Annotated in this window: 51 protein-coding genes (1 of these 51 only partly in view); 29 read left to right on the top strand and 22 right to left on the bottom strand. The window is 48.9% G+C overall.

What is annotated here, in order from left to right:
* From pdxA to KJY73_RS02385, 5 genes are all read left to right on the top strand, one after another.
* Positions 1 to 849: the 3' portion of a 4-hydroxythreonine-4-phosphate dehydrogenase PdxA gene (pdxA, locus tag KJY73_RS02405; protein WP_214339974.1), read on the top strand. Its footprint begins 141 nt before the window's first position; 849 of the gene's 990 nt are visible here — the last part of the coding sequence; the start codon falls outside the window, past its left edge; its stop codon occupies positions 847 to 849.
* The gene (gene rsmA / locus KJY73_RS02400) at positions 846 to 1,652 is read left to right on the top strand and encodes a 16S rRNA (adenine(1518)-N(6)/adenine(1519)-N(6))-dimethyltransferase RsmA (RefSeq protein WP_214339965.1); all 807 of its coding nucleotides are present in this window, start codon (positions 846 to 848) and stop codon (positions 1,650 to 1,652) included. The genes pdxA and rsmA overlap by 4 nt, the downstream gene beginning before the upstream one ends.
* The gene (apaG, locus tag KJY73_RS02395; RefSeq protein WP_214339963.1) at positions 1,649 to 2,020 is read left to right on the top strand and encodes a Co2+/Mg2+ efflux protein ApaG; all 372 of its coding nucleotides are present in this window, start codon (positions 1,649 to 1,651) and stop codon (positions 2,018 to 2,020) included. Before rsmA ends, apaG begins: the two co-directional genes overlap by 4 nt.
* A gap of 2 nt (positions 2,021 to 2,022) precedes the next feature.
* The gene (locus KJY73_RS02390; protein ID WP_214339961.1) at positions 2,023 to 2,832 is read left to right on the top strand and encodes a symmetrical bis(5'-nucleosyl)-tetraphosphatase; all 810 of its coding nucleotides are present in this window, start codon (positions 2,023 to 2,025) and stop codon (positions 2,830 to 2,832) included.
* A gap of 171 nt (positions 2,833 to 3,003) precedes the next feature.
* On the top strand, positions 3,004 to 5,028 hold the full coding sequence (locus tag KJY73_RS02385; RefSeq protein WP_214339959.1) for a HAMP domain-containing methyl-accepting chemotaxis protein: 2,025 nt from the start codon (positions 3,004 to 3,006) through the stop codon (positions 5,026 to 5,028).
* Positions 5,029 to 5,206: 178 nt separating this feature from the next.
* Here the strand turns inward: KJY73_RS02385 and folA are convergent, their stop codons facing one another.
* The 4 genes from folA to rplU form a co-directional block, all read right to left on the bottom strand.
* Complete coding sequence (folA, locus tag KJY73_RS02380) at positions 5,207 to 5,701, bottom strand: type 3 dihydrofolate reductase (protein ID WP_214339957.1); 495 nt, start codon at positions 5,699 to 5,701, stop codon at positions 5,207 to 5,209.
* A gap of 7 nt (positions 5,702 to 5,708) precedes the next feature.
* Entirely contained in the window at positions 5,709 to 6,875 is a 1,167-nt protein-coding gene (gene cgtA, locus KJY73_RS02375; RefSeq protein WP_214339955.1) for an Obg family GTPase CgtA, read from the bottom strand.
* A 176-nt stretch (positions 6,876 to 7,051) separates the two neighbouring features.
* The gene (rpmA, locus tag KJY73_RS02370; RefSeq protein WP_188689319.1) at positions 7,052 to 7,309 is read right to left on the bottom strand and encodes a 50S ribosomal protein L27; all 258 of its coding nucleotides are present in this window, start codon (positions 7,307 to 7,309) and stop codon (positions 7,052 to 7,054) included.
* Between the two features lie 15 nt (positions 7,310 to 7,324).
* The gene (rplU, locus tag KJY73_RS02365; RefSeq protein WP_206593313.1) at positions 7,325 to 7,636 is read right to left on the bottom strand and encodes a 50S ribosomal protein L21; all 312 of its coding nucleotides are present in this window, start codon (positions 7,634 to 7,636) and stop codon (positions 7,325 to 7,327) included.
* A gap of 220 nt (positions 7,637 to 7,856) precedes the next feature.
* Here rplU and ispB point away from each other — a divergent pair, with 220 nt between their 5' ends.
* Both ispB and KJY73_RS02355 read left to right on the top strand, forming a co-directional pair.
* On the top strand, positions 7,857 to 8,828 hold the full coding sequence (ispB, locus tag KJY73_RS02360) for an octaprenyl diphosphate synthase (RefSeq protein ID WP_214339954.1): 972 nt from the start codon (positions 7,857 to 7,859) through the stop codon (positions 8,826 to 8,828).
* 122 nt (positions 8,829 to 8,950) lie between these two features.
* Positions 8,951 to 10,405 carry an amidohydrolase family protein gene (locus KJY73_RS02355; protein WP_214339942.1) on the top strand — a complete coding sequence of 485 codons (1,455 nt, stop codon included), beginning with the start codon at positions 8,951 to 8,953 and terminating at the stop codon, positions 10,403 to 10,405.
* A 273-nt stretch (positions 10,406 to 10,678) separates the two neighbouring features.
* Here the strand turns inward: KJY73_RS02355 and mdh are convergent, their stop codons facing one another.
* Positions 10,679 to 11,617: a malate dehydrogenase gene (mdh, locus tag KJY73_RS02350; protein ID WP_214339939.1), complete on the bottom strand. Its 939-nt coding sequence runs from the start codon at positions 11,615 to 11,617 to the stop codon at positions 10,679 to 10,681.
* Positions 11,618 to 12,127: 510 nt separating this feature from the next.
* Here mdh and argR point away from each other — a divergent pair.
* A complete protein-coding gene (gene argR, locus KJY73_RS02345; protein ID WP_206593309.1) occupies positions 12,128 to 12,589 on the top strand; it encodes a transcriptional regulator ArgR in 462 nt (153 codons plus the stop codon).
* A 78-nt stretch (positions 12,590 to 12,667) separates the two neighbouring features.
* Here the strand turns inward: argR and KJY73_RS02340 are convergent, their stop codons facing one another.
* Positions 12,668 to 13,834: an endonuclease/exonuclease/phosphatase family protein gene (locus KJY73_RS02340; protein WP_214339938.1), complete on the bottom strand. Its 1,167-nt coding sequence runs from the start codon at positions 13,832 to 13,834 to the stop codon at positions 12,668 to 12,670.
* A gap of 111 nt (positions 13,835 to 13,945) precedes the next feature.
* Entirely contained in the window at positions 13,946 to 17,140 is a 3,195-nt protein-coding gene (locus KJY73_RS02335; protein ID WP_214339937.1) for a TonB-dependent receptor, read from the bottom strand.
* A 317-nt stretch (positions 17,141 to 17,457) separates the two neighbouring features.
* On the opposite strand from KJY73_RS02335, the gene KJY73_RS02330 reads away from it, so the two are divergent.
* The 6 genes from KJY73_RS02330 (at position 17,458) to KJY73_RS02305 (ending at position 23,832) form a co-directional block, all read left to right on the top strand.
* Positions 17,458 to 18,327: a substrate-binding domain-containing protein gene (locus KJY73_RS02330; RefSeq protein ID WP_214339935.1), complete on the top strand. Its 870-nt coding sequence runs from the start codon at positions 17,458 to 17,460 to the stop codon at positions 18,325 to 18,327.
* Positions 18,324 to 19,280 (top strand): hypothetical protein, encoded by a 957-nt coding sequence (locus tag KJY73_RS02325; protein ID WP_214339927.1) that lies wholly within the window; start codon positions 18,324 to 18,326, stop codon positions 19,278 to 19,280. Before KJY73_RS02330 ends, KJY73_RS02325 begins: the two co-directional genes overlap by 4 nt.
* A gap of 136 nt (positions 19,281 to 19,416) precedes the next feature.
* Complete coding sequence (gene udk, locus KJY73_RS02320; protein WP_206593304.1) at positions 19,417 to 20,040, top strand: uridine kinase; 624 nt, start codon at positions 19,417 to 19,419, stop codon at positions 20,038 to 20,040.
* Positions 20,041 to 20,064: 24 nt separating this feature from the next.
* Positions 20,065 to 21,273, top strand: coding sequence for a NupC/NupG family nucleoside CNT transporter (locus KJY73_RS02315; protein WP_206593303.1), 1,209 nt, complete (start codon positions 20,065 to 20,067; stop codon positions 21,271 to 21,273).
* Positions 21,274 to 21,316: 43 nt separating this feature from the next.
* Positions 21,317 to 22,156: an isopenicillin N synthase family dioxygenase gene (locus KJY73_RS02310; protein ID WP_214339925.1), complete on the top strand. Its 840-nt coding sequence runs from the start codon at positions 21,317 to 21,319 to the stop codon at positions 22,154 to 22,156.
* Between the two features lie 47 nt (positions 22,157 to 22,203).
* The gene (locus tag KJY73_RS02305) at positions 22,204 to 23,832 is read left to right on the top strand and encodes an alkaline phosphatase family protein (protein WP_214339924.1); all 1,629 of its coding nucleotides are present in this window, start codon (positions 22,204 to 22,206) and stop codon (positions 23,830 to 23,832) included.
* A 60-nt stretch (positions 23,833 to 23,892) separates the two neighbouring features.
* On the opposite strand, the gene KJY73_RS02300 is transcribed toward KJY73_RS02305, so the two are convergent.
* The 3 genes from KJY73_RS02300 to glnK form a co-directional block, all read right to left on the bottom strand.
* Positions 23,893 to 24,816, bottom strand: coding sequence for a Dyp-type peroxidase (locus tag KJY73_RS02300; protein WP_214339923.1), 924 nt, complete (start codon positions 24,814 to 24,816; stop codon positions 23,893 to 23,895).
* A gap of 318 nt (positions 24,817 to 25,134) precedes the next feature.
* Positions 25,135 to 26,403, bottom strand: a complete 1,269-nt coding sequence (locus tag KJY73_RS02295) for an ammonium transporter (RefSeq protein WP_214339922.1) — start codon at positions 26,401 to 26,403, stop codon at positions 25,135 to 25,137.
* Between the two features lie 20 nt (positions 26,404 to 26,423).
* Positions 26,424 to 26,762 carry a P-II family nitrogen regulator gene (gene glnK / locus KJY73_RS02290; RefSeq protein WP_206593298.1) on the bottom strand — a complete coding sequence of 113 codons (339 nt, stop codon included), beginning with the start codon at positions 26,760 to 26,762 and terminating at the stop codon, positions 26,424 to 26,426.
* Positions 26,763 to 27,009: 247 nt separating this feature from the next.
* On the opposite strand from glnK, the gene KJY73_RS02285 reads away from it, so the two are divergent.
* Positions 27,010 to 27,918, top strand: coding sequence for a phospholipase A (locus KJY73_RS02285; RefSeq protein ID WP_332874152.1), 909 nt, complete (start codon positions 27,010 to 27,012; stop codon positions 27,916 to 27,918).
* On the opposite strand, the gene KJY73_RS02280 is transcribed toward KJY73_RS02285, so the two are convergent.
* Both KJY73_RS02280 and KJY73_RS02275 read right to left on the bottom strand, forming a co-directional pair.
* Positions 27,887 to 28,813 (bottom strand): M28 family peptidase, encoded by a 927-nt coding sequence (locus KJY73_RS02280; protein ID WP_214339921.1) that lies wholly within the window; start codon positions 28,811 to 28,813, stop codon positions 27,887 to 27,889. The genes KJY73_RS02285 and KJY73_RS02280 overlap by 32 nt on opposite strands.
* Positions 28,813 to 29,973 (bottom strand): tetratricopeptide repeat protein, encoded by a 1,161-nt coding sequence (locus KJY73_RS02275; protein ID WP_214339920.1) that lies wholly within the window; start codon positions 29,971 to 29,973, stop codon positions 28,813 to 28,815. The genes KJY73_RS02280 and KJY73_RS02275 overlap by 1 nt, the downstream gene beginning before the upstream one ends.
* 288 nt (positions 29,974 to 30,261) lie before the next feature.
* On the opposite strand from KJY73_RS02275, the gene KJY73_RS02270 reads away from it, so the two are divergent.
* The 6 genes from KJY73_RS02270 to KJY73_RS02245 all read left to right on the top strand — a co-directional run bounded on the left by KJY73_RS02270 (position 30,262) and on the right by KJY73_RS02245 (position 37,010).
* Positions 30,262 to 30,879, top strand: coding sequence for a hemerythrin domain-containing protein (locus tag KJY73_RS02270; RefSeq protein ID WP_214339919.1), 618 nt, complete (start codon positions 30,262 to 30,264; stop codon positions 30,877 to 30,879).
* 21 nt (positions 30,880 to 30,900) lie between these two features.
* On the top strand, positions 30,901 to 31,482 hold the full coding sequence (locus KJY73_RS02265) for a DUF4412 domain-containing protein (protein ID WP_214339918.1): 582 nt from the start codon (positions 30,901 to 30,903) through the stop codon (positions 31,480 to 31,482).
* A gap of 21 nt (positions 31,483 to 31,503) precedes the next feature.
* Positions 31,504 to 32,757, top strand: coding sequence for a hypothetical protein (locus KJY73_RS02260; protein ID WP_214339914.1), 1,254 nt, complete (start codon positions 31,504 to 31,506; stop codon positions 32,755 to 32,757).
* A complete protein-coding gene (locus tag KJY73_RS02255) occupies positions 32,757 to 35,054 on the top strand; it encodes a hypothetical protein (RefSeq protein ID WP_214339912.1) in 2,298 nt (765 codons plus the stop codon). Before KJY73_RS02260 ends, KJY73_RS02255 begins: the two co-directional genes overlap by 1 nt.
* Positions 35,055 to 35,148: 94 nt before the next feature.
* Positions 35,149 to 35,658, top strand: coding sequence for a pyridoxamine 5'-phosphate oxidase family protein (locus tag KJY73_RS02250; protein ID WP_206593290.1), 510 nt, complete (start codon positions 35,149 to 35,151; stop codon positions 35,656 to 35,658).
* On the top strand, positions 35,655 to 37,010 hold the full coding sequence (locus tag KJY73_RS02245) for a GAF domain-containing protein (protein ID WP_214339910.1): 1,356 nt from the start codon (positions 35,655 to 35,657) through the stop codon (positions 37,008 to 37,010). Before KJY73_RS02250 ends, KJY73_RS02245 begins: the two co-directional genes overlap by 4 nt.
* On the opposite strand, the gene KJY73_RS02240 is transcribed toward KJY73_RS02245, so the two are convergent.
* Positions 37,007 to 37,477 carry a hypothetical protein gene (locus KJY73_RS02240; RefSeq protein ID WP_214339909.1) on the bottom strand — a complete coding sequence of 157 codons (471 nt, stop codon included), beginning with the start codon at positions 37,475 to 37,477 and terminating at the stop codon, positions 37,007 to 37,009. The genes KJY73_RS02245 and KJY73_RS02240 overlap by 4 nt on opposite strands.
* A gap of 222 nt (positions 37,478 to 37,699) precedes the next feature.
* Positions 37,700 to 38,110, bottom strand: a complete 411-nt coding sequence (locus KJY73_RS02235) for a hypothetical protein (RefSeq protein ID WP_214339907.1) — start codon at positions 38,108 to 38,110, stop codon at positions 37,700 to 37,702.
* A 288-nt stretch (positions 38,111 to 38,398) separates the two neighbouring features.
* Between KJY73_RS02235 and KJY73_RS02230 the strand changes: the two genes are divergently transcribed.
* On the top strand, positions 38,399 to 39,514 hold the full coding sequence (locus tag KJY73_RS02230) for a hypothetical protein (protein WP_214339905.1): 1,116 nt from the start codon (positions 38,399 to 38,401) through the stop codon (positions 39,512 to 39,514).
* 12 nt (positions 39,515 to 39,526) lie between these two features.
* On the opposite strand, the gene KJY73_RS02225 is transcribed toward KJY73_RS02230, so the two are convergent.
* Positions 39,527 to 41,356, bottom strand: coding sequence for an ABC transporter ATP-binding protein (locus tag KJY73_RS02225; protein WP_214339903.1), 1,830 nt, complete (start codon positions 41,354 to 41,356; stop codon positions 39,527 to 39,529).
* Between the two features lie 142 nt (positions 41,357 to 41,498).
* Positions 41,499 to 42,875: an ATP-dependent RNA helicase DbpA gene (gene dbpA / locus KJY73_RS02220; RefSeq protein ID WP_214339901.1), complete on the bottom strand. Its 1,377-nt coding sequence runs from the start codon at positions 42,873 to 42,875 to the stop codon at positions 41,499 to 41,501.
* 140 nt (positions 42,876 to 43,015) lie between these two features.
* Between dbpA and KJY73_RS02215 the strand changes: the two genes are divergently transcribed.
* Complete coding sequence (locus KJY73_RS02215) at positions 43,016 to 43,870, top strand: ion transporter (protein WP_214339899.1); 855 nt, start codon at positions 43,016 to 43,018, stop codon at positions 43,868 to 43,870.
* A 28-nt stretch (positions 43,871 to 43,898) separates the two neighbouring features.
* Here KJY73_RS02215 and KJY73_RS02210 read toward each other — a convergent pair whose 3' ends face one another.
* The 3 genes from KJY73_RS02210 to pyrC form a co-directional block, all read right to left on the bottom strand.
* A complete protein-coding gene (locus tag KJY73_RS02210) occupies positions 43,899 to 44,639 on the bottom strand; it encodes a PEP-CTERM sorting domain-containing protein (RefSeq protein WP_214343192.1) in 741 nt (246 codons plus the stop codon).
* A 192-nt stretch (positions 44,640 to 44,831) separates the two neighbouring features.
* Entirely contained in the window at positions 44,832 to 45,653 is an 822-nt protein-coding gene (locus tag KJY73_RS02205) for a substrate-binding periplasmic protein (protein WP_214339898.1), read from the bottom strand.
* Positions 45,654 to 45,684: 31 nt separating this feature from the next.
* Complete coding sequence (gene pyrC, locus KJY73_RS02200; protein WP_214339897.1) at positions 45,685 to 46,716, bottom strand: dihydroorotase; 1,032 nt, start codon at positions 46,714 to 46,716, stop codon at positions 45,685 to 45,687.
* A gap of 291 nt (positions 46,717 to 47,007) precedes the next feature.
* On the opposite strand from pyrC, the gene KJY73_RS02195 reads away from it, so the two are divergent.
* Entirely contained in the window at positions 47,008 to 49,932 is a 2,925-nt protein-coding gene (locus KJY73_RS02195) for a ligand-binding sensor domain-containing protein (RefSeq protein WP_214339889.1), read from the top strand.
* Here the strand turns inward: KJY73_RS02195 and KJY73_RS02190 are convergent.
* On the bottom strand, positions 49,929 to 51,272 hold the full coding sequence (locus KJY73_RS02190; RefSeq protein ID WP_214339887.1) for a serine hydrolase domain-containing protein: 1,344 nt from the start codon (positions 51,270 to 51,272) through the stop codon (positions 49,929 to 49,931). The genes KJY73_RS02195 and KJY73_RS02190 overlap by 4 nt on opposite strands.
* 145 nt (positions 51,273 to 51,417) lie before the next feature.
* On the opposite strand from KJY73_RS02190, the gene KJY73_RS02185 reads away from it, so the two are divergent.
* Positions 51,418 to 51,786 carry a hypothetical protein gene (locus KJY73_RS02185; RefSeq protein ID WP_214339886.1) on the top strand — a complete coding sequence of 123 codons (369 nt, stop codon included), beginning with the start codon at positions 51,418 to 51,420 and terminating at the stop codon, positions 51,784 to 51,786.
* 112 nt (positions 51,787 to 51,898) lie between these two features.
* The gene (locus KJY73_RS02180) at positions 51,899 to 54,232 is read left to right on the top strand and encodes a fatty acid cis/trans isomerase (RefSeq protein ID WP_214339881.1); all 2,334 of its coding nucleotides are present in this window, start codon (positions 51,899 to 51,901) and stop codon (positions 54,230 to 54,232) included.
* A 41-nt stretch (positions 54,233 to 54,273) separates the two neighbouring features.
* Here KJY73_RS02180 and KJY73_RS02175 read toward each other — a convergent pair whose 3' ends face one another.
* Positions 54,274 to 54,486 carry a hypothetical protein gene (locus KJY73_RS02175; protein WP_206593277.1) on the bottom strand — a complete coding sequence of 71 codons (213 nt, stop codon included), beginning with the start codon at positions 54,484 to 54,486 and terminating at the stop codon, positions 54,274 to 54,276.
* Between the two features lie 56 nt (positions 54,487 to 54,542).
* Positions 54,543 to 55,982 carry a MocR-like pyridoxine biosynthesis transcription factor PdxR gene (pdxR, locus tag KJY73_RS02170; protein WP_214339879.1) on the bottom strand — a complete coding sequence of 480 codons (1,440 nt, stop codon included), beginning with the start codon at positions 55,980 to 55,982 and terminating at the stop codon, positions 54,543 to 54,545.
* A gap of 89 nt (positions 55,983 to 56,071) precedes the next feature.
* Here pdxR and KJY73_RS02165 point away from each other — a divergent pair, with 89 nt between their 5' ends.
* The 3 genes from KJY73_RS02165 to KJY73_RS02155 are packed head-to-tail and all read left to right on the top strand — an operon-like array spanning position 56,072 to position 57,634.
* Positions 56,072 to 56,719, top strand: coding sequence for a pyridoxamine 5'-phosphate oxidase family protein (locus KJY73_RS02165; RefSeq protein ID WP_214339875.1), 648 nt, complete (start codon positions 56,072 to 56,074; stop codon positions 56,717 to 56,719).
* Entirely contained in the window at positions 56,719 to 57,312 is a 594-nt protein-coding gene (locus tag KJY73_RS02160; protein WP_214339874.1) for an FMN-binding negative transcriptional regulator, read from the top strand. The genes KJY73_RS02165 and KJY73_RS02160 overlap by 1 nt, the downstream gene beginning before the upstream one ends.
* Positions 57,313 to 57,337: 25 nt before the next feature.
* Entirely contained in the window at positions 57,338 to 57,634 is a 297-nt protein-coding gene (locus tag KJY73_RS02155) for an antibiotic biosynthesis monooxygenase family protein (RefSeq protein WP_206593273.1), read from the top strand.
* Positions 57,635 to 57,671: the final 37 nt, after the last annotated feature.

The following is a 57,671-nucleotide window of genomic DNA, read 5'->3' as shown; positions in this document are numbered from 1 at the left end:
GCAGCATTGTTAGGGCTTCCCCTGGAGTTACAGCCCTATTCCACCGACAATCACAGAGTCTTAGGACCAGGTCAAGCTTACCTGGTCGATATTCCCGCTGAAGCCCAGGTGGTGCCCGGAGAGCTAAATAGCGTTAATGGCCACTACGTAGTTGAAACACTACGTCAGGCCAGTGAGAAGAATATCAGCGGTGAATTTGATGCTGTGGTGACTGGCCCAGTACACAAAGGCATCATTAATCAAGCTGGGATTTCCTTCAGTGGCCATACGGAATACTTTGCGCAGCAGGCAAATACCCCGGATGTGGTTATGATGCTGGCCACCGAGGGATTGAGAGTGGTGTTAGCGACAACTCACATTCCCCTGGCTTATGTGTCAAAAGCCATTACCCGCGAACGACTGCATAAAGTCATTCATATAGTAAATACGGACCTGAAACTGAAGTTTGGCATCGCCAAGCCGAAAATATTTGTTTGCGGCCTGAATCCGCACGCCGGGGAAGGCGGCCACATTGGCCGCGAAGAGCTGGACGTCATCATACCGGCCCTTGATGAGTTAAGAGCCGAAGGGCTTGATTTACAGGGGCCCTTGCCGGCCGATACGATTTTCCAGCCCAAATACCTACAGCAAGCTGATGCAGTACTTGCCATGTATCACGATCAAGGTTTACCCGTACTCAAGTATAAGGGCTTTGGAGCGTCCGTTAATATTACCTTAGGCCTGCCTTTTATCCGAACCTCGGTAGACCATGGCACAGCCTTGGATCTGGCTGGCACCTCACAAGCCGATGTTGGCAGCTTCTCTGTGGCATTACACAGAGCCATAGAATTAGCAGGTATTCGCAAATGAGTAAGCAACATTTAGGGCACACCGCCCGCAAGCGTTTTGGTCAGAACTTCCTGCACGATCAATATATTATTTCTCAGATTGTCAGCGCAATTGCCCCAAAGTCGGGCCAAAATCTGGTGGAGATAGGTCCTGGCCTTGGTGCCATTACCGAACCTGTCTGTGAGTTGGTAGATAAACTAACTGTAGTTGAGCTTGACCGAGACTTGGCAGCCAGGCTGCGCACCCATCCTTTCATCGCCAGCAAATTGAATATCATTGAAAGTGATGCCCTGCGTTATGATTTTACGCAATTACTTGAGGACGGTAATCCACTGAGAATCTTTGGTAACTTGCCGTACAACATTTCCACCCCGCTGATGTTCCATTTATTCAGCTTCGCAGACAAAGTGCAGGACATGCACTTCATGTTACAAAAAGAAGTGGTGAAGCGCTTAGCTGCATCACCAGGTGGTAAAGATTATGGACGTCTGTCGGTTATGGCGCAGTATCATTGTCAGGTAATTCCAGTATTGGAAGTACCGCCAGGTGCGTTTAAACCGGCACCTAAGGTCGACTCTGCGGTTGTCAGACTGGTTCCGCACAAAGTGAAACCAGTGCAAGTAAATCGTCTGGAAGATTTGAATCGTGTCTGCGCGCTGGCTTTCAATCAACGTCGCAAAACTATCCGCAATAGCTTACGCGAACTGATTGACGAGCAAACCTTTGAGACACTTGGTCTCAAGCCCGATTTACGCGCAGAGAATCTAAGTCTGGAAGATTTTGCAGCACTGGCGAATCACATCAAGCCAGAAGACAAAGCATGAAAACACCTATAGTTGTTGAAGTTCAAACCGAGTACCTGGTAGACAGTTCACATCCGGCAGGGAATAAGTTTGCTTTCGCCTACCATATCAGCATTACCAATCAGAGTAATGAACCCGTCCAACTGCTCAACCGTTATTGGTTGATCTCCGATGCCAATGGCAAGACTACTGAAGTATCAGGCGCTGGCGTGGTGGGTAAACAACCCATTATTCAGGTTGGAGAGACTTACCAATATAGCAGTGGTGCCTTGCTCGATACACCGGTAGGCAGTATGCAAGGCTATTACGAGATGCAGCGCCCCTGCGGGGAGCGCTTTCAGGCGCCAATAGCCATCTTCCGGCTGGCGGTACTGAACCTGATCAATTGAATATGACTACTTTTGTTGTCGGCGACATTCAGGCTTGCCTTACCCCTCTTATCTCTCTGCTGGAAAAATCCGGATTCAGCTCGAAGACTGACCGGCTGTGGGCCGTTGGTGATCTTATCGGAAGAGGACCACAAGCGCTGGAAACTATGCAATTTTTGTATGGCATGGGTGATAGCTTCGACAGCGTCTTGGGTAATCATGATCTGCATTTCTTAGCGGTTTATGCCGGTATCAAACGAGATAAACCGTCAGATGGCTTCCAAGCACTACTCGCGTCACCCAACATCAAACAATTGGTAGACTGGTTACGCCAACGCCCCTTGGCCGTATTACTGGATGAGCATACATTGCTGTCGCATGCGGGTTTATATCCAGGATGGCAATTTGCCGACGCCTTGTATTGGGCAAACCAAGTATCCAACGCCCTTTGCTCCGATAAGTGGCAGGATCTACTTAGGAACATGTACGGAAGCGAACCCAAAGCCTGGGATGAATGCATCAGTCACGAAGAAAGACTGATCTTCACAATCAATTGTCTGACTCGCATGCGTTTTGTCAGCAACAATGGTCAGTTGGATCTGCAAACTAAAAGCGGCTTAACCTCAACATCTGCTAATCAGTATCCCTGGTTTACACATCCCTCCTTGCAGCTATTACCAGCACAGAAGGTGCTATTCGGCCACTGGGCTGCCTTAGAAGGTTACACAGGCCATAAGCAATGCCTGGCCCTTGATACCGGCTATATATGGGGAGGTGAATTGAGTTTATACGCCCTTGAAACAGAAATTTTTTATCGCGTAGATCAGCAGTAGGGCGATTATCTGCTGCCCTTCAGGTTAAATCTTTTGCGTCGATACAATAAGTTGCCTTATTGTTAAGCCTGTCACAAAAAATAAAAACAACCGTTCTGTCGGTTTTTGGTGAAGTAGGACTGCAAATTTGCAACAATCTTGCGATATCAAGCCGTTTGTATGGAGATCCGTATGAATCTTACCGTAGCCATGCGTGTTATAGGTGGTTTTGCCATCATTACCTTGCTGCTATTTATTGTCAGCATTTCCTCTCTTGTTAACCTGAGTGATGTGGATAGTGCCACCGAAGAAGTTAACACCTTGGCGCTACCAACCCTACAGGGCAGCAGCGCGCTAAAAGTATCCTTCGTCAATATGGGTAGGATCACTTTCGAAGCCTATTACGAAACAGAATTAAGTGGGTTGGACGATGCATTGCAACGTTTTTCCAGCAGTCGTAAAAACTTTGAAGCCGAGCTTAAGCAGTTGAAGCAATCCGTTAGCACGCAGGCCGAGCTGGAAGCCACCCTCGCTCGGGTGGAGAAGGTTTACGGTGAATACAACGGCTTTGTTACGCAAATGTTCGATAACCGTCGGGCAGACCTGCAACTGAGTCAGACATTGACCAGTCAGATGTCTGATTTAGAAGATAATACTGATGATACCTCGACGTTACTGCTGGATTTCTCAGATTTAAGCCAAGCTCGCAACAATGGGCCGCTTGCCCAAGCCGCCAAGATTGGTGGGGAACTCGAAACAGGCCTGATGTCTCTGGTTACCGTCGGTAATCAGTACACTCGAACTCAGGATCTGACCAAAGCGGAAACCATAGGTAATGAACTAAAACTACTCCTAGACAATGCCAAAGAAAGTGCCGATAAGATGGAGAAGGCGGCAGCCGGTCGCGATAACAGCGGCATGCTGGAAGAGATTATGGAGATGGTTAACAGTATCAGCGATACCATATCTTCAACAAAAGGGGTTCTGAATAATCAGGTTGAAAGGCTAAATCATCAAAATGAGGCAGTTCGGGCCTTACAGAGTTCTGAAGCTAATATCCAATCCGGCATTGCTGACTTAGATAAGCTACTTAAGCAGGCGAATGATATTACCAGCCGGGTGAAAGAAGACGTAGCCACGTCGGTAGCCAATGGCACCACCAGCACTTACGTTATCATGCTAATCTCTGCGGTTGTGGCGGCCGCCATCGCATTTTTCAGCGTGCGCGCTATTACCGTGCCGCTGAACAAAGTCAACGAAATGCTGCATGTGGTTTCTTCAGGTGACCTGACGCAAAAACTGGACGACAGCTCCAAAGACGAATTTGGTGAGCTGGCCAGAAACTGTAACAACCTGATAGACAGCCTGAAGGCACTTATCTCTGGCATCAGTTCCCGCGCAACCCAACTGGCTGCAGCCTCTGAAGAAACCTCAACGGTTACCTCACAAACCACCCGCTCTATTCAAGAACAAAAATCTCAAATCGCTCAGGTGGCAACTGCTACTACGCAGATGAACAGTACCTCTCAGTTGGTATCACAAAGTGCCGACGACACCCTAAAACAAATTCGCCACGCTGACGCTGAGGCCGAGAAGGTCAAAGTCATTTCCAATGAAAATAAAAACACCATTATGGTGTTGGCGCGTGAGGTGGAAAAGGCTGCAGAAGTTATCAATAAACTCCATCAGGATAGCGCCAGTATAGGTGGCATTCTGGATGTTATTCGCGGCGTTGCCGATCAGACCAACTTGCTTGCACTTAACGCGGCTATAGAAGCCGCCAGGGCCGGTGAACAAGGTCGAGGCTTTGCGGTGGTAGCAGACGAAGTTAGAACTCTTGCCAGCCGCACTCAGGAATCCACACAGGAAATCCACGCTATGATTGAAATGCTGCAGGTGGGTGCTGAGAAAGCAGTATCTGTAATGCAACAAGGTAAGCAGCAGGCGGAGCTATGCGTAACTCAGACTGAGAAAGCCACATCTGCACTGGATTTAATTACCAATGCGGTACACAAGGCCCACGATGTCTCGAGCCAAATAGAGCAATCAGCGCGTGAACAGTATCAGGTATCTCAGGAAATCAGTGAGAAGCTGGAAAATATCGTCGCCATTGCCGAAGAAACCGCGACAGGGGCAGAGCAAACCACAGACTCCAGCCATGAAGTGGCGCGTTTGGCAGATGAACTGCAAGGCTCCATCAGACAGTTCCGCGTCTGATCGACAAACAACCATAAAAAAACGCAGCCTAGGCTGCGTTTTTTATATCCAAGGATGGATGGTATGCCACGGTTACAGGGACGTAAATGAGTAGCGATATCCAAGGATGGATGGTATGTCGATGTTGTCAGGAACATTCATCGACGATATCCACGCTAGGCATGTGCGGTGGTCAGAATTAAACTCGCTCCAGCGTTCTGAATGTCATGGCATAGGCATTGGATTCATCAGGGGATACCTGCTGCACAGCCACTTCCTGCCAATCTGCCACCGCTTGGTAGTCTGGGAAGGTGGTATCACCGTCCACTACCAACTCAATATCTGTGATATAAAGTCTGTGGCATTGAGGAAGAAAATGCCGGTAAATAGCGCCGCCACCGATGATCATCAGTTCATCTTTAGCAGACTCCTGTGCAGCAGCTATAGCTTGCTCGGGAGACGTCACTACTGTCACGCCCTCTGGCTTGAAATCCTCAGCACGACTAATCACAATATTTAATCGCCCCGGTAAAGGACGACCGATAGACTCAAAGGTTTTACGCCCCATAACCACTGGCTTACCCAATGTCACCTGCTTAAAATGCTTCAGGTCCGCCGGCAAGTGCCAGGGCATCTGATTATCCTTGCCTATCACCCGCCCTTTAGCCATGGCAGCAATCATCGAGATCTGCATACTCGCTTTACCTTCTGTAGATGACTTCAGCACTGTCCTCGTCATCTTCATCCCAATCGTCGTCATCATCCCAGTCATCATCATCAAAATCATGAGTCTGCTGGTTACTTGGGGTGTCCCACTTAAATTCGGCTCTGACGGCTTCGCCCTCGTTTTCGTCCTCGGCAGGCAGTGTCTCAATATAGTTCATCACTTCCTGAGTCAGAGGTGCTGTACCCGAGGCACTGATGGCAGATATGCAATATACAGGGCCGTCCCATTCCATATCAGCAACGATACGCTGCTTGATTTCTTCGAGTTCTTCTTCCAACAGCAAGTCGGTCTTATTCAACACCAACCAACGAGGCTTGGCCGCTAATTTAGGGCTGTACTTCTCAAGCTCGGCGATGATGGCCAGTGCATTCTGAGCCGGATCAGAGCCATCAATAGGCATGATATCCACCAGATGTAATAGCACCCGGCAACGCTCTAAGTGTTTAAGGAAGCGAATTCCCAGTCCAGCACCGTCAGCAGCGCCTTCGATCAATCCCGGGATATCGGCAATCACGAAGCTGCGATTGCTGTCGACCCGTACCACCCCCAGGTTAGGCACTAGCGTGGTAAAAGGATAATCAGCCACTTTAGGCTTAGCGGCTGACACAGCACGGATAAAGGTCGATTTACCGGCATTCGGCAAGCCCAGCATGCCGACATCAGCCAACAGCATCAACTCCAGCTTGAGATTACGAATGTCGCCAGGCGTACCATTGGTTTGCTGCCTTGGCGCGCGGTTGGTGCTGCTTTTAAACCTGGCGTTGCCCAAACCATGGAAGCCACCTTTGGCCACCATCAAGCGTTTACCATTGCGGGTCAAATCCCCCAGCACTTCGCCAGTATCCACATCTGTCGCCCTGGTTCCGACCGGAACACGCAGTTCCAGATCCGAACCACCACGACCGGTACAATTACCACCAGAACCATTCTGGCCGCGCTCCGCGCGGTGAATACGTTCAAAACGGTAGTCAATCAGGGTATTGAGGTTTTCATCAGCGACCAGATAGACACTGCCGCCGTCGCCGCCGTCACCGCCATCCGGACCACCGAATGGAATATATTTTTCCCGGCGGAAACCGACCACGCCATTGCCACCGTCTCCGGCTTCAACTCGAATCTCGGCTTCATCTACGAATTTCATTATCAAACCTCATGAGGACCATATGAATACTTTAGCAGAAAGGTGCCATCCTAAATGAGAAGACACCTGAAGTGCATAAGGCCGGTGTCTATGTGCAGAAAATGCACAACACCGCCCCTTTTTGCCATATAAAAAAGCCCCGCATGGCGGGGCTTTTAGTACATAAGAATAGGTGCTTACTCAGCAACGATGCTCACATACTTACGGTTCTGAGGACCTTTCACTTCGAACTGAACTTTACCGTCAGACAAAGCGAACAAGGTGTGGTCCTTGCCCAAACCTACGTTGTTACCAGCGTGGAATTTAGTACCACGCTGACGAACGATAATGCTGCCAGCTAATACTGACTCACCGCCAAAGCGCTTTACACCCAGGCGTTTGCTTTCTGAATCACGACCGTTACGGGTACTACCACCCGCCTTCTTGTGTGCCATCTTTCAGTACTCCTCTTAGGCGCTGATGCTGGTGATTTTCACTTCAGTGAACCACTGACGGTGGCCCATCTGCTTACGTGAATGCTTACGGCGACGGAACTTAACAATCTTAATCTTTTCGCCACGACCGTGGGTTACCACTTCTGCCGTTACTTTGCCACCGTCAACGAAAGGCGTGCCGATCTTAACATCGTCACCGTTGCTAACCATCAGGACACTGTCGAATTCAACAGATTCACCTGGTGCAACTTCAATCTTTTCGAGACGAACGGTTTGGCCTTCAGCCACACGGTGTTGTTTACCACCACTTTGGAAAACCGCGTACATACTTAACTCCGCTCTTTGCGCCCGCAGGACGCCAACAATTCTAAAACAGGGCGCGAATTGTACGTGAAGTGTGCAGGCATCGCAAGAGCAAATTCCCAGAAATTTAGCCCCTTTAGTGGGTTATATTTCTGATTGTATGGCAATAACCTGAACTCACTGGAACCAGGGGGCAATTTCTGCAAAAATGCCGCCAGTCTCCAGTCGACGTACCCTAGAGAAAATGAACAACCAGCAAATTCGTACACTTGCAGAACAAGACATGCAAGCGGTCAACCAACTGATTCAGCAGCAGGTAAGCTCAGATGTGGCCCTGATCAACCAGTTGGGTTTTTACATTGTAAACAGCGGTGGCAAGCGTATTCGCCCACTGATTACGGTGCTGGCTGCGCGCGCGCTGGGTATTCAAAGCCAGGATCATCATACCTTGGCCGCCATCATCGAATTCATTCACACCGCCACCTTGCTACACGATGACGTGGTGGACGAGTCTACCATGCGCAGAGGTCGCGAAACAGCCAATGAGCTGTTTGGCAACCAGGCCAGCGTACTGGTGGGTGATTTTCTGTACACCCGGTCATTCCAAATGATGGTCAGCCTCAAGCGTATGCGGGTGATGGAAATACTCTCGGATGCCACTAACGTTATAGCTGAAGGTGAGGTTTTGCAGTTGATGAATTGCAATGATCCTGACACCACAGAAAACAGCTACATGCAGGTTATTTACAGTAAAACTGCACGCTTGTTTGAAGCCGCAACGCAATTAGCCGCGGTGCTAACTGACCAGTCGGCGGCCATTGAGCAGGCAATGCAGGACTATGGAAAATACCTCGGCACGGCCTTCCAACTGATCGACGATGTGATGGATTACAGTGCCGACAGCGACGCCATGGGTAAAAATGTCGGAGACGACCTGGCAGAAGGCAAACCTACACTGCCCTTGCTTTATGCTATGTGGCACGGCACACCACAGCAGGCAGAGCTGATTCGAGGCGCAATTGAGAATGCCAACGGCTTGCCCCACTTAGCCGAAATACAACAAGCTATGCAGCAAACCGGTGCCCTGACATACACCAAAGACAAAGCAAGACAGGCCGCTCAGCAGGCAATACAGGCCATATCTTGCATCCCGGAGACAGAGTTCAAGCAGGCGTTAATCGCACTCGCCAATCAGTCTGTTGAACGACTGGCATAGACTTAGGCGTGTTGACTTTAATGACGCGATTAAAAGCACCATAACCAGGTTAAAAAACAGGCAACAATTAAACATCACTGCTAACGTTTTACTTCCGCATCTGAACAAACAGGATGTCGAAGATGAAACACGCCTTAGCATTACCGATTAAATTAGACAGCACCTCAAATGGTGAGTTTTGTCCCCCGATATTGAGTGAGCGTGAGGCACAGATTAATCACCTGGCTGACCAGCGCATTCAAGCTCACAGTAACAAGCTGGGTCTAAGTCGTCGGGATTTTATGCTATCAAGCAGTGCCGCGGCCCTGATGTTGCTTTGCGCCAATGAAGTGAATGCAAAGGAGAACCTGCGGGGAGGTTTCTATGCGCTGGAAAGTGATAGTGCTTATGAAGCACAACTTGCTGACTCAGTGCTTAGTGGCAACGAATTTATCTTTGATATTCAGGGACATTTCGTTGACCCCAATGGTCGTTGGTTAAATCAGTTACCACAAGGCAGCCAGCCTTTTTCCAGCATGCCAAATGCAGACTGCCCCCTGGCATCACAGCCTGGAGACCGAAGCTATTTACAGTGCCTGGGCCCCAAGCAATTCATTAAAGACGTATTTATGGATAGCGACACCGACATGATGGTGTTGTCTTTTGTACCTTCTTTGCGTCAAAGCGAGCCGTTAACTATTGAAGAAGCCGATGCGACCCGGCGTATTGTAGATGAGCTGGAAGGACACCACCGACTACTGCTACATGGCAGAGTCAACCCCAATCAGGATGGCGACCTACAAGGGATGGATGAGTTAGCAGAAAAATGGCAGGTAAGCGCCTGGAAAACCTATACCCAATGGGGTCCGGACGGTAACGGTTTTTTCCTGCACGATGAAATAGGTACTGCATTTATTGAAAAAGCTCGCGCATTAGGGATTAAAAATATCTGCATTCATAAAGGTATCCCTTTTGGCTCTCAGTCTTACCAACACAGCCTGTGCACAGACATTGGCATAGTGGCAAAGCGCTATCCCGATGTTAACTTCATCATCTACCATTCGGGGTTTGACCCGGCGGTAGAAGAACGCGCTTATGTCAGCGGCAGTCATAGAGCCGGTGTGGATAGCCTGATACGTTCCCTGCAAGAAAACCAGGTCGACCCCAATTCCAATGTGTATGCCGAGCTTGGCTCCACCTGGCGCTTTGTTATGCGCCATCCTGAACAAGCCGCGCATTTGCTTGGCAAACTACTTCGCTATGTTGGTGAAAACAACGTGCTGTGGGGTACCGATTCCATTTGGTATGGTTCACCTCAGGATCAAATCCAGGCCTTTCGAGCCTTCCAAATCAGCGAGCTGTTCCAGCAGCAATATGGTTACCCTGCCCTAACGCAGGCATTGAAAACTAAGGTGCTGGGTTTAAATGCTTGTAAGCCTTACCAGATCTCGGCTGAAGAAATCGCTAAGGTAACCCGCCGCGATAAACTCGCGACTGCCAAAGAAAATTACCGTAATCACCCGAACCCGCATTTTCAGACCTATGGTCCAAAGAACCGCAGGGAATTTCTTAATTTGATGCGTTGGCAAAGTGTATAGAAAACCTTGTCGCCAAACTTGGGGAAGTGCCGAAAATGCACGGAGCAACTTTTCGGCCCGTCCATCCCTGAACATCGCCACTCTTTTTGCATCCCTGCAATCGCGGCATACGACCACCAGGGATGGTGGAAGTGCCGAAAATGCACGGAGCAACTTTTCGGCCCGTCCATCCTTGGACATCGCCGCTCTTTTGCATCCCTGCAATCGCGGCATACCGTCCATCCTTGGACATAAAAAAACCGCCATTCGGCGGTTTTTTAGAATCACTAGCGATTAGGCTTTGTTAACAAAGTCTTCGCCTAACTGGATATCACCACGCAGGCCACCCAACATATCGTCTTTGGCTTTCTGTTCAAATGCACTCAGCTTGCCGTAAGACAGGATCTCTTCCACGCCGTTGGGACCTAAGCGAACAGGGTGAGCGAAGAAACGCGCATCGTCGCTGTTAGTTTCAACATAGGTGTACTCCACCACATTTTCACCACGCATCGCAGCAACCAAAGACAAGCAGAAACGTGCCGCTGCCTGGCCCATAGACAAGGTTGCACTACCGCCACCCGCTTTAGCTTCTACTACTTCGGTACCTGCGTTCTGAATACGGTGCGTGAGGCTAGCCACTTCTTCGTCACTAAACTCTACGCCTTCAACCTGAGACAGCAGAGGCAGAATAGTGGTACCTGAGTGTCCGCCAATCACAGGAACGTGTACATTAGCTGGGTTCAAGCCTCTTAATTCGGCAACGAAGGTTTCTGCACGAATCACATCCAGAGTAGTGACACCAAACAATTTGGTCTTGTCGTACACGCCTTTGGCTTTCAGCGCTTCAGCAGCGATGGCTACCGTGGTGTTAACCGGGTTAGTGATAATTCCAATACAGGCTTTAGGACATGTGTCGGCGATAGCATCAACCAGATTACGCACGATGCCAGCGTTGATATTGAACAGGTCAGAACGATCCATACCAGGTTTACGTGGCACGCCGGCCGGGATCAACACGATGTCACAACCTTCTAGCGCTGTGTTCAAATCGTCCTTACCAAAACCTTTTACTTTCACATCGGTGGGGATATGGCTCAAATCAACAGCTACACCAGGGACTACTGGCGCAACGTCATACAAGGATATTTCAGAGCCTGCTGGCAACTGAGTCTTGAGCAACAGTGACAATGCCTGGCCGATACCGCCGGCTGCACCTAATACGGCTACTTTCATGTTTATCTCCTGTGAATGTGAGTTATTTCATCGACTGACGCCAAGGTCAGTGAACAATATCGATTAATTCAGCCCACCGGCAATCCCGGACACCGTCAGAGCTGACACCCAGGCTGAACGACGGAAAACATTGGGGGCAGAGTCTACTTTGTGGCCGGAGGCTTAGCAAGTGAACTGCGGACACCGATTGATACGTAGCAATGCCTGATAACACAGCATATGCCACAGCCTTCTCTGACGCCAACCAAGCAGTTGATAACGCAACACCAACTGCAACAGACTGACTCACCGGACGTTTTACACAGGCTTAACGGCAGTTTAGCCATTTTGCGTATTCGAGTTTCAAGCCACTAAGAATTGCATGGAGGATCTTCAGTCTTCCAATAACTCAATAATTCCACCGCTTGTCGAGCAACTAGAATAAGACCAAAGTATAAAAACATTGATTCATGTGGACTGGAAGGTAAAGTAACGGCTAATTTGATAGTCGAGCATCGAAGAGCGGAGCCCATGGCAGGAAAACAAGACGAACTAATCAAGTCATTCAAAGACATTCTGAAAACGGAAAACTTTGGCTCGCAAGGTGAAATTGTCGACGCATTAAAAGACCAGGGATTTGACAATATTAGTCAGTCCAAAGTCTCTCGTATGTTAAGCAAGTTTGGTGCAGTGCGGACCCGCAATGCGCTGGGAGAAATGGTCTACTGCTTACCGCCTGAACTGGGTATGCCAACAGCAAAAAGTCCGTTGAAGCAGTTGGTGTTAGACATCGTACACAACAATGTGATGGTGATTATTCGCACCAGCCCTGGCGCAGCACAGTTAATTGCCAGACTGCTGGACTCTTTAAGCCAGGCTGATGGTGTATTGGGTACCATCGCCGGTGACGATACCATTTTCATTGCGCCAGCTGATGTCAGCCGAATCGATGAAACCCTAAAACGGGTGGAAGCGCTGTTTGAAAATGTCTAAATGACACCACAAAGGCATATAGCCTGGTTAGGTTGCAGACAAAAAAGGCCGGTTTATACCGGCCTTTTTTATAAATTTTTATTTAAATTGCAGTTCTAACCAAACCATTCGATGGTCGGATGAACTTTTTCTGTCTTTTACCAGACGGAATAGCTCATCGGCTGGTGCCGGCCAGAACACACCACCATCAGTCACATCCCAACCATTAACGGATGGCAGTACATAGTCAGCTCGCATCCGCCAGCCTGCGGTATGGGTATCGCCTAGTGGATTATCAGAACTGTGTATTTTACCGCCCTCGCTGCGCGGCACAAAACCAGCGTTAACCTTGTCGTGGGTAATTAGCCCAACGATGGCATCGCGCAGCGAGTCACCTTCCACCATGGATGAATTAAGGTCCCCCACTACCACAAATGTATTACCGCGAAAGCCACCCTTGCGGCCTTGATCATCGTACAAATAAGCAGATTGGGTGCCTCCAGACAGGTAATCTACCCAAAACCTGACTTCATCATGATTGCGTTTACCGTTTCTGTCTTCCGGGCCGTCGAACACAGGCGGCGTAGGGTGGCTAGCAAGCACATGAACCGTTTTTCCGTTTACCAGCACAGGGATGTCCCAGTGAGACTTAGACGATAGCCTCAGCACTTGCTGAGCATCCTCAGAGTACCAAGCCTGTCCATCCGCCTTAATTACCTGGGTCATCAAGTTACCCGGCATATCTTTCCACAAAAAACGCTGAAAAGTGCGCACATTGTTATTGTCGATAGGATAACGACTAAGCAGTGCCATGCCGTATTGCCCTGGATATTTGCCAAAGCCAAAGGCATCACCCTTTGTGCCAGAGGCAACCCCATCACCATCTAAATCCACGCCAGAGTCCACCCCGGTGTTCACTGGCGCCAGATAATAATAGGGATATTCAATAGGCTCAGCGCCACCCTGAGATTTACTCAGATAATGTTGAATAAAGGCTTCAACCCCTTTTTTCGGATCAGCATCATAATCAAATTCATTGAGAAGAATGATATCCGGTCTGACCCGCTGAATAATCTCGGCAGTATTTTTAATCTGCGGATGCTGACCACTTTTCAGGTGCTCAAAAAGCTCCTGACCACTTACGGGTTGACCGCGTTCAACATAATTGTCAGCTTCCATACTGACATTGAACGTTGCTACACGTATATCGGCCGAAACCAAAGAAGTTGTTGTCATGGCGAAAAGTAACGCTATCTGTTTAATCATATGGTTATTTCCATCGGTATTGTCAGCTTTTATTCCAATATTTACGATGTATTGATACTGAAAAAGCCGGCACAAGGCCGGCTTTGTATTTTGCGATGATTTTACATCTTCTTAGAAGCTGTATTTCACACCGATACGTACTTCCCACAGAGAACCAGGGTTGAATACTGACTCGCTGGCTGGCTCAGGGTTTACGCCGTTGATAGTGTAAGAACCATCATCGTTCATCTCTGCATCAACAACAGACGCAGCGTTAAATGGTCCGCGACGCTGAATACCCCAATCACTGTTCAGCAAATTACCTACGTTTTTAATAACCAGGAATGCATTTGCACGATGATCAGCGGTAAAAGCAGGTAATTCTTGGTCGAAACGCAAGTCGAATCTGGTATACCAGCTAGATTCGCCAGCGTTACGTGGAACAATTTGTCCACGGTACTTCTCAAGACCTTCCTGTGCGATAAATGCATCAAATTCAGCTTGTACTTCCGCAGAGGCAAATGTCACATCATTTCCGTACTGGTCCATGGTTGGGATGTACAGAAGTGAGCGATAATCTGCCAGGTCAGAACCCGCCTCAAAGTTATCAAAGGTATAAGAGAAGTTACGACCCGCCTTTCTGTTACCAAACAACGAGATTGTCGTGTTATAGCCATCGATGAATTCGGCGGTATAACGCAAACTTAAGGTAAAGTTGTGCGGAATCTCGTAGTTAGATGTAGCAATACCAGGGTTGTTCTGGTCTGAAACAGCGATGTTCGTATAGTTAGAATACGCCACTGAGCTGGTCATTGGGTTATAGTCTTCGGACTTGTTATAGGCATAACCTAATTGCACGTCCAGACCGAAATCGTATTCTTTCTTCATCGCCAACGAGATGGTTGTTGAACTACCGTCCTCAGGGGCGTTAGTCAACAGCAAATCACTGTAACGCGTGTTACGGGTTACATCACGACCATTATTCTGACCTAAAACCAACTTGTCATAAATGGGGCGGCCATCAATGGTGTCGCGGCCAGTATCAAAACTACTCAAATCAACGATAGTTGCTGAGTCACGCTTCTTGGTATACAGGAAGTCAGCGGAGAAGATGTAATCGTCCTCTGTCGCGTAGGTAACACCAACGTTGTACTTCCATTCTGACGGCATATCAAAGTCAGGATCTACCGCATTGGTAGAAGGCTCTGCACCCAAAGGCGGATTATTAGCTGTTACCTGGTCGTACATGGCTTTGATTGGGTCAAACACCGGACGCCCTGCACCAATTTTCTCTGCATCGAAAATATTAATGTCAGGACGATAGGTATCGATGTTGGTTATACCATCGTTGGAGTAGCTGTTGGACAACCAGACATTAGGGTTGCCACCAGAATACAGACCGATACCACCTCGTACTTCAAGGTTATCATCAATGGCCCAGTTAAAACCAAAGCGCGGCTGCAACAAATCCTTGCCATCAAAGGTGGCTTGATTAGTTACACCATAGCGCTGCTCAAACAAGGCGTTGTGCTTGGGCTTATCACTGCTGGAGATCCAGTCATAACGCAAACCAAAAATCAGAGTCAGGTCATCCAGCGTCCACTTATCCTGAATGTAAGCTGCATGCGTAGAATATGAGAAGGATGCAGCAGCGTCAGCGGGATTATTGGTAACGGCGGAGTTGTTATAGTAAACGTCATCCGCTATGCCCAGCTCATAATCATCCAAGCCACTGGCGCCACCGTTAGTATTACGGTTTCTGTCACCACCGAAGCGATATTCACCAATGGTGTGTTGCATGAACAGGTTAAAGATATCCAGATTTTCTTGTTCGTAACCACCAGTGATGGTGTGCTCATCCAAGTAATAAGTACCGGCAATCTTTAAAGTGGTATTTTCCCAATCCATTTCATTCGACTGACGTGAGTCATCTGGACCAAGGAAGATAGTCCCCCCATTTTCCAGAGAGCTGATTTGAATCTCACCAAAACCACTGTCGGCATCGGTAGAGCGCTGCTCATTAACCAGCTTAGTATGACCAATTCTTACTTCTGTCGAGAAATTGTCTGTCCAATCGGAATATACCGACATTACCACTGCATCAAGGGTTGCGCCTTTTTTGTAGAAGTGGTTAGACAGAGTCAGGTTCTGGCTGCTTTCATCTGACTGGTCAATTTCATAGCCGTCATTGTAGTTATAAACCAACGACGCCCGGTGACTGTCATTGATATTCCAGTCCATTTTCACCAGGAACTTTTCATCTTCAACCGGTGCAGAGCCTGGCAAGCCACCTGCATCATAGCCATATACATCTTTAGAGATTTGGATTGCACGGTTCACTTCATCCATTGTTACCGCACCGGTTTGCAGCGCTTCGTAACTGAATATCTGTGCACCTTCTAACTTTTCGTAAGAAGCAAAAATGAATAAGGTATCTTCAATCAGCGGGGCACCAACATTAAAGCCATAACGTTTAATGGTGTAGTCACCCAAATCAACTTTTTCATCTTCGATCTTATCTCCAGTAAGAGAATCACTGGTAAAGTCGAAGAAAACGCCGCCATGAATTTCGTTAGTACCTGACTTAGTTACGGCGTTAACATTACAGCCGGTAAATCCACCGTACTGAACGTCAAAAGGCGCAATCTCAACGGCAACCTGGTCGATAGCATCGAAAGAGAAAGGCATACGCACGGTAGGATAACCGTTGTAGTTCAGGCCAAAGCTGTCATTCATTCTGACGCCATCGATAGTCAGACTGCTGAAGCGAGGGTGGCTACCGCCACAGATAATTGACTCCGAACCATTGTCCTCGGAAATACTGATACGCGGGTCGATTCGTACCAAATCCTTAATATCACGGTCAGCGGAGGCCGCCTGTTCCAAGTCGGATAAACTGAATGTTGAACCTGGACTGGTATTGCCAAACTCAATGCTGCTAAGTTTTGCGCCCGTAACTGCGATGCGCTCCACAGATTGTTCTTGTTCCAGGGTCACATTAAGGGGCAGCGCTTCACCAAGCGTCAGATAAACATCACTGATTGCGGTATCCTGAAAGGTGTCAGAATCTACAGTAATGGTGTAAGGCCCACCAACACGTAAACCTTTTGCGGTAAACTGACCAGCGTCGTTAACAACAGCTGTCTTCACCGTACCAGAAGGGACATGGGTAATTTTAATAACAGTGCCCGGGGCAGGGTTACCTTGGGGTCCGACGACCTTTCCTGTAATACCGGATGAGGTTTCCTGAGCCATAACTCCGGCAGACATTCCCACTGACAGAGCCACAGCTAACGCAACGCGATTGAGCTTGGATTTCGTGAACATTGTGTTTTCCTAAGGTTTGTTGTGTGCAATTCACAGTTTAAGAGGCGATTATGACAACTTTGTTGTAGTAGACCTTGATGCAGAAAAGTCAAATTTCCCGCAGCACAGTCCGTACAAAAAACGCCCTACGCTTCAAATTCTCAGATGAAATTGTCCTTTCTCTGGTGAAAATAGGAAGGCCTCATAAAGATTCATAACTTCTTGTTCATATTTATTATAAAACAATAGGTTACGATGATTAAATAATTTTACCCGTTGAAACAAGTAAGATTAACTGGTGAAATGCATAGCATTACTCATCGGAGTTCTCTGAATACATGATGCTATCGGGCTTTAAGCTGTCAAAAACCAGCCTGGCGACTATCGCCACATTGCTGCTTGTGCTTATGTGGTTGATTGGGAACGGAAATGTAAATTCAGCCAAAGTTGAGTTTACACCTGTTATTGAACAGTTCTCGGAATGCCCAACCCAGGGCGGTAACCTAGGCGCCACGCTAATAGTTTTTGTCAATGCAGAGCCACTGGCTAAAAGCCTGGCCCAGACGCTTTGTCAGGATCCTGTTGTAATTAAACAGTTTGGCCAGGTCAGGGCCCTATGGAACCATAGTGAAGACCAGGTATTACAGTATGTCGGCAAAGGTATTGCAGATCTGACATTAGTGAAGGAAAACCTGATGACCGCCATCAGAGGCGAGTCAACCTATGGCTATCGCGTAGTTGCCGCTTATCCTGACTACTCTGCTTACCTCATATCCATGCGGGAAAAACCGCAGATTGACAAAGCATATTTACTAGGAAAACGCATCGGATTGCTGGATTACCCCACCAGTCGCTCAGGCCATATTATTCCCATCGGAATGTTTAAAGAGCTGAATCTGAGCCTGGACAGCCTGCAGATAACCTATGCCAATTCTCATACAGAGCTTCGAAATCTCCTGATTTCCGGAAAAGTGGATATCATCTCGTCCTATTGGCAACAAGACAGAGATGAAGCCATTTTGTCCAGAAACTACATTACCCCTATCGAGCAGCAAGTCAGCGGCAGTAAGTGGTATTTAAAGATGGAAACCAACAACATAGATCTGTTTTGTGCGGTACAGCGTACCTTGATTCAAATGGCTAAAGACGAAAATTCTGGTTACTTTAGTCGTTTAACACCAGAGCCAGATTGCCAGGTGAGTCCATGAGTAAACAAGCCGATGTGCGTTTGGCCAACAGTCTGCTGCTGTTTTTGATTAGTTTAATCATCCTCCAGATTATCTATTTTGTGGCGGCAAATCAGGCCCATCAACGTCAGGCCCAAACATTGTCGCTGGCCTTAGAAAAGCGCATTGCCCTGGATTTACCCTGGCTGAGATTACCGAATGATGTGATGAACAGTGTCGCTGACGAACAGTCGGTACGGCGTTATCTGGATCAGCTAAACCAACAAGCAGCCGAAAATGGCTATGCAATAAGAGCCTTAGCGCTCCAGGGTATTTCGGCAACAGAACCGGATGGCGATTTTACCAGCCAGGAACAAGCCAGAGAATTACATGTACCAGGCCAAACACTGTCACTTAAGTTGGGATTCAAGACCTTTACCCTGCTGGATGGTTTATCCGTTTATCCTCTGTTGGCAGCGTTGTTGTTTACACTTCTAGTGACCCGTCCCCGTGAACAAACCGGCCAGCAGGACGACACAGATAGGGAACCTGAAGCGTTGCCAGCCGTTCCCAAACTGGTTGTTAATCTGCGTGAGCGCACCTTATGTAACAGTCTGGATGACAAGCAGGTGCAATTGTCCAATAAGCCCTTCTGTTTTTATGTCGCTCTGCTGGAGTATTGCCTGCAACATGAAAACGCCGCACTGAACCATAACAAGAACATTCCTGACGAGTTGTTGGATCTTGCCAATCGTTATTTCTATCGCTTAATTGAATTGGGGCATACCATTCGCAAGCGTCCGGATTTCAGTACCAACCTGGATAAAATGCTCAGCGAAATTCGCGCTGCACTTGATGATGTGTTTCGTGATTGCCCTGAAGTAAAGGCCCCTTTTTATCCCCCAAAAGCACAGGGTGAGGGCTCCCGGTCAAAATTGCACAACTATGCGCTGGAACAACTAAGGACAGAAGATTTAGAGATTATCGGCAAGTAAAGCGACAGTTTGTCTGCCAAAACCTCAATATTCTTTTACGTAAAGATAATTCTGTCCATTAATTGAGCAGTCTCTAGCTTTTTCTGCCATCGCTGGTACTCTTTGCCACACCTGTCGTTGCTCAAAATCCCTAAACATGTCAAATACGCGAATTATCGCCATTTCCGGTGGCTCAGGCTCTGGGAAATCTCTGTTCACCCAAACCCTGATAGCAGAAATACTTGATGAAGGAATGGATATCCGCGTGCTGTGTGAAGATCACTATTATCGTGACCAGACACACTTAAGCATGGAAGAACGGCTGCAGACTAACTATGACCATCCGCACGCCTTTGAGCATGAGTTATTGGAAAAACACCTGGCGGAACTGAAAGCCGGGAACAGTATTGACTACCCACAGTACTGCTTTAAAACCCATACTCGCCTACCACAGACACAAACCATTACACCGGCCTCTGTGATTATCGTTGAAGGCATTATGTTGCTGGCCAGTCCGGAGCTATTTCCTTACTTCGACATTAAGGTATTTATCGACACACCGCTGGATATCTGTCTGCTGCGCCGTATTAACAGAGATGTCAACGAACGCGGACGTTCGCTGCAATGCATCAGTGAACAATACGAATCAACGGTGAAACCCATGTACCACAAGTTCGTCGCGCCCAGTCGTTTTACTGCGGATGTAGTAGTCACCCAAGGTGGCAAAAACAGAATTGCATTGGATGTTCTTAAATCTCACATCCAGCAGGTTCTTAAATAACAACAATAAAGGAAATGCTAACTGATGATTAGTCTGCTCGGTATCCTGCTACTCTTCGGTCTGGGTTATCTGGTATCCACCAACCGAAAGGCCGTTAACTGGCGCACAGTGTTAGGCGCATTTGCTCTGCAATTGGGTCTTGGTGCACTGGTTTTGTATGTCCCCTTTGGTAAAGATGTATTGCTATCCGTTTCCAATACCGTATCGCAAATCATTGGTTACGCCAGTCAGGGCATAGAGTTTTTGTTTGGCGATTTGGGCAAAATGAAGCTTGGCTTCATTTTCGTTGTGCATGTGCTTCCCGTAATCGTGTTCTTCTCAGCATTTATCGCTGTGCTTTATTACCTGGGCATTATGGGGTGGGTGATCCGCTTAATCGGCGGTGGTATCCAACGTCTACTGAAAGTCAGTCGCCCAGAAGCCATGTCGGCTACGGCGAATATTTTTGTTGGCCAAACCGAAGCTCCATTAGTAGTAAAACCCTTTATTCCTACTATGACCCGCTCCGAGTTATTCGCTGTAATGGTGGGTGGTCTGGCGTCTGTCGCAGGCTCCATCCTGGCAGGTTATGCCGGGCTGGGTGTGGACCTGAAATACCTGATCGCGGCCTGTTTTATGGCTGCCCCCGGCGGTTTGATGATGGCAAAGCTGATCCTGCCCGAAACCGAAACACCTAAGAATGATCTGGCCGATCTCAGTCAACCCGAAGAAAAAAACGTCAATGTTATTGATGCCGCCGCGGCGGGTGCTGCCAGTGGTTTGCAGCTAGCTCTGAATGTGGGTGCAATGTTGTTGGCCTTTGTCGCGCTGATTGCTCTATTGAATGGCCTTATAGGTTGGGTAGGCAGCTTCTTCGGCGCCGGTGATCTCACTCTGCAGGTAATGCTGGGCTATTTGCTACAGCCTCTGGCTTTCGTGATTGGGGTTCCCTGGCAAGAGGCCCAGTTAGCTGGCAGCTTTATCGGTCAGAAAGTGGTTATCAACGAATTCTACGCTTACGCCGACTTCATCAATCACAGAGAGCAACTGTCCGAGCACAGCCAGGCTATTGTGACGTTCGCCTTATGTGGTTTTGCCAATTTCAGCTCCATCGCCATACTTTTGGGTGGGTTGGGTGGCATGGCACCATGCCGTCGTCATGACATTGCTCAGCTTGGCTTGCGTGCCGTAATGGCTGCAACTCTGGCGAACCTGATGAGTGCTGCCATTGCGGGTTTCTTCCTGTTCCTCTAGGACAGGCTCTATAGTTATTTTGTATTGCTAAACGGGTATTAAGATGAAATTGGTCGCCGTTGATTTTCAGGCTGAAAATGCCGACAAACTGTTTGTAGAATCTCTGCATCAAACCGGCTTTGGGGTATTGAAGAATCACCCCATTCAACAATCCATGGTGGATGCCATATATAAAAATTGGCAGCACTTCTTTGATTCCGAAGAAAAGCAGCAGTTTTTATTCAGTAAAGACACCCAGGACGGTTATTTCCCACCTTCGGTTTCTGAGACGGCTAAGGGTCATCAGGTCAAAGACATCAAGGAATACTTCCACTATTACCCCTGGGGTCGTTGTCCTGACGCACTGCGTCAGCAATTGGCCGATTACTATCTGGCAGCAAACCAATTGGCTGTTACCCTGCTGTCCTGGGTGGAGAAGCACTCTCCGGACGCTGTGTCATCGCGTTATTCTCAGCCGCTTTCAGGCATGATTGAAAACAGCGATAAAACACTGCTTCGCGTGTTGCATTATCCACCACTGACAGGTGGCGAAGAGCCAAGTGCGATTCGCGCAGCCGCCCATGAGGACATCAATTTATTGACCATCCTCCCGGCAGCTAATGAGCCTGGTCTGCAGGTTAAAAGTAAAGAAGATACGTGGCTGGATGTACCCTGTGATTTCGGCAACCTGATAGTGAATATCGGTGACATGTTGCAGGAAGCCTCAGGCGGATATTTCCCATCAACCACACATAGGGTGATTAACCCTCAAGGCGCAGATCAGTCGAAATCGCGGATTTCCCTGCCCTTATTCTTGCACCCCAGACCAGACGTAGTGTTGTCTGAGCGCCATACTGCCGACAGCTACCTGACCGAACGTTTGCGCGAGTTAGGCGTAATCTGAAAATTGGCCGGCGTGGATACGCCGGCGTTACCAATGACGAGGATAGTATGAATAATGCAATACGCTTGCTGGCGCTTTGCGCCTGTTTTAGCGCACCAGCATTTGCAGATAGTCCCAAACTGATTGTGCAGATCACAGTCGATCAGTTGCGTGGCGACCTGCTGCATAAATACCAGAGTAACTTTTTGGACAAGCGTAACCAGAAAGGCTTCAAACGCTTTTTGGATGACGGCACCTTATATACAAACGCACATTATCGCCATGCCACCACACTAACCGCGGTAGGCCATGCCACACTGGCAACCGGAGCCTTGCCCACTGAGCACGGTATTTTGTCTAATGGCTGGGTAGATCGAGACAGCGGCGAAAAAATCTATTGTGTAGCCGATAAAAACACCCAATTACTGGGTGCAGACGGGTATAGCGCATCCCCAGCCAACCTGATGGCTTCCACGTTCTCCGATGAGCTATACCAGGCCAGCAATGGCAAAGCCAAAATCTACGCTGTATCAACCAAAGACAGGGGCGCAGTGCTGACAGGCGGTCATTTTGGCAAAGCGTTTTGGTTTGATAAAAACAACGGCAACGTTGTCACCAGCAACTACTATTTCGACAGTCTGCCTGACTACGCCGTTAAGTTTAATGAGTCAGGCCTGAAAGACAGTTTTGCAGGTACGTCCTGGACACTTTCCCAGGAAGAAGCAAATTACCACAACGATGCAAGTAACCGTCCATTCCAAATCCCTCCTAAGGGTTTTCGTTCGGGCTTCCCTCATCAGATGCCCGAAACTGCGGATAAAGCCTACTATGGCTTGCTCGCCTACACACCTTTCGGCGACAAGCTGACCGCGGAGTTTGCCAAGCAGTTGGTAAAACAGGCGGACATGGGTAAGGATGATATTACCGATTACCTTTCTGTCAGTTTCTCAACCAATGACTATGTGGGTCATATGTTCGGCCCGAACAGTCTGGAGGCAGAAGATAATCTGATGAATCTGGACCGTACTCTGGCGGATTTCTTCAGCTTCCTGGATAAGCAGGTTGGCCTGGACAATGTACTGATTGCCCTGTCTGCGGATCATGGCGTGGACTCCATTCCTGAGTACAAGAAAAGCATTGGCTTTGCGGGTTTCAGAGGCAACACGGGTAAGCAGTTTGAGGCAATCAACCAAGAGTTAGCCGAACAATTTGGTATTGAAGGCAAGCTGGTGAGCAGAACCTCTATGCCATTTTTGTATCTTGACCTGGCATTGATTGAGCAAAATAAACTGGATATCCACGCTGTGCAGTTGGCAGTGGCTAAACATGCCGCTACCTTGCCAGGTATCGCCCGCGTGTTTACCCGCAAGCAACTGATGACCGAAGATCTGTCTTTTGATCCTATTGGCAGTAAAGTTCAGCGGGCTTACGTGCCCTCCAGGGCAGGTGACGTGGTCTTAGTTCAGTCACCTTCCAGCATGTTCGAGGGATACTCAGCAGCCACACACGGCTCACCGTATAAATATGACACCCATGTACCGGTATTCTTCACCGGCTGGAAAGTCAAACCTCGCAGCATCAGTCGTCAGGTTTCACCTGAAGATGTGGCAGTCACCTTATCTGCGCTGATGAAGATTACCTACCCGGATAAATCCACTGGGCAGCCACTGGACGAAGTGGTATCACTGGCTAAATAATTGAAAAAGGGCATCTTGAATGCCCTTTTTTATGCTCCATCATTGCACTATTGACTTAGCTTAGCGTCTAGCCTCTTTTTTAATGAACTGAACAGAGGGTGCAAAAAACGCCGCGCCGGTTTCGGGCACACTGTAGTCCAGTAAACGGTCATAGTTGCCTTGCCTGTCCCCGACTATTCGACTGTGCAATATCTGCATAAAAGGCTTAGGGCTCTTGCAGCATGATACGAAAAACAGCCCCTGATTTTGCATATCGCCATATGGCATGCTTTGCCGCAAGATCTCTATAGGGCGTCCGGTCGTAGCAACCAGATTGGTCCGGGTGCTATGGCTGTATAACACCCTATCTTCCAGTGGAAATTCCACATCATCTTCTTTAGTGCGCCCGATGATCACTTCCTGTTCGGCAATATTGACTCTGTTCCACCTGTCCATGTCGTGACGGTAGCGTTGCACGTGCACATAACTGCCACCGGCAAAGTCAGGATCGTCATCCCCCACTATCGCCACCGCCAGCTTCTTCATACCTTTTGGATTGTTACCGCCTTCGACAAAACCAAGTAAGTCACGCCCATCCAGATAGCGGAATCCTTTGGTTTGCTCGACAAGTTCGGCCTGATCTTTCAGTAGCTCATAGACTTCCACACCCACGGCATGACAGATATCCGCTCGATCTGCGCGAATCTGGATAAACAAGTCACAGGGCACCACCGGCGCCTGGCGATCTTCGCAGGCCAGATTCGGAAAAGGTGAGAGTTCCTTGGGGTTAAGGCCGGGATATAAATCCATCCAGTAGCTGCTACCGACGGCTACCACTCCCGACACCATGGCTTCATAGTGTTCTTCATCATAATGTTCGAAAACATCGAGAATCTTAGCCAATTTGCGGCGTATCAAACCAGTATCGTCGTCGGTGACGTTAAATAGCAGATATAGCGCATGCAGGTTGGGCTCTGCACAGATACCCTTTTGCGGTTGCGACATGTGGTTCCTCTTCATTCCCCGAATGAAGGTCAGACGGTTGAGAATCTGCTGTTCTCTTTCCCGCCAACCTCATACTGTCAGATATGTATCAACAGCCTGTAAATGGGTGCAACTTGTTGAAAATAATGTCATTGCACTGCTTTTCAGATAATTCGACATAATATACGCCAGAATCCACATAAAAAAAGCCCCGACAAACGCCGGGGCAAAGGACACAGTGGAAAAGTTAGCCAGCATGACTGGCAGATGTTCCCCTAAGAGAACGCAGTGAGGGTCAGAGCTTATTGTTGTTTTTATCCGGCTCTGACCCCAAATCCCTTACTTACGTGAGCCAGTGAAATCCGGATAGGCTTCCAATCCGCAGTCCACCATATCCAGCCCTTGATACTCATCTTCTTCACTGACACGGATCCCCATCAGCGCTTTGAGTACGCCCCATACCACCAGACTGGCGCCAAATACCCAGATGAAGATAGTAGCAGCGCCCATAATTTGACCGACAAAAGTTGAGCCATCGTTGGTCAGCGGTACTATCAGCAATCCAAATAATCCTGCCGTTCCATGCACAGAGATGGCGCCTACCGGGTCATCGATTTTCAGTTTATCCAGAGCAATAATGGAGAACACCACCAACACACCGCCAATTGCCCCAAACAGGCTGGCCTGCAAGGCAGTTGGTGTGGAAGGCTCGGCCGTAATGGCAACCAGTCCAGCCAGCGCACCGTTTAACACCATGGTCAGATCTGCTTTCTTAAACAGCACCTTAGCCAGAATCAATGCAGCCACCGCACCTGCTGCTGCCGCCGCGTTGGTATTCAAAAACACCATGGCCACCGAGTTGGCATTGGCAATATCGCCCAGTTTCAAAACCGAACCACCGTTAAAGCCAAACCAGCCCATCCACAGGATAAAGGTACCCAGAGTTGCCAATGGCAGGTTTGAACCGGGGATAGCATTAATTTTGCCGTCCTTGGTGTACTTGCCCTTACGCGCACCAAGTAGCAGCACACCGGCAAGCGCAGCAGCAGCACCGGCTAAGTGAACGATGCCCGAGCCGGCAAAGTCTGAGAAGCCCATATCGCCCAGAACGTACATACCAAACACCGCCTGACCACCCCAGGTCCAGCTACCTTCCAATGGATAGATAAAGCCCGTCATTGCCACCGCAAACAACAAGAAAGCCCACAGCTTCATGCGTTCAGCAACCGCACCGGAGACTATGCTCATGGCAGTGGCGACAAATACCACCTGAAAGAAGAAATCAGAGGCTTTTGCATAGATTGCGCCGCCCTCGAAGCCATCCTCACGTCCGGCAAACTCACCTAAGGTTGAGGTCACATCCACACTGCCGATACCGGCCAGAAACAGCTCACCGTCATACATGATGGCGTAACCGCAAACCAGATACATAATGCAAGCGATGGCAAACAAAGCGACGTTCTTGGTCAAAATTTCGGTCGTGTTTTTGGCACGAACCAAACCCGCTTCCAACATGGCAAAGCCGGCCGCCATCCACATAACCAAGGCACCACAAACCAAGAAGTAAAAAGTGTCTAGCGCATACTGAAGGTGAAATGATTGTTCCACGTTATCGTCTCCTACTTCGGTTAAATGGCGTCGTTGTCAGTTTCACCAGTACGGATCCTGACGGCATGCTCAAGGTCAAAGACAAATACCTTACCGTCACCAATCTTGCCGGTTTTCGCCGCACCAACAATGGCTTCCACCAGTCGGTCAACGTGATCATCCTGTACAGCTATATCCAGTTTGACCTTAGGCAGAAAATCCACCTGATACTCTGCACCACGATACAGTTCGGTATGTCCTTTTTGCCGCCCGAAGCCTTTAACTTCTGTCACGGTCAGGCCATCAATGCCGATTTCTGAAATCGCTTCTCGAACATCATCAAGCTTAAATGGCTTGATGATGGCACTGACTAATTTCATCTTGTTGCTCCTGAGATAATTGTTATGTGTCGACCCAGTTAGCTAAACAAATGCCGTGCCATCTGATTTATCCAAATAAAATCAATTGGTTACAAAAATACGACTGAGTAAAGTGAAGATAAATTGCACCATCAGTGTGCTGGAGTATAAAAATGCACCAACGGAGTGCATGAGAGAATCAGGTTCATCGCGCCAGTCCGTTGGGGTAAACTGATGCGGCACGCAGTCTATAAACAAGGAAATCGTCGTGAAGCGTAGCTGTCTACTGATACTTGGTTTTTTTCACACTATGGCATTTAGCCAGACAGAGTCGACAGAGCCCCCCGCCCCTGATGAAGACCAGCAAACACTGGTAACAGAGCGACTGGTGTCAGACAAAGCAGCCTTGGTCAACCCATACGCCATTACCCAGCATAAGCCTAACTTTTTGTTACCTGTCAGTTATCAAAAGAATCCCAATCAACTGGGCGATGATGGCTTTAGCCAGGGCAATATCGATCATATGGAAGCAAAATTCCAAATCAGTGTAAAAATGCCGGTCTATCGCCCTGATGAACAGCAGAGCCTTGAGGGGGTTTACTTTGGCTTCACCGCCAAATCGCATTGGCAAGTATATAACAGTGAAATTTCTAAGCCTTTCAGGGAAACCAATTATCAGCCTGAAGTGTTTTATAACTTTGATACTGATTTAAAACTGCTGGGCTACCGCTTTAATCTCGCCCAAGTTGGTATTGAACACCAGTCAAATGGTCAGAATCAGCTGCGCTCACGCAGTTGGAACCGTATTTATGGCTCGCTGTTATTTTCCGATGAAGACTCGTTCTACTACCTGCGGGCCTGGTATAGGATCAAAGAGGATAAGAAGGACGACCCGCTGGATCCAAGAGGAGATGATAATCCCGATATTACTCATTTTCTGGGTCATATGGAGGTAGGTTATGGCACCCAAATGGGCAACTTCAAGCTGATGACAATGATCCGCAATAACCTAAAAACCAGCGACAACAAAGGCAGCATAGAACTGAATCTGACCTATCCGCTGAACAATAGGTACGAAGTCCTGTTGCAATACTTTAATGGTTATGGGGACTCACTTATTGACTACAATCGCCACCAGCAACGCATCAGTTTAGGGATTCAACTGGCGTACTTTTAACAAGTAGCTGGTCAAGCTGTCTAAGCACAATCAAGGCGGTTTCGGCCGCCTTGCTAAAATAGTCCCTATCGATACGTTCAATCTCATCTTCTTCAGTGTGATAAAAGCGATGCTCCCCCACCCCCAGATATAAATAGGGAATGCCAGCCTGACCGAAAACTGCGTGATCACTAGCGCGATCGTAGTCAATCCAAGCCCTGCTGCGATAGCCCCTGGCAATGCCTTCCACCCCGGTTTTCAGCCTTAGCGGCGCTAACCCTATACTCGCATTCACGGCAGGGAGCAGTTGAGGATGTTTTTTGCTTCCTCCTACCCACAGCTTATTACCACTGCCGCCATAACCCAGCATATCCAGATTCAGGTTAACCACCATTGACGAAAGCGTTACCGGTGGAGCATCAACAAAAGCTCGGGCACCGTACAAACCTTTCTCTTCTGCGTCTGTGGCAAGAAATATAACAGAATGTTCAGCAGGCTGAGTCTTCAGTGCCGCAGCCAGATAGAGCAATACCGCGACTCCCGAGGCATTGTCATCGGCCCCATTGAAAATACGATGGCCTTGTTTACCTAAATGATCATAGTGAGCACAGACCACAATAAAACGTTCGGGATAGCCTTTGCCTGGCAACCAACCGACCAGGTTGACACCAGATAACTGGCCTATCACAAAATGATGTGTGAATGGCATCTCATAGCTGTTATGAAAAGTACGTAATCCGAGGTCGGTAAATACCTGTTTAATGTAAGAACGGGCCAGCTCTGCGCCATGGCTGCCAGTTCGCCGCCCTTCCATCTCGTCACTGCTTAACACCTGCAAATGACGCCATAGCAGTTCATCAGCAAAAGTAGGTGAAACCAGTCCAAACAACAGTAAGGTAAAGCCTGACCAGCGCATCAAAGTTTCGTAAGCAAATTCAGCTTACTTTGGTAACGATGCTCGTCATGATCATTAACGGAGCGCCTTTTAGCCAGCTTGAGATAACGTTCTGTCAGGGCCAAATCTCCCATTTCGTAATAGGCTTTAGCTAAACCAAAATAAAACTCATGCTGCTGACGATTAAGCTCTATGGCCCGACGATAGTGGCCAATGGCTGCACGCCAATGGGCCAGCTCATACTCCTGTTCACCCAGCAAATAATGATAGTAAGGGTTATTAGCGCGTTGTTGCTCCAACTCTTGCATAATCAGAGCGGCCTGTTTCTCTCTGCCGGTCAGGTTATAAATCACCGCCAAATTCTCCTTGGCACTGCGGCTTCCTTCCAGCTGTATAGCCCGTTGATAACTCAGTTCTGCTTCATCGAGCAATCCGTTCTGACGATACAGTACCCCCAAATTAACCCATGCCTCGGCTAACGAAGGATCTTGCAGCACAGAAGCGCGAGAGTAGGCATAAGCGCGTTTAGCATCATTGTTCACTAATGCATCAGCCGCTTTGTTGTTATAAAACATGGCCAGTACTCTTTGTTTGGTGACCGTTCTGGTCGGGAGCTTGGCGCTTGCCATCTGCGGATCAAAATCCACTTCAACCGTTTGCGGGTTGAAATAAATGGAATTAGGCGACAATTTTGGAAAAATACGCAGATTGACATGGCCATTTAGCATGCTGTACCCATCCCGGCGCGTCCAGAACTCGGGCACATCAACTTCCTGAAACTCAATTTGCATCCCAGCCTGCTCAGCCAGTGCAAAAGTCATAATAGACATCGACAGGCAGTTAGCTGCACGATTGTGGAAGGTATCTCTGGCAATGGTATTAGCGTCGTTGGCATAAAGCAGATTCAAATCTGCCCGCCCAAACACTGCGCGAACTAATTGCCTGGCGGCAACTTTAGGTTCCGCGGCTCCGGCAGTGACCTTCTCGGCAAAATGCATCATCTCATCATCTAGTGCGAATACCTCATGCTCACTTTCAACCTTGAACTTTTCAAAGCCAGTAAAGTTTTCATCCATCAATAAAGACTGTGGTGAGTAGACAGCAATAGATTTGGAGGTATTGGTACAAGCTATCATTCCTGCACTGAACAGGAAGATTAAAATTAGACGAAACAATTTCATCAGACCACTCCACACATAGCGCTTGTTTTACCTTAGTTGGCTATTAACATCCTCTCAACATCTTTTATCCCATCAAACTGTAAGCTACCGTTTCAGCCCATTAATTCTCGGTTGTTCAATACGAAATAACAGTGGCTTAAGAGTCTTTTAGCATTCGTTTAATCATCTCTTACCAGCGTATTTTGACCACTGTCTTTAGCATGCAATGACTCATTTCATTGGAACAACAACATGTATTGCAATCGCTACAACATTTACACCTTAATCCATAAGGCGCTCAGGGCTAGCATGTGTGACACCCTTGTCATTCTTGGCAGCCTGGATGATACCGATCTTCAGGAGATTAAAGACCATCTGGAACTGGTGTCAGACCTTCTGACGTTCTGCCAGCACCATCTGGAACATGAAAATCGCTTTATCCACGAGGCCATTCAACGGCAAAACCCACACTTACACATAGCAACAGTGCAGGAACATCAAGAGCATGAATACTGCATCAGAAAACTGAGCACACTGATTGCCCAGTGCCAGGTAAGCAATGCTACACAGCAGCAGTCGGCACTACTTACTCTTTACCGCGAATTGGCACTCTTTATTGCCGACAATTTTGAACACATGCATGTAGAAGAAACCCACAACACGCAAATGCTCTGGGATTTGTTTAGTGATGAAGAAATTCACCATATAGAACAACAGATTGTAGGCGCCATGGAGCCAATTGAACAACAGCGGGTGTTGATATTGATGCTCACGCATATCAGCCATACGGAACGCCTTTATTTGTTACTTGGTATGCGTCAACACGCACCGGCGGACGTATTTAATGACGTGCTCAGCATTCTGCAACTGCAACTCCCGGCATCACACTGGCAAAAGTTGTCCAGTGAGTTAATTCAGGCCGCCTGACTTCACGACTAAGGAACAAAGATGCGCACAATTGGCTTATTTTCGTTTTTACTACTTTGGTTTTTCAGCAAGGGGCTATCGGCGCTTGAATTACCTGTCCCCCGAGTTGAATACAGTGCTATTCGCGAAGTGCAGTCGGCACAAGGTAGCTTTCAGCAAAAATTATTCTTCGCCAGCGGTAAAGAACGGCTGGAAATGGCGTTTGAGAACATGAAGATGATCCTGATCCAGCGCCCTGATAAAAAACTGGCTTGGCAACTTATGCCCATGGTGAATATGTATTCCACTATTACCATGGACAAAGGACGGGAAATATCAGGTACGCCGCCAGACAACGTCAGTATTGAGCTACTCGGCGAGGAGAATATAAATGGGCAGATCTGCAAAAAATACAAATTGTTGATGAAAGACAAAAGTGCTGGCGGCTATATCTGGTTCAACGAACAGAATATTGCCGTGAAGATGGACTTCGTCGCTGTCATGGGGAAAGGCCGCGAACGCGTCAATATCCAGTTAAAAGACCTGCAAGTTGGAAAACAGGATCCTACTCTGTTCGAAATCCCCTCAGGCTATCTAGCCATGCCAGGCATCCCAGGATTTTAATTTTCAAAAGGAACTACCCCAATGCTCCTCAAACCACGCTTACTGATGGTGGGCTTGCTATACCTGACTAGCCATACTTCGCTTGCAGATTGTGTAGGCGGCAGTTTTAAAGACAGAAAGAATGCGTTTCAGAATGCTGAGTCTTTTAGACAACTAAACCAGCCCTGGTTGGCTATTCAGAGCTATAAAGAAGCACAAGGATATATCTGTGACAAAGACAGCGAAAATATCTTTCAGCAAGCCATCCGTTACGCAGCACAAATTGGCAGAATGCATGGCGATATAGCCAAACAACAAGGCAACTTATTGGGTGGTCAAGGGCATCCACCAGGCGCCTTTGAATGGTATGAATTAGGTGGTCACTTTAAAGACGCGGACAATGCCCTGATTGCGGCAGTTAAGGCCAGCCCCGACCAATTGAGTATTGTGGACACCGCATTGCAGCACTTTTCTAAGCGTGCATTGCCGTCTTTTGTCACAAATAACCAAGCGCAGATAAAAGTGACAGGTGCCTATCAGGTAAATCCTGATGATTTACATCTGGTAAGAAGCGTACCTATCACTCAGCTACAAGCTCTATTAAAGCAGGCACAAGAAGCCGTGCCTGAGACCTATCTGGAGCAACGCCTGGAACTCGAAATAAAGCGGGACAGCCTAGGTCGAAATATTGCCAGTGCGATGCAGCTCAACCAGCAAGCAGCCAGCTTCGAGCAGAAGTGGCGCCCAGACCCGCTGGAACAGGTCGACAGCCTGCTATCTCAAGGCAGAGACTGGCTCAGATTGGTGAGCCCCATTGCGACACAGGAGCAATACACTCAGCAAGTACAACAACAGCATATCGCACTGGCAAAACGCCTGCTGCGATTTGCTCAAAGCCATGAATTATTGTCTGCGGCAGTAAGCCACATGCATATGGCAGATGCACAGAACATGCTCGAAAGCGCTAAAGCTATTGCGTCTGCACAGGGCGATAAGGCCATGACGCAAGGAATGCCGCAAAAGGCTATGCAGTTCTATCAGATATCAGAGGAATACGACAAAGAGAATCAAGCCAGTGCATTGCTTGAACAGCAAGCTGAGCAAGACGCACAGCAGGTAGAAGCTGACATGCCAGACTTTGCTGTCATGCAGGAGTTACTCAATGATCCTCAAGCTATCCAACGTCTGCAACAGCAAGCATTGGAGATGCAAAAGCAGGCTTTGGAATTACAGAAAAGCCTTGAATCGCAGCAACAACAAGATACCGATTCGCTAGCTAAAGAACTGGGGTTGTAATGGCACAAAAACAGCTATCCCCTGTCCCGGCGCTGCAGCTCATTTTGTTAGCTTGCTGCAACACTTTACAGGCAGCTGAAGACCAGGATTGGCTGTATGTCAGTTTACATATGTCGGGAAGCAGTGTACCTGGCTGTTCAGGGGGCGACTGGAAACTACAATGGAAGGACAAAGTCGCCATAGAACAGGGGCCTTTGTTGGATTTGCTGGATAGCTACTCAGCCTTTGACAACAGCCATGAACATCAGGGCGCTCGGGTGAGCGCTCAGTTAGATGCCAATCCCGTGACATGCAGGGACGATGAGGGCAAGGTGGTGCTAAAAGCACAGATTGAGCCACTTAGCTCGGAACCGTCGTTCACTCTTAGTCTGGCGAACAACCCAGCTATCGCGTCCCCTTTTGTTACATTTGGCAGTGAAGCCGGCACCTGCTATTTAACTATGATGCCAGGTGGCCAGCAGCAACTGCCCGTGATGGTCGCCTTGGATAGTAGAATGCTCACGCCACTGTCGCCTATGCTTTCCTTTGACGAGCAAGCGATACTCGAGGGGTTCTCCAGACGCTATCAGTTTACCGGTATCGTCGCTGGCGCACCTGCAATGTGTATGGGTGGCGAAATACTCACAGGCACATTGCAAATGCGTTTTCGCGCAGGTCCAGAAGATCCAGAGGTCAGTATGGAGGCCTGCCTGCACCTGGCAAAAGATGAAATACGCGCTGTCATCGCCGAGGGCACCCCTCCAGGTGGGAGCTACGATTTTGAATCAAGTGATTACCAGGTGCTGGACCCCAGCGTACAATTAGGCAATCAAACGATGGTTGTAGGCCAACACCCCGGTAAAGCGGAGCTAACCGTTACCTATCAAAGGGACGGCAAAACTGCTCAAGCCAGCGTTGCGGGAAGTGTTGTCGAGCTTGTCAGCATCAATGGCGGACAAGCTCTACCAGAACTCACATTATTTGACGATGATGCCGAACCTCGCAGCGACATTTATGTCTTTGATCTCGACGTTCGCCCGTCCGACGGCTATGTTCAGCTTTATTTGGAGAACAATATCCTGGCCAGTGTGGCCAACACCGCCACCAGCGTGCAGATTCAGCCAATACAACCCGGTACGACACAACTGAAAGCGCGCACGCTGTGTGGAACCGAGCTGGGGCAACCGCAGCCCATCAACATAGTGAAATGTAACAAGCAGACCCGCGATAAGCTTAAACAGCAAGCCAAACAGTTACGCATTCGTATTGACAATATCAGTAAACGTATTACCGACTTATTGTCAGATAGCGAGTTCAATCGTGCTGCTGACGAAATCAAGCAAACGACCATCGACATGGCGACCAAAACAGCTGAGTCTATTATTTCCACCTTGAGTCTGGCCCAATCCCAGAAAATTGACGTCGCCGCCAAAACCGGTGTGCAATTAAGCCGTACGATTCACATAAATAACCAGGCCATTGAAATCACCTCTCAGGCCTGGGATATCGGCAATTGGGGTAACGATGCCCAGTCAGCCATGGCCAACAGCACCGATTTACAGGGCTACGTTAAACCTGGCATTGGTGCACTATTCTTGTTGGCCAGAAGCGCCAAACTCTCACTCGCCAAGACCTATTTTGAAGCTTACCAGGTAGCAGAAAAATTTGGCCGGGATTTGGGGTTGTTACAGGGCGTGGCCAATGAATTGGCCCCCCTGATAACCCTGTTGGATCAGTTAGCTGATGAACATGAAAAAATCATGCAAAAGCTAAAACGATGTGGCCAGGAAGAGTCGCAATCAGGCGAGCCGGATCAGGATATGCCACCGCCACCCAAAAAACGTAAACCCAAAAAGCAGCCAGAAGAGCCTGAACTGCCGCCAGAAAACGAGCCAACGCCCCCGACTGCGCCCGAGGGTGATGACAGCGGCTCGGATGATCCTATTATCGATGAACAGCCCACCAAGCGTTCATTTGGGCTGGCTTGTCAGGCCGACAGTCAAGATCCCGCCAAGCTGGCCAGGCAATGGCAACATATGCATAAACTTGCCATAGCACAGCAGGCAAATATCACTGAAGGCCAGCAGAATCTGAATAAGATGCAGCAACAATTAGACAATATTGAACAGTTACTCAACCAGGATGATCTGAGCTCGGAGCAACTCGGCAGTGCCATCGCCAGCTACCAAAGCCAGGCCGACGAGTTTCTGCTCCATCATGCCCAAATAGGCAGTGCCAGTCTGAACTACCTCGAAAATACAGAGAGCTGCGATGAAAAGTTCCGCGTAGATATCGACGATCTGCGTACCCAATATTAAATATATGTAACAAATTGGTAATTCGTGCAATCTGCCATTTTCCCTTCTATAAAGTTGGTGGATAATTCGCCTCCTTTTTTTAGGGTTATTGGCCATGTCACAGAACAATGCAGCACAGATACTCGACCCGCAAATGGTTGAGCTACTCACCAGCCACATATCAATCCATGTGGCGTCCAGTACTGATCAGAATCAGGTTAGTCTGGTGCGGGGGGTAGGCTGTCGTGTCAATGCGCGACATGACCGGATTACCATTCTAGTACCGCGCTCCCAGGCCGAGCCGGTACTTCGCTCAATTGCTAAAAATGGCAGGATTGCTGCGGTATTCAATCAACCGGAAACCTATCGCACTGTCCAATTTAAAGGCGTAGATGCACAGGTCGAAAATGCCACAGCAGAAGATATTGCGGCCCTGCCCGCTTACTTGCGCAGTTTCAGCGAACGTTTACTGAAATACGGTGTTAAGGAAATCTACGTACACACTTTATGTGGCTGCGAAGCAGATGACATGGCAGCCATTAGTTTTTCTCCTTTAGCGGCTTATCTGCAAACACCAGGTGCCGAAGCTGGCTGCAAATTGCCTTTAGGAAGGCCATTACCATGATGCAAATGATTAGCCTTGAGTCCATTCGCAACTGTTTGGAAGGACTAGTTCCTTCCGGTGTGGCGACCTGTGGTGCCGATGGGATGCCCAATGTCACCTTGGTTTCTCAGACCATGTATGTGGATTCACACCATATCGCCCTCTCCTTTCAGTTCTTCAATAAAACCCGCGAGAACATACTGGTCAACCCCATAGCTTCAGTGCTAATGATGGATCCAGACACCGCCGCACGCTACCGATTGATGGTGCATTATCTCAGAACTGAAACCAGCGGCCCGCTATTCGAAAGAATGCGCGCCAAACTGGCGGGTATCGCAACTCATGAAGGTGTTGAAGATGTATTTAAACTGAAGGGAGCGGATGTCTACCGGGTGTTGAATATCGAGCATGTACCTGGCAGGGAGCTGCCTTCCACGCAATATGGCGCCCCCATACTACCAAGCATGCGACGCTGTATAGACAGCTTAGGTCAATACGGTTCGCTGGATGGACTAGTAGATAAATTACTCGACTCCTTGGACCGCTATTTTGACATTCGCCATAGCATGTTTTTGATGGCAGATGTGCCGGAAAATAAACTTTATACCCTGTGTAGTCGCGGCTATGCTACTTCCGGCGTAGGCGCGGAGATCCCTTTTGGTGTTGGTGTCATTGGGGTAGCCGCCCGAGAGTGCGTGCCAATCCGTATCTTGTTTGCAGCCTCCGAATATCAGTACACCCGGGCGATGCATTCAGAAGCCATAAAGCAAGGTCTGAGCTCCGGTCTGGAAGCCGAAATCCCCTTTCCAGGTCTAACCTCGCCGGGCAGCCAGATGGCCGTGCCAGTCATGAGTAATGGTCGGTTACTAGCCGTGCTCTATGTTGAAAGTCCACTCCCCAATCAGTTTGGCTACGATATGGAAGACGCACTGGTCGCCTTATGCGCCAAATTGGGCGAATCCATGCAGCTTTTGCAACTTCAAGCACAACAAAGTTATTCAACTAAGACTAACCAGCCAACCGCTCCGCCGTGCTCCAACCTGGCCGAAGGTCCAAGTCTGAAAGTAAAATATTTCTCCCGCGATCACAGCTTGTTTCTCGATGAAGAGTACCTAATTAAAGGGGTGGCAGGTGCCATCCTTTGGTACTTGCTTAATATTATTCAAAAAGAAGGGCGCTGCGAATTCAGCAATCGCGAACTGCGCCTGGAAGGACAGCTTCCACTGCCGGATATTGCCGACAACCTGGACGCGCGCCTGCTGCTGCTATCACGCCGACTGCAGGAGCGCTCTGATTGCCTGGCCATTGAGAAAAGCGGCCGTGGCAGATTTAAACTGCTGTTGCAACGGCCTCTTGAATTAGTGAAAGATTAGTCAGTCGTCGCATCCGGCATTTGTGGGACAAATAAGATGTAGGGTGTCTCTATGGGCTGACCTGGAATACGGTTTGCTGGCGCTTCCTCACCGGCGGGCCCCAGTTCCCGCAAGTAAGCGTAAATGGCTTGTTGGTCTTGACTGGTCATCGCTTGCACTGAAGGCCAGGGCATAGGCGGTAAACCACCGGCCTGAATTCTTGCCTGCCACTGCGGCCAATCCATAGTCGCGGCTCTCAGTCTGAGATTGCCCGCATAACTGACCCCCCAGGGACCGGCAAAACCAACCTGGTCGCCAAGCAGCCATTGAGTTTCAGCGACCTTGCCGCCTAAAGGCGCATAATCTTTGGTATGACAATCATTGCAACCGGAAATTTTAATCAGATAACGGCCGCGCTCAACCACAGATTCGGCGACAACACTTTGGCTGACCAACGCCAGCATCATACTCACTAGTAAGGATTTCATCAGAGTCTCCAGATAAACAAACAGGACAAGTCTAGTTGTTATTCTGAAATCAGACTCTTAGCGTTATGCTGCGCTTTCCTTAAATAAACCTTAATCTGGATTATGGGTTGGCGTGGTCTGCATCCCTAACCGATTTAAACTCTGCGCGGTCTTGCCATCCTGGCCACGCATTACTATTGGCAAGCAGCAGGAGAAAACAGCTGGTCGGCCTATTCGTTTGCACTAAGAGTTAGCTTTCTCTATCTGTTCCAAAAGCCATGTGCGCGCTGAACCGATATCTGCGAAAAAGGCATGAGGCATGTCGGCCGCCACATAAATTTGATGCCACAATTGCTCCCCTAATCCAGGGTACTTAGTATCAGTGAGCACCACTGCCGCAGCGACCATACCGCTATCACGCGAACGACCAATTGACAGATTCATCAACTGCACCGCATCGTGTGTCAGCAAAGACTCGCCATGCAACACCACCAGATTGCCCCAGGGCTCACCAGCTAAAGCCTGTCTATGCTGCTGAACCGCCAACTGATACTGCTCAATTAACTCCGCATTGCCTGGCCCTTCGCCATGCAATAATAGAATCCGCCCTTCCACCTGCAAACTAAAACTGCCATGGGCTAAAAACCTATCCATACCCCTTATCGGCTCTCCTGAAGTAATTAGGCTGCATTGTAGCCAACCTTACTGGCATACCAGTAAACAATTATTCACCAGCCTGTGTAGTTTCTCATCATCAAATATGTCGGCTTCTTTTACAACAAAGAACTGGGGCATAATGTTACTCATTGAAATATAAAGAGTAAAAAACAGGCGCAGAATATGCTTACTTCTAAAGAGATACTGAGACCTGTAGTTTAGGCCCCGGCAAAATATCGAATCTCACCATGGATGGCCGATTCACCATCTATGTTGGAGTCGATAATGAATAGAAAGCTACTATTTGCAGCCTTACTAGGCTGTGCTGTACAGACACAAGCCGCCATGATAGATCTCACCGGAATTGGTTATGCTACCTATGGCGACTTTAATTCTTATTCGCTTCCCATTGGCCAGTTGCAACAAGGCTGTGTCGGCCCTGGATGCCCGCTTCATATACCCTCTTCTCCTGGACAAATCAGCGATTTGATCGTGGTCGCGACAGGCTCCTCCGGTGTCCCCGTGAACACAAACTTCGCCGGTATGGATAATGCTTATGCAACTCCCTCTGGCGAGAGTGGTTCAAACTTTTTCAGTACAGGGACAACAACAGACGCCGACCAAGTATCTGACTTTTTTGGCGACCAGAGTAATACCTGGGATTCATCACTATTGGCTCTGAAAACCTTTCTGGCCGGCGACCAAATGGTGATGTTTTTTAATAACAACAATCTCAACGGCGGAAACTTGCAAAGTTTGGCTGCCTGGGCACAACTGGAGATCACTGACAACAATGGTAACCGGGTCGCAATTTACGACTTCACCAATAACAATAACCCCTATGCATTGGTGTCTGAAGGCGGTGGCGGTGAGTTTCTCGGCGACCCAACTGCTTACACATCAACCGGCGCAGGCCCCACCATCGGTGACAATAATGCGACAGACTACGTGCTGTCCGGTGGCCCAATTTGTATTGATTATGATTTGATACCTGGCGTACCAAGCCCCGTTTCTTGTTCATCAGCTGACGCCGATGAAGGGCCGATAAACCACAACTTGGGTGCAGATGAGGCAGCCTACGCCATTGTAGCTCCAGAGTTAAATATGCTACTTGCAGGCTTATTCGGCCTTGATGATGCCACTTTGGCAAATTACACCATGCACATTGATTTAAGACTGGGTTGTGACCCTCTATTCGGAACCGCAACAGATGAAATCTGCACCGGTGCAATTTCTGGCTATGGCAAAAATATCAATAACGGTTATGAACAGCTGTTTATTGGCACCGCCACCTTTGATCAACCGCCTCCACCCAGAATTCCTGAGCCACAAATGCTAATGCTGTTCGCATTGGGTTTGTTGTCACTTGGTGTCAGCAGATTTAGAAAAGTAGCAGCTTAACGCTGCTACTTTTTATTCCAGACCTAAAAACCCGCCGGTCTGATGTGCCCATAACTTGGCGTAAATCCCATTTTTTGCCAACAGTTCAGCATGAGTACCAGACTCCACCACCCGGCCTTGATCAAGCACCAATAGCCTGTCCATTGCTGCGATAGTGGACAGGCGGTGGGCAATGGCCAACACGGTTTTATTCTCCATCACTTTATTTAGGCATTCCTGAATGGCCACTTCCACTTCCGAATCCAGTGCAGAAGTGGCTTCATCCAGAATCAGAATCGGCGCATCTTTTAGCATTACACGAGCAATGGCGATGCGTTGGCGCTGGCCACCTGAGAGTGTCACACCACGCTCCCCGACATGGGCATCGTAGCCGGTGCGACCATGTAAGTCGGATAGGTTTTGAATAAATTCATGGGCCTCAGCCTGCTTTGCAGCATTAATCATATCTGCTTCGCTGGCATCCAGTCGCCCATACAAAATATTTTCCCGCACCGATCTATGTAACAAGGAGGTATCTTGCGTCACCATACTGATGTGCTCACGCAAGCTTTCCTGACTCACCTCTCGAATGTCCTGACCATCAATCAGGATCTGCCCGGAGTTAAGATCGTAGAAACGCAGCAACAAATTTACGAGAGTCGATTTACCCGCACCTGACCGTCCAACTAATCCGACTTTTTCACCGGGTTTGATGTAAATATCCAGGTTATCAAATACCTTATTACGATTGTCGTAGGCAAAAGAGGCACGACGAAACTCAATGCCTCCACCGCGCATCGCAAGAGGAGAGGCGTTGCTCACGTCCTTCACCGCAACAGGTTTGGATAAGGTGTTCATGCCATCCTGCACAGTACCTATGTTCTCAAACAGCCCAGCGACTTCCCACATAATCCATTGCGACATGCCATTCAAACGCAGGGCCAGACTTACCGCCACCGCAATATCTCCAGGTGTCGCCAGTTCATGCAACCACAGGTACACGGCCAGCGCACTGGTCGAAAAAATCAATAGCGCATTGCTAAACCACACACAGGCATTGAGTACGGTCACTAGACGCATTTGAGGGTAGACGGTAGCAAGAAAGGTATCCATGCTGTCTTTTGCATACTGCGTTTCGCGATTGGTATGAGAAAACAACTTAACCGTAGTGATATTGGTATAACTATCAACCACCCGACCGGTCATGATGGAGCGCGCATCCGCCTGTTGCTCTGAAACCTTCTTCAAACGTGGCAGCAATACTTTAAGAATGCCCACATAAACCAAAAACCAAAGTGCCAAGGGCAAGCTCAATCGCCAATCAACGGCGAACACCACCACAAAAGCACTAATAAAGTAAACGCTCACATACACCATGAGATCCAGTAACTTAAGTACCGTTTCTCTTACCGACAGCGCGGTCTGCATCACTTTAGTGGCCACTCTCCCGGCAAATTCATGCTGGAAAAAGCCAAGGCTTTGAGACAATAGATAGCGATGCGCCTGCCAGCGAATTCGCATCGGGAAGTTCCCCAGCAAGCCTTGGTGATTGACCAGCGAATGCAGAAGTATCGCTCCGGGTAATAACACCAGGATCACCACTGTCATCCACAGCAAACTTTGCCCTTCTTCTTGCAAAAAAGTGGCTCGTTCGCGTGTGGCAAACCAATCAACCAGTTGGCCCAGGTAGCCAAACAGGCTCACTTCCAGAATGGCAATCAGAGCGCTGAGCAACGACAGACAAATAAGTATCCCCGCCATACCGCGGCAATAGTACAGGCAAAATGCCAACAGACTCGCTGGCGGCTGCTGTGGCGCATCGGCAGGGAAAGCCTTTACCAGGCGTTCAAACAATCCAAACATCGATCTACCTTTTCAAGCGGGCTTGTATCGTAAGACAACAAGCACACTGATATTTCCAGTCAGATGAAACGGCCAACACTGCCTCTTTGCTTATCAACTGAGCGATAAGGCACTATCAGCACTATAGAGAGGTTATTTAGGCTCAGAGCTTTTTCGCGCGATACCGTCGACCTTTGATTTTCCCTTCTCGAAGATAAGCCAAGCTACGTTTAACGCTGCGCGCTTTGATTGCCACGTAGGTTTGATTATCGAACAGGTTAATCTGCCCAACATCCGCTCCTTCAATGCCACCATCTTTGGTGAGGGCACCCAGGATATCTCCGGCTCGCAGCTTATCCTTGCGACCACCGTCTATACAAATAGTACGGAATGCCGGTTCCTTAATAGCACGGCCATTGTATCGAACTCGTTCGATATCCGCCCAGGTGATAGCCTGCTGCTGAGACTCTTCAACCATAGCGGCGCGCGACGCTTCCTGAGGAGAGCAAAGGGTCAGTGCCAGTCCCTTATTCTCAGCACGACCAGTGCGGCCAATGCGATGAATGTGCGTATCAGCATCACTGGCCAGGTGATAATTAATCACTGCATCCACATCTTTAATATCCAGCCCCCGAGCCGCAACGTCGGTTGCGACCAGAACATTTAAACTGCGCTGGGCAAATTGCAGAAGCACTTCCTGGCGTTGCCGCTGCTCGAGATCACCATGCAGTGCCAATGCGCTAAAGCCTTTCTCCTGCAAATCATCAGCTACTAGCTGACACTCGGCTTTGGTATTGCAGAAAACAATAGTGGCTTCAGGTTCAAAATGCGTAAGTAAACAGCGCAATGCGTGCAAACGCTTATCTTCGCTGACTTCATAGAAAAACTGGGTGATCTTGTCCTGACTATGTAGCGTTTCTACCTGAATACGCTGCGGCTGTTTCTGCAAGCTACGGCTAATTCGCTCTATCCCTTCGGGGTAAGTGGCGGAAAACAGTAACGTCTGGCGGCTTGATGGCGTTGAACGCACCAACGCATCCAGGTCGTCAGCAAAACCCATATCCAACATACGGTCGGCTTCATCCAATACCAGGGTATTCACCTTGCTCAGATTCAGATTACCCCGACGTACATGGTCGAGCACCCGCCCGGGTGTGCCTACTACAATCTGTGCGCCATGTTGCAATGATGCGATTTGACCGGCCATAGGTACGCCGCCATACAAAGGCAGCACTTTGATATTGTCTAAAAACTTGGCCAACTTGCGGATTTCACCACAAACCTGCTCGGCCAGCTCCCGGGTGGGACAAAGCACCAAGGCCTGGGTCGAGGACGAACCAGGTTCGAGTCGGCAAAGCAAACCGATACTGAATGCCACGGTTTTTCCACTGCCGGTACTGGCCTGGGCGGTCACATCTTGCCCGGTAAGTATGCAAGGCAGACTGGCTGCCTGAATAGCCGTCATATTGGCATATCCCAAAGCCAGCAGAGTATCCTGCATAGCGGCGGGTAATGATAATGTGGAAAACGCGTTACTCATTTACTCTAACCAAAGCAATCAAAACGACCGCTAGTTTACCTTATCCTGCTGATACAAATTGTATTAATTCCACCGACCGTCTTGTAATTCAGCACGCCGCCCTCACTTTAGGCTCGTCCATCGGTAACCAGATAAAATTCATGCATTCCCAGCCATCAACACAAACAAGCTCCCCCTCTACCTCCGCCGTGCAGCGTTTGCTTGAGCAGCCATGGTTTAGCAACAGCATTATTGCTTTGATTTTACTCAATGCAGTAACCCTGGGGTTGGAAACGACTGCATTTGGACAGGCCAATATCCGCGCCTTACATTGGCTGGACGGCATTATTCTATGCGTATTTACTCTGGAGCTGAGTCTCAAACTCTTCGCCTACAGGCAGCAATTTTTCCGTTCAGGCTGGAACTGGTTTGACTTAATTATCGTGCTGGTTTCCTGGTTGCCAACCAGCGGACCGCTGGCCGTATTGCGTGCCTTCAGAATATTAAGGGTGCTGCGTTTATTCTCAGTGGTACCGCAAATGCGTCGCGTGATAGGCGCACTAGGTCATTCTTTACCAGGTATGGCCTCTGTGGTTGGTGTACTAGGGATTATTTTCTATGTTTCAGCGGTGCTGGTCACTAAGCTGTTTGGTACGCATCCTGATGCCAATATGCAGGAATGGTTTGGTAGTATCGGCGCATCGGCTTATACCCTGTTCCAGGTCATGACACTGGAAAGCTGGTCTATGGGCATTGTGCGCCCCACCATGGAGCTTTTCCCCTGGTCATGGCTATTCTTTGTGCCATTTATCATCATCACCAGTTTTGCGGTGCTGAATCTATTTATCGGTATTATTGTGGATGCCATGCAGGTTATGCACGAGGAGGATGTCAGCCGTCATCCAGAATCGGCCCCTGCCAGCAAAGAAGACATTAAAATGCTGCAGCAGCAGTTGCAGACGCTGGCCGACAAGTTGGATGCGGCGAACAAAACAGATAAAAAAAGCGGCATCTAATGCCGCTTTTTCTTAAGCCAACGTACTTTCAGGCATTGCGACGGCTGACGCTCAGACCCACCAGCATCAATGCCAATATAGCCAGGCTCGACGGTTCAGGTACCTGACCTGTAACAGGTTGCAGAACCGTTGAAGTAAGATTTCTATAGGTTGCATGCTCCTGGCTTTGACTATAAAAGCCAACACCACCGTTATTGAAACTGCCAGCTAAGGAGATCTCTTTTACACCATTGATTGTCAGTTCGACCAGGTTAGCGGTAAACAACAGTTCAAAATTGTAGAATTGATTATCACCCCAACCGCTATTTCCACGAACAGCGGCTCTTTGTAATTCAGTAACGCTACCGCTGTGCAACCAAAGGTTAGCATCGGTGGCAACACCAGAAACCCTTGATATTGATAAGCCTCGTTTAGATTGACCACCGAATGCGGATTGAGAATTTTGCTTCCAGTCAATCAATAGATAATCGGCACTGGCAGAGGTGAGATCGCCACTATCGTAGCCCAAAACAAAACCAAAAAAATCATCATCGCTGCTGGTAGCCACACCGAACTGACCGGTAAAAAGCATTCCCTGACTGGCAGTATTGTTATGCAGTATTGAGGTGGGTGAGTTAGAAGTTTGATAAGCGGATGTGCCGTCAGAACTCGTTATCCATAAGCCGCTTCCCTCTGCTTGCCAGGTGGATAAATTCACTAATGATGCCTGGCTAACGGCGCTTGCCAACAGGGTGGTACCGACAACTAATATACGGATCCAATGTTTCATACTACTTCCTGCAATTTATTTACGACCATGCGCTCCTACAAAATTCAGGCCAGAATTAAACCTCTTGAAAATCAAAAAATTACAATCACCCAGCCTCTTCGCTGTAAAATTTATAGACACTTTGTGTCAATAAATTTACAGGCGATTGCGAGTACAAACAGATCGGGATTAAATAATCGCTAAAAGAACAGCTTAACGCCACAAAACAGCTTCTCTGAACTGAGCAAAATACATAGTGTCGGCCTGCAGCTCCAGAGTAAATCCAAACTCCTGACGATAACGATTAAGCCAGTAGTCTGCTAAAAGTCTGAATGCCTGACTTTCCTTGTAACGTTGCGCTGCCGCCTGCCATTGCCGAACGTCTTCAAGGCCGGTGCCATGCTTTGACATTGCAAGATAGGTGGTTTCGACCTGATGCTGATAAATATTGACAATATCACTGCAGTCCTCTTGCATCTGCATACAGAAATAACTAATGCCAGCAGCGGAGAAAAACAGGGCATTGACTCTATCTTTGAGAAGCGCCCCCATTGCCTGCTCCCAAGTAGTGTAAGACACAATATTTTCCAGCCCGGCATCGATCATCAGTTGTTCACGAAAATCCCCCCGTTGCACACCAACAGCAGGCAGGGCAGCCAGATCGGTCAGGGAATGGATAGCTTTCTTGGTGGATTTTTTAGCAAACAAACCATGAGGATTGCGGGTGATGGGGGTTATCCAATGGAAATTCTCCTCACGGTCTGCATTACGCACCATGGAGAACACCATCAGATTGGGTTCGGTACTGGCGCGTAAATATACGCGCGCCCAAGGATGTAATAAGATAGGCGCATGACTATTCGCTTGCTCCTGAATTGCCCGCACCAATTGTACCGCATAGCCGTCCAGCTCTCCTTGCGTGTTAGTAAAAACAAATGGCGGTTCGGGGTGGGTTAAAATCGCCAGGGACTCATCCCTTGCCCACCCCAGGTTGCAGACCATTAATCCTACCGCTAATAACCATCCCTGTTTCAAAGTCCTGCTCCGCTTGCGTTAACTGACTAAGCTACTTTAACTTCCAATTGACCAACTGCCCGGCGTGGAAAGGAACAATTGGGTTCCCATTAGGTAAAGTAATCTGTTCTGGAATCTGCCAAGGCTCTCTTACCAGCGTAATAGTGCCGTTATTGCGCGGCAGACCATAAAAATCGGCACCATAATGGCTGGCAAAACCTTCCAACTTGTCCAGGCAGCCCAACTCTTCAAATACCTGAGCATACAATTCAATTGCACTCCAGGCACTGTAGCAACCGGCACAACCACAAGCGGACTCCTTACGATGCTTCTCGTGAGGCGCGGAGTCTGTTCCCAGGAAGAATTTGTTTGACCCAGAAGCTACGACATCTCGCAAGGCCTGCTGATGAGTGCTGCGCTTCAGAACCGGTAAACAATAGTTGTGTGGGCGAATACCGCCAACCAACAAATGGTTACGATTGAGCATCAGGTGCTGAGGGGTAATAGTCGCGGCAACATTATCCGATGCGCCACTAACGAACTGCGCCGCATCAGCTGTTGTAATATGTTCCAACACCACTTTCAGTTGCGGGAAGTTGGCGACAATTCGCTGCAGGTGACGGTCAATAAACACTTTTTCACGGTCAAAAATATCAATTTCCGCATCAGTTACTTCACCATGTACCAAGAGCAACATGCCCTGTTCTGCCATCTCAGCAAAAATAGGAAATAATGCATCTAAGGCCGACACGGCGGCGTCTGAGTTAGTCGTGGCACCAGCGGGATAAAGCTTGGCAGCAACCGCGCCAGCGGCTTTGGCGGCTCGAATATCCTCGGCGCTGGTTTGATTGGTTAAATAAAGGGTCATCAACGGCTCAAAACTACTCTCAGCAGGTCTGGCGTCCAAGATACGTTGACGATAGGCCACCAGCATCTCGGCATTGGTCACAGGTGGCACCAGGTTGGGCATGACAATAGCCCGATGGAAGCAGCGTGCGGTAGCAGGAACGGTTTCTCTTAAGATGTCGCCATCGCGAAAATGCAAATGCCAATCGTCTGGAGTAGTGATGCTCAATTCTGTCATGAAATCCTCTGTCTTATCCTGTTACGCTGCATGTACTAAACCTAATGTACCAGTTCATTATGCCAGAACTGGTTGTGCTGGTGTTGAGCAAAATCACATAATTTTAATGCTTGCCGTGACAGCACATCCGCGTAAATAGTAGACTGCGCAGAACTTTTTTTGTGCATCCTGACGCAAAAGTAACAAACTCAAGTGACTGCCGGGCCAAATTGGTCGGCTTATAACCGACTCATAATCAGTGGCTACAACTGAATTGATAGGGTCCGCGCGATACAACAAGGAGTAATGTTGATGTATTTACGTCCGCTACTGGCGCTGCTATTGATACTGACGGCGATGGGTGCCGCCCAGTTTGCCTGTGCGGAGCCACTGCGTGATTATTTTGTCGAAACCTGGACCACTCAGGATGGATTGCCACACAACAGCGTCAATAGCATTACCCAAACTCCCGACGGTTACATCTGGTTTGCCACCTGGGAAGGGGTTGTTCGCTACAACGGTCGGCAATTCAAACATTTCGGTTGGGGTAAAGACACCCACTTGCGCGATTCGGGCATTCGTACACTGGCCGTCAATAGTCAGGGCGAACTGTTAGTTGCAGGTTCCAGAGGCAGTTTTGCCCGTTACGCCGAACGTGACTGGCACGCCATGCCGCAATTGGATGCGCGCATCAACCAGGTCTTAGTCGATCACAAGCAAAATTTATGGATTGCCACTAATAATCAAGGCTTGTTTGTCCAAGATGTTAATGGCGAGATCACCCACTTTGGCATCCCCGCCGGCTTACCCTCATTGAGCATTAAGGCACTGCTTGAAAGTACGGATGGGCAACTATGGGTGGGTACTACTGCAGGTTTGGCTTATTTTGATGGACAAGCATTTCATCTGCATGAAGATATCCCCCAGCTACCTGTGGTTAGTCTTGCCGAGGATAGAGAAGCACGACTGCTTGTGGCATCAGAAACCGGTATTTATCGCCAGACAGAAAATGGCTTCGCCGCCTTTCATCATGAATCAATCTCTCATGGCGTCAGTCAGATCCTCATCGACAATCAGGATGCTTTATGGGTTGGCACCATCAATCATGGCTTATACCGGCTCTATAAAGGGCGTCTTGATCACAAAGGCGTGTATGAAGGTCTGCCTGACAGCCGTATCAAAGCCTTGTTTCAGGACAGAGAAGGCAGTATTTGGATTGGCACAAATGGGGGCCTGGTCAGGCTCAGAAAAGCCAACTTCACCACCATCAGCACTAAAAGTGGATTAGTCGGCGACTATGTTCGCACAGTACTGGCTACTAAAGATAAGGCCTTGTTGGTTGGCACCAGCAATGGGCTCTCCCGTATATCTGAGGGAGATGTCAACACAGTATCATTGCCACTGCCTAATAACGATGTACCTTCCGTTCTGAGTCTGGCAGAAAATGCAGATAGTTATCTAATTGGTACTTACAGCCATGGTCTGCTGATGCTGAGTAAAACCACCGGCAAGATTCAACAAATGGGTACCGAGCAAGGCCTGCTGGCGAACCACATACGTTCATTATTTGTGGCCTCAGATAACAGCATCTGGATTGGTACTACCCGAGGATTAAGTCATTTGGTAGACGGCCAGCTAAGCCATTTTGATAAACAAAAAGGCCTGACCGATGAATACACTATGGCTATCAACGAAGGGCCCGGCGGCGAAATCTGGATAGGCACCGAAATGAGCGCCCAGGTTATCCGGGGGGGACAAATCGTCAACATTGACATTACCCAACATGATCAGGCTCGTTCTGTTTACGGCTTCTACCCTGGTAAAGAAGGTCGTTATATGTGGATGGCTACCGACAGGGGGCTGATTCGTTATCGTTATGAAGATGGTCAAACCCGATTAATTGGTCGCCAACAAGGTTTGCCCATCGACAAATTCTGGCAAGTTGCCGAAGACAATCAGGAATATCTTTGGTTGACGTCAAACCTTGGTATTGTGAGGCTACCACTTGAGGCTGCCAACACGGTGGCTGATGGGAAAACGGGAAAAGTCGAATACCGGGTATTTGCTGATGGCGATGGAATGCAGAGTTTTCAGGCTAACGGCACCACCAGCCCGGCCATTGCCAAAGACCCAGATGGTGATATTTGGGTTGCTACTGCAAAAGGAATTGTCAGAACCCGCCCTGCCAATATCAGGCGCATGAATCCTTCCAACCTGCCCATGCAACTGGAGCGGGTAGAAGTGGATGGCGTGAACATGACATCGAACCTACCAAGCCAGTTGCCGGCCCACACCAACAGAATCAGTTTTGAATTTGTTGCATTGGGCTACATTATGCCGCAGACCATTCAATACAAAACGCGGTTGATGGGGTTTGATAAAACCTGGGTGGAGCGAAATAACAATAATATTGCCGAATATACTAATTTGCCACCCGGCGATTACGTATTTGAAGTAGAGGCTACCTACCCCACTTCCGAGGAAGGAAAAGGTGTAGGTAAGCTACGCAAAGCATTCAGTATTGCACCGGCATTCTGGCAACGAAAAGATGTCTTCGCTATCACCCTGATGTTGGCCATAGCCCTGCTGTTTATCGTCATCCGTACTAGAGAGCATATCCTAAAGCATCAATCCGAGCAGCTTAAGCGGCGCGTTCAGGAACAAACTCAGGCACTGCAAGAACAAGCGCAGCGTTTTGAGCGGCTCTCATTACAGGATCAATTAACCGGGCTGGAAAACCGTCGCTCCTTTGACAGCTTTCTGAAAAACCTCGGCCGCCATAACAACCGCAATGTGTTGGCTTATGTGGCGATTCTGGATATCGATCACTTTAAACGCATTAATGACACCTGGTCCCACGACACTGGCGACCAGGTACTGCGTGAAGTAGGAAGAATTATCACACGCAATACACGACCAGGCGATCACGCCGCTCGCTGGGGCGGAGAAGAGTTTTCACTGATCATCAAAGATGTGGACGAGTCAACTGCGGTAAACATCTGCGAACGTATCCGTCAGCAAGTAGAAGCCACCGACTTCAACCATATCGCGCCAGGCTTGAACGTCACTATCAGCGCCGGACTAAAGCGCTGCGATGATACCGGCAACCATCATCGCACTTTGGTACTGGCCGATCAGGCGTTGTATCACGCTAAAGAAAACGGCCGTAACCAGGTTCAACTGTGGCAGGCCGATTTACCGGCTCGCAATAGCCATACCAGCAGTGTAGAAAGTTAGGATTCTGTGGTGAGCAATTGCAGGATATTCTGTTCTGTCGGATATTCCTGCTTGCTCCAGCCCAACCGCACAAAAACCATATCCAGCGACGGAATGATCATCACCACCTGTTTGCGGTTGCCCAACATGGCGTAGGCATCAGCCGGCAGTTGCTGCCATCGCCAGCTTGACTTGTCTTCTCTATCAGCAGCATTTAACCAAAATTGATAACCATATCTGCGATCGTTGTCACTTCGATTGGGCTGCTGCGCGCGCTGTACCCAATCGGCAGACAGCAGGGTCTTGCCCTGCCAAACCCCTTCAGCCAGCATCAAGTTTCCCAGTCCCGCCCAGTCACGCCCGCTGGCATAAATGTAAGAGCTACCGACTAGCACCCCGCTGGGATCCGGCTCAATCACTAAGGTCGTCAGTCCCAGCGGTGCGGCTAACTGCTGATAAAGCGTGTCCAGCAAAGCTTGCTCACTGCCAAGCTGATCACGCATATAGCGCATCAGCAGGTTAGTGGTGCCGGATGAATAGTCGAAGTAAGAACCGGCTTTGTAAGCTGCCGAGCTAAGCAGCGGTAACTGCGCCGCCGCATGAGCACCAAACAACATTTTTGTGGCATCCGTGCCGGGGGCGTATGTTTCATCAAATCCCAGACCGCTGGTCATCTGCAGCATATTTTCAAGGCGAATACCCGCACGCGCATCGTTTTGCCAATCACTAAACAAGGCATTCTGATTGATTTTTACTGCGCCCAGAGTTTGCATTCTACCCAATAGCATCGCTGTGACACTTTTGCCCATAGACCAGCCAAGTAAAGGTGTGGAATCCGACACACCGGGCCCATAACTCTCAGCGATTATCTGCCCATCCTTCACCACCAGCAGCGCTCTGGTATCCAGCCCCTGTTGATTGTCCTGGGCTAGCAGCGAATCCAAACTGGCCTGCCAGGCAGGACGAATGCTAACAGGTATCGCCGCATTGTTGTTCGCCAGATCAGTGGGTGCACCCTGTAACCCTTCCAGACCATGTGTGTTGCCAATATCTAGTGTACAACCCAAGCCGGGCCGATAAGTTGCACTGGCCTGACTTATTCCCAGCAAGTCCGCCGTTGCGGTGTTGGCAGTGTAAGTTAAGGTCAACAGACCATTGGCCGGCGAGTAGGAAGCCAAATCGGATAAAATACGCTGATCCTCAAATCCACTGATGAAATGGCCGGAACACCCCAACTTGGCCCCCATACTGACCACCACATCCACAGCGTCGGGCAAACGCCATAAGCCAAATCCCAACCATGCAGGTGAAGAGGCAACTAATCCGCCTAACAGCAATAATGCCACGCCTATTTTTTTCATAAAATGCTCCTGCTTAATCACCTCTAATCCTGTATTTTCTCGCCATCTAAAGCAATGCCTCCATCTCCTGCAAAGGCCGTTTTTTTGCTGGATATTTCCCCTTGCTTATTTGATACTGGATGGAATTCACGTATCGAGTACGCCAATGACCGGACCATTCCATTTCACCTGCCACTATGATCCGGTTTTATCTGTCATTTGGGTTATTGCTGAAGGTTCAGCTCAAGCCGACAACGTTCAACATGTCTACGATCAAGCGACAGCGGCTGCAGAAAAACATCAATGCCACAAACTTCTGATTGATGTTACTAACCTATATCTGAATTATGACAGCAGCACCGTCATGCAAGTGTTTCAGCACATAGATCCTCTGCTGCGTAAAATGCGCGTGGCCAGACTGGTTACCTTGTCAGAGTTTAAGCACGATTTGATCGAAGAGTTCGCCGAAGAGCAAGGCTATGTTCTGAAGAACTTCGAAGATAAAGAAGAAGCACTGGCCTGGCTGCATCAATAACTAGCACCCCGACATACATCAAGAGCCAGGCGCATTTTGCTCGTCATCTTAATGCATTGACCCAATACTAACTAACGTGCTTAGAATGACTGCCAGCAGTGGGAGGGAATGGATGAAAGCACATATTTTGGTTGGGATCCTGACGATTTTCGCAGCCGTGGCATGCCGTCAGGCCCCGGAGCCTCACCCCCTGCCCCCCCCTATTCCTCAAAGCGTTTCATTTGAACAGGATATTAAACCCATTCTGGATAGCCGTTGCCTGGCTTGTCACGGGTGTTTTGATGCGCCTTGCCAGCTCAAATTCGAGTCTGCACAAGGATTACTGCGAGGAGCCCATCATCAGGAAGTGTATAACGGTACACGTAGTGAAGCGCAAAGACCGACGCGGCTAGGCATTGATGCGCATACGGAGCAACAGTGGCGCGAGTTAGGTTTTCATTCGGTGCTGAATGAAGATGAACAAGGCCAGTCACTCTTATACAAAATGCTACAGCTAGGCAAAAAACACCCCTTTCCTCCCAACAGCAAGCTACCGGATAACATTGAACTTGGCATCACGCGGCAAAATCAGTGCCCGACTAACGACCAGTTTGACACCTATGCCAAGCAGCATCCGCAGGAAGGGATGCCACTGGGCATGGCCGCACTGAGCGATCAGGAGTATGCCAAATTGGCAGCCTGGCTTGAGCAAGGCGCACCTTTAAATACTAAGCCAAGGTCAATCAGTCAGGCTGACGCCGAGCAAATTCAGCAATGGGAAAGCTACCTCAACCAAAGCAGTAAAGAGAGACAACTCGTTGCACGCTGGCTTTATGAACATCTGTTCCTGGCGCATCTGTATTTTGCCGACCAAGGGCAGAAAACGCGTTTTTTTACCCTGCTGCGCTCCAGCACACCGCCAGGACAACCTATTCAACCTATTGCAACGGCACAGCCTAACGGGCCCTACGAAGGGGCTATTTATTACCGCTTAAAGGCGATAGATGACACCTTAGTACACAAACGCCATATAGCCTTGTTGCTCGATGAGGCGAAGCGCGAACGCATTGAATCACTGTTTTTTGCTAATGACTGGCATGCTGAGCAATTGCCGGACTACGCTTATCACGCCAGAGCCAACCCTTTTATTACCTTTGCCGCTATACCAGCCAAAGCCCGCTATCAGTTTATGCTGGATAACGCAGAGTACTTTGTTCGTACCTTTATCCGAGGCCCGGTATGCCGTGGCCAAATAGCCACCGACGTGATACGCGATCACTTCTGGACACTTTTCCAATCCCCCGAGCACGATCTTTTTATTACTCATCCAGAATATGCGGAAAAAGCGGCTCCCTTGCTGGGTTTGCCGGGCCAGGACGACGACTTACTGGAAGCAGGAACAAACTGGTTTACCTATCAAGACAAACGCAATCGTTATGCTGAGCTTCGCACTGAAGCTTATCGCCAATATGCGCCAAAGGGAGCGGCACTTGAGCACATCTGGGATGGAGAGGGCTTTAACAGCAACGCACTACTGACTATCTTCCGGCATCATGACAGCGCATCGGTGCAGCGTGGACTGTTCGGCAAGTTACCGCAGACCATCTGGTGGATGGACTATCCCCTGCTGGAACGCACTTACTATGAACTGGTGGTGAATTTTGATGTATTTGGCAATCTCGCCCATCAGTTACAAACCCGTTTGTATTTTGACTTGATTCGTAATGGCTCAGAACAAAATCTATTGCGTCTGCTGCCGCCGCAACGTCGCCAGCACTATCTTGAACAGTGGTACCAAGGTACCGGATTGCTCAAACGCAAGTTCAGCTATGCACCCATGGACAGCCAAAGCCCCGCAACTGTGCAATATGAGACTGATAAACCCTATACAGAACTGGGTCAGATGTTGTTAGACCAATTTGCCGACATCAATACCTTTGAGCAGGATCCGCTCAACCGCTGTCAGCAAGGTGTCTGCGCGCGTTCGGGTCAGTCGCCCTGGATCCAACAAGCGGATCAGCAACTGGCTGAACTCAGTAACTGGCGTCTGAGTACCACACCAGCGCTGCATTGGCTGCCAGAAGTGACTCTGCTGCGAGTTCACAAGGATCAGGAGCAGACTCTTTACAGCCTATTGCGAAACCGTGCACATTCCAACGTTGCCTTTATGCTCGGCGAATCGCTGCGTCATCAGGAAGAACGCGATAGTCTGACGCTTTATCCTGGTCTGCTTGGCAGCTACCCAAACTTTATTTTCGATTTACCTGCCCAGAGCCTGTCGTTATGGTTGGAAGCAATGAAAGGGGTAAAAACAGATGAAGACTTTGAGCAGGTTGTGCATGCGTTTGGCATACGACGCACACACCCCAGATTCTGGCAGGTGCTAGAGGCCGTTCAAGCCTGGCATTTGCAGCAACAACCGTTGGAAGCGGGTGTATTGGACATCAATAGGTATAAAAATCTGTAAACCGCAGCGTGGCTGCGGTTTGGCATAAGGGATTAAGGGATTCAGTAACTGCGCAGCAAAAATACAATGCCCACAACACAACCAAGCAAAATCATCGCCCAACCGGCTGACAGTAAAAAATAAGGTTCAACATGATAGGGAGCCGGAACGGCATCTATTTCACCACCCCACACTTCCAATGTGAGCAGACAGCTACTACCGAGCAACAGGAATAAACCACAAAGCCCGGGGAAAGAAAAAACTTTTCGTACCACAATAACCTCCTTGCTTTACACGAAAAATATTCACGGGGAGTTCCTGCCCCGCAGCCTTACCTGGCTGGCGCTGATAATACCTCTTTCAGGCACAGTTTGAAAAGCCCAATAGCCTGGCTCATCTGTCGTTCATCGCGTTGAGAATAGCCAAGAATAAAGCCGTTAACCCGATTTCCAGTAAAATAGTGTGACGACAAACAGTTAAGTTTTAATCCCAATTGCTCGGCTCGCTGCGCCACCAACTTATCCCAGGCCAAACCACTTGCATGTTTGCCCTGCCAGGGCTCTCGCAGGTAGGCCACCAAATGCATGCCCCCGGTGTTCTTCTCCCACTGCAACCAGGTCGACAGCCCATCCAGAGCATGTAAAAGATGATCTCTTTGGGCCAGATAAAAACGTCGCATTTTTCGCAAGTGACTGGCAAAACCGCCCGTCTCCATAAACTCCGCCAACGCAGGCTGCATACCCAATGCGGATGATGAGCCCAGAAAATATTGACTATCCATCAGCCGTCGAACCTGTTGCGGCGGCGCAACGATAAAGCCCAAACGCAGACCGCGAAATAACACCTTGGAGAAACTACCGACAAAAAAGGTCCCTTGCTGCCGGTCAAGTTGCATTAAAGGTACATGGGTACGACCCTGGTAAACAAATTCGCTGTCGTAGTCATCCTCAATTAACCATAATCGCTTACCTTGCTCACGCATGGCCTGTTGTTGATCAAGCCAGGCCTGACGACGCTGTGGACTCATCACTATGCCCAAAGGGTATTGCCGATTGGGGGTGATCACCGCCATCCCATGACAGGTATCAGGCACTGTCGCCCCTTCTTCATCCAGTGGTAATGCATGCAAGGGCTTCCCCAACAAAGTAAACAGAGAAGCCATTTGTGCATAACAGGGGTTTTCCAGCCAGATAGCGTTGTTCGGCACCATCAAGGCCTGCACCAGAATGGTCAGGGCATCTCTGTTGCCAGCAGTAATCAGCACCTGCTCGGCCTGACAGTCCAGCCCTCGCAAGTCTCTTAAGTAGTCTGCCACCCGCTGTTTAAGCAAAGGCCAGCCACTGGGATACTCTCCCATCATCAAGCCGGCATCCGGCTTAAGCCAACTGCGGCGCAAGCACGAAGCCCACTGCCTGGCCGGAAACGTTTCCACGTTGGCCACCGAGTCAAAACCCAGCATTGGCTTTTCTGGCTTTGGAAAAACCGACACTGGCAAAGATTGCAGCTCGATCACCGGCAGGTTCTGTGCCACAAACACCCCCCGTTTGGCGGCACTGAGCAGAAAACCTTCAGCAATCAGATTATCGTAAGCCTTTAAGCTACTGGTGCGGGATATTCCCAACGCCTGCGCCAACTCCCGGGATGACGGCAAACGCTCACCTTTCTGCAAGCGCCCTTGTTGAATCAAGCTGCGCAGCACATCTTGCAGTTGCAAATAAATGGGCTGCCGGGCTTGGTGATCCAGGCTAATAGATAAAGTAGCGGCTGACATCTGGTATCTAAAAATTTTATCAATCTGGATATTTTTAACACATCCAGAAAAGATAACCTAGCATCTAACGAAATCAGCAGGACGCCTAGATGCAAGCTCCCAGTCAAAGAACCCAGGTAAAACGTGGCCGTAAACGGGCCGACTATGATCCACTGTTGGTTAAACAGATAATTGACCAGTCTTTGCTCTGCCACGTGGCACAGATCCACGAAGGCTACCCTGTGGTCACTCCAACTTGTCACTGGCGCGATGGTGATATGCTGTATTGGCACGGCCATGCCAGAGCCAGAAATGTGTACGCCAGTCAGGGCCAAAGTGTGTGCGTTAACATCAGCCAGTTGGATGGCCTGGTTTTGGCCAGGAGCGCTTTCCATCATTCGGTTAACTATCGCTCAGTTACCCTTTTCGGTGTTCCACAACTTATTGAAGACGAAGTAGAAAAGCGTCGGCAATTGGAATTGTTTGTCGAACGTTTATCCCCAGGTCGCTGGCAACAGCTCAGGCCCATAAACGAACAGGAAATGATGCTCACCGCCGTGGTCGCCATACCGATTAATGAAGCCTCGGTTAAGGTGCGTAGTGCCCCTCCCTCAGACGATGATGAAGATTACGGTTGGCCGGTATGGGCAGGGGTTATGCCTATCCAACGTCAGTGGGGCGTTTTGCAGCAAGACCCACTGCAAACAGAAAATATGGCCTACCCTTTACCCCTTAGTCCGGCCAATGGAGCCATTTAATGCAAGCCAAGCAAAGCATGACGTTGGCCCAGGCTCGAGACTTGATGGAGCACTATCCCTTTGCCAGTATGATCAGCGAAAGTTGGCAGGTCAGCCAGCTTCCCTTTCTGCTGGACGAACAGGAGATGGTGCTTTACGGACATCTGGCGGGCAATAACCCGCATTGCGAGACGTTAGACGGCGGCCGCCAATTGGTGTTGTTTCGCGGTCCACATGCCTATATATCGCCGACCTGGTATCACCGCAAGCCCGCGGTGCCTACCTGGAACTATGTGAGTTTGCAGGTATCCGGTAAGACAACCTTACTTAGTGAACCAGAAGCAGATGCCTGTATGAACAGACTGCTGGATAAGTTTGAGCCTGGCCTTTTGCAGGATCCTGCGCAATTACCCGCCGATTACCGGCACAAGCTCAATCAAGCCATAGTGCACTTTCGCCTTGATATAGCGAGTTTTCATGGCCAGATAAAGCTTGGCCTGCATCGCCATGAGCTGGATCAGCAAGGTGTTGAGCAAGGATTGGCAGCATCTACTCAGGCTCAGGCCGGTGAACTGCGTGCTTATATGCAAAGGTTAGCAACTTTCGAATACTGATATTTGTCCTCACTAAGGAGATTTTATGTTTGCGGTTATTTTTCGTGCAGAGATCGGCGAGCTGGATCAAGAATACTCTGAATTAGCTGGCAAGTTACGGCAATTGGCTATGGATAAATATGGCTGCGTGGAGTTTTTTGCCTTATGCGAAGGCAATCAGGAAGTGGCCATCTCCTATTGGCCGGATATGACGTCCATTCAGGCATGGAAGGCGGATCCTCTGCATGCCCAGGCGCAGAAAAAAGGCCGGGCGGGATGGTACAACCGGTACCTGGTGCAGGTTGCCGAGATTCATCGTCAGTACCAGGTACCGGCTGAATAACAGAACTTCCCGTTGCCCGAGCAGTAAATGCCGGGCA

It is taken from the genome of Bowmanella yangjiangensis (assembly GCF_018531185.1).
In the GTDB taxonomy this organism is placed as follows: Bacteria; Pseudomonadota; Gammaproteobacteria; order Enterobacterales; family Alteromonadaceae; genus Bowmanella; species Bowmanella yangjiangensis.
This window is presented reverse-complemented; position numbering and strand designations above follow the sequence as displayed.

What these genes read in the sequence shown, in the direction of transcription:
- rsmA (WP_214339965.1), top strand. Translation starts at nt 846, where the DNA reads ATGAGTAAGCAACATTTAGGGCACACCGCCCGCAAGCGTTTTGGTCAG.
- apaG (WP_214339963.1), top strand. Translation starts at nt 1,649, where the DNA reads ATGAAAACACCTATAGTTGTTGAAGTTCAAACCGAGTACCTGGTAGAC.
- KJY73_RS02390 (WP_214339961.1), top strand. Translation starts at nt 2,023, where the DNA reads ATGACTACTTTTGTTGTCGGCGACATTCAGGCTTGCCTTACCCCTCTT.
- KJY73_RS02385 (WP_214339959.1), top strand. Translation starts at nt 3,004, where the DNA reads ATGAATCTTACCGTAGCCATGCGTGTTATAGGTGGTTTTGCCATCATT.
- folA (WP_214339957.1), bottom strand. Translation starts at nt 5,701, where the DNA reads ATGCAGATCTCGATGATTGCTGCCATGGCTAAAGGGCGGGTGATAGGC.
- cgtA (WP_214339955.1), bottom strand. Translation starts at nt 6,875, where the DNA reads ATGAAATTCGTAGATGAAGCCGAGATTCGAGTTGAAGCCGGAGACGGT.
- rpmA (WP_188689319.1), bottom strand. Translation starts at nt 7,309, where the DNA reads ATGGCACACAAGAAGGCGGGTGGTAGTACCCGTAACGGTCGTGATTCA.
- rplU (WP_206593313.1), bottom strand. Translation starts at nt 7,636, where the DNA reads ATGTACGCGGTTTTCCAAAGTGGTGGTAAACAACACCGTGTGGCTGAA.
- ispB (WP_214339954.1), top strand. Translation starts at nt 7,857, where the DNA reads ATGAACAACCAGCAAATTCGTACACTTGCAGAACAAGACATGCAAGCG.
- KJY73_RS02355 (WP_214339942.1), top strand. Translation starts at nt 8,951, where the DNA reads ATGAAACACGCCTTAGCATTACCGATTAAATTAGACAGCACCTCAAAT.
- mdh (WP_214339939.1), bottom strand. Translation starts at nt 11,617, where the DNA reads ATGAAAGTAGCCGTATTAGGTGCAGCCGGCGGTATCGGCCAGGCATTG.
- argR (WP_206593309.1), top strand. Translation starts at nt 12,128, where the DNA reads ATGGCAGGAAAACAAGACGAACTAATCAAGTCATTCAAAGACATTCTG.
- KJY73_RS02340 (WP_214339938.1), bottom strand. Translation starts at nt 13,834, where the DNA reads ATGATTAAACAGATAGCGTTACTTTTCGCCATGACAACAACTTCTTTG.
- KJY73_RS02335 (WP_214339937.1), bottom strand. Translation starts at nt 17,140, where the DNA reads ATGTTCACGAAATCCAAGCTCAATCGCGTTGCGTTAGCTGTGGCTCTG.
- KJY73_RS02330 (WP_214339935.1), top strand. Translation starts at nt 17,458, where the DNA reads ATGATGCTATCGGGCTTTAAGCTGTCAAAAACCAGCCTGGCGACTATC.
- KJY73_RS02325 (WP_214339927.1), top strand. Translation starts at nt 18,324, where the DNA reads ATGAGTAAACAAGCCGATGTGCGTTTGGCCAACAGTCTGCTGCTGTTT.
- udk (WP_206593304.1), top strand. Translation starts at nt 19,417, where the DNA reads ATGTCAAATACGCGAATTATCGCCATTTCCGGTGGCTCAGGCTCTGGG.
- KJY73_RS02315 (WP_206593303.1), top strand. Translation starts at nt 20,065, where the DNA reads ATGATTAGTCTGCTCGGTATCCTGCTACTCTTCGGTCTGGGTTATCTG.
- KJY73_RS02310 (WP_214339925.1), top strand. Translation starts at nt 21,317, where the DNA reads ATGAAATTGGTCGCCGTTGATTTTCAGGCTGAAAATGCCGACAAACTG.
- KJY73_RS02305 (WP_214339924.1), top strand. Translation starts at nt 22,204, where the DNA reads ATGAATAATGCAATACGCTTGCTGGCGCTTTGCGCCTGTTTTAGCGCA.
- KJY73_RS02300 (WP_214339923.1), bottom strand. Translation starts at nt 24,816, where the DNA reads ATGTCGCAACCGCAAAAGGGTATCTGTGCAGAGCCCAACCTGCATGCG.
- glnK (WP_206593298.1), bottom strand. Translation starts at nt 26,762, where the DNA reads ATGAAATTAGTCAGTGCCATCATCAAGCCATTTAAGCTTGATGATGTT.
- KJY73_RS02280 (WP_214339921.1), bottom strand. Translation starts at nt 28,813, where the DNA reads ATGCGCTGGTCAGGCTTTACCTTACTGTTGTTTGGACTGGTTTCACCT.
- KJY73_RS02275 (WP_214339920.1), bottom strand. Translation starts at nt 29,973, where the DNA reads ATGAAATTGTTTCGTCTAATTTTAATCTTCCTGTTCAGTGCAGGAATG.
- KJY73_RS02270 (WP_214339919.1), top strand. Translation starts at nt 30,262, where the DNA reads ATGTGTGACACCCTTGTCATTCTTGGCAGCCTGGATGATACCGATCTT.
- KJY73_RS02265 (WP_214339918.1), top strand. Translation starts at nt 30,901, where the DNA reads ATGCGCACAATTGGCTTATTTTCGTTTTTACTACTTTGGTTTTTCAGC.
- KJY73_RS02260 (WP_214339914.1), top strand. Translation starts at nt 31,504, where the DNA reads ATGCTCCTCAAACCACGCTTACTGATGGTGGGCTTGCTATACCTGACT.
- KJY73_RS02255 (WP_214339912.1), top strand. Translation starts at nt 32,757, where the DNA reads ATGGCACAAAAACAGCTATCCCCTGTCCCGGCGCTGCAGCTCATTTTG.
- KJY73_RS02250 (WP_206593290.1), top strand. Translation starts at nt 35,149, where the DNA reads ATGTCACAGAACAATGCAGCACAGATACTCGACCCGCAAATGGTTGAG.
- KJY73_RS02245 (WP_214339910.1), top strand. Translation starts at nt 35,655, where the DNA reads ATGATGCAAATGATTAGCCTTGAGTCCATTCGCAACTGTTTGGAAGGA.
- KJY73_RS02240 (WP_214339909.1), bottom strand. Translation starts at nt 37,477, where the DNA reads ATGAAATCCTTACTAGTGAGTATGATGCTGGCGTTGGTCAGCCAAAGT.
- KJY73_RS02235 (WP_214339907.1), bottom strand. Translation starts at nt 38,110, where the DNA reads ATGGATAGGTTTTTAGCCCATGGCAGTTTTAGTTTGCAGGTGGAAGGG.
- KJY73_RS02230 (WP_214339905.1), top strand. Translation starts at nt 38,399, where the DNA reads ATGAATAGAAAGCTACTATTTGCAGCCTTACTAGGCTGTGCTGTACAG.
- KJY73_RS02225 (WP_214339903.1), bottom strand. Translation starts at nt 41,356, where the DNA reads ATGTTTGGATTGTTTGAACGCCTGGTAAAGGCTTTCCCTGCCGATGCG.
- dbpA (WP_214339901.1), bottom strand. Translation starts at nt 42,875, where the DNA reads ATGAGTAACGCGTTTTCCACATTATCATTACCCGCCGCTATGCAGGAT.
- KJY73_RS02215 (WP_214339899.1), top strand. Translation starts at nt 43,016, where the DNA reads ATGCATTCCCAGCCATCAACACAAACAAGCTCCCCCTCTACCTCCGCC.
- KJY73_RS02210 (WP_214343192.1), bottom strand. Translation starts at nt 44,639, where the DNA reads ATGAAACATTGGATCCGTATATTAGTTGTCGGTACCACCCTGTTGGCA.
- pyrC (WP_214339897.1), bottom strand. Translation starts at nt 46,716, where the DNA reads ATGACAGAATTGAGCATCACTACTCCAGACGATTGGCATTTGCATTTT.
- KJY73_RS02195 (WP_214339889.1), top strand. Translation starts at nt 47,008, where the DNA reads ATGTATTTACGTCCGCTACTGGCGCTGCTATTGATACTGACGGCGATG.
- KJY73_RS02190 (WP_214339887.1), bottom strand. Translation starts at nt 51,272, where the DNA reads ATGAAAAAAATAGGCGTGGCATTATTGCTGTTAGGCGGATTAGTTGCC.
- KJY73_RS02185 (WP_214339886.1), top strand. Translation starts at nt 51,418, where the DNA reads ATGACCGGACCATTCCATTTCACCTGCCACTATGATCCGGTTTTATCT.
- KJY73_RS02180 (WP_214339881.1), top strand. Translation starts at nt 51,899, where the DNA reads ATGAAAGCACATATTTTGGTTGGGATCCTGACGATTTTCGCAGCCGTG.
- pdxR (WP_214339879.1), bottom strand. Translation starts at nt 55,982, where the DNA reads ATGTCAGCCGCTACTTTATCTATTAGCCTGGATCACCAAGCCCGGCAG.
- KJY73_RS02165 (WP_214339875.1), top strand. Translation starts at nt 56,072, where the DNA reads ATGCAAGCTCCCAGTCAAAGAACCCAGGTAAAACGTGGCCGTAAACGG.
- KJY73_RS02160 (WP_214339874.1), top strand. Translation starts at nt 56,719, where the DNA reads ATGCAAGCCAAGCAAAGCATGACGTTGGCCCAGGCTCGAGACTTGATG.
- KJY73_RS02155 (WP_206593273.1), top strand. Translation starts at nt 57,338, where the DNA reads ATGTTTGCGGTTATTTTTCGTGCAGAGATCGGCGAGCTGGATCAAGAA.